The 57,671-nt window shown below is 38.7% G+C and carries 58 protein-coding genes (2 of these 58 running past the window's edge); 35 read left to right on the forward strand and 23 right to left on the reverse strand.

The window, feature by feature from the left end:
* The 3 genes from AC1DG9_RS00540 to porX form a co-directional block, all read right to left on the reverse strand.
* Positions 1-1,104, reverse strand: the 5' portion of a protein-coding gene (locus AC1DG9_RS00540; RefSeq protein ID WP_048908148.1) for an alanine dehydrogenase. The gene continues 123 nt to the left of window position 1, outside the view; the window shows 1,104 of its 1,227 coding nt (coding positions 1-1,104); it begins with the start codon at positions 1,102-1,104; the stop codon falls past the left edge of the window.
* 65 nt (positions 1,105-1,169) lie between these two features.
* Positions 1,170-1,586: a tRNA (adenosine(37)-N6)-threonylcarbamoyltransferase complex ATPase subunit type 1 TsaE gene (tsaE, locus tag AC1DG9_RS00545; protein ID WP_172662330.1), complete on the reverse strand. Its 417-nt coding sequence runs from the start codon at positions 1,584-1,586 to the stop codon at positions 1,170-1,172.
* A gap of 2 nt (positions 1,587-1,588) precedes the next feature.
* Positions 1,589-3,142, reverse strand: a complete 1,554-nt coding sequence (porX, locus tag AC1DG9_RS00550) for a T9SS response regulator signal transducer PorX (protein ID WP_172662329.1) — start codon at positions 3,140-3,142, stop codon at positions 1,589-1,591.
* A gap of 103 nt (positions 3,143-3,245) precedes the next feature.
* On the opposite strand from porX, the gene AC1DG9_RS00555 reads away from it, so the two are divergent.
* From AC1DG9_RS00555 to AC1DG9_RS00585, 7 genes are all read left to right on the forward strand, one after another.
* The gene (locus tag AC1DG9_RS00555; protein ID WP_172662328.1) at positions 3,246-4,469 is read left to right on the forward strand and encodes an HD domain-containing protein; all 1,224 of its coding nucleotides are present in this window, start codon (positions 3,246-3,248) and stop codon (positions 4,467-4,469) included.
* 119 nt (positions 4,470-4,588) lie between these two features.
* Positions 4,589-5,665, forward strand: coding sequence for a UDP-3-O-(3-hydroxymyristoyl)glucosamine N-acyltransferase (lpxD, locus tag AC1DG9_RS00560; RefSeq protein ID WP_048908152.1), 1,077 nt, complete (start codon positions 4,589-4,591; stop codon positions 5,663-5,665).
* Positions 5,665-7,077 carry a bifunctional UDP-3-O-[3-hydroxymyristoyl] N-acetylglucosamine deacetylase/3-hydroxyacyl-ACP dehydratase gene (locus tag AC1DG9_RS00565; RefSeq protein ID WP_172662327.1) on the forward strand — a complete coding sequence of 471 codons (1,413 nt, stop codon included), beginning with the start codon at positions 5,665-5,667 and terminating at the stop codon, positions 7,075-7,077. The genes lpxD and AC1DG9_RS00565 overlap by 1 nt, the downstream gene beginning before the upstream one ends.
* Positions 7,074-7,859: an acyl-ACP--UDP-N-acetylglucosamine O-acyltransferase gene (lpxA, locus tag AC1DG9_RS00570; RefSeq protein WP_048908154.1), complete on the forward strand. Its 786-nt coding sequence runs from the start codon at positions 7,074-7,076 to the stop codon at positions 7,857-7,859. Before AC1DG9_RS00565 ends, lpxA begins: the two co-directional genes overlap by 4 nt.
* A gap of 11 nt (positions 7,860-7,870) precedes the next feature.
* Positions 7,871-8,485, forward strand: a complete 615-nt coding sequence (locus AC1DG9_RS00575; protein ID WP_172662326.1) for an ABC transporter ATP-binding protein — start codon at positions 7,871-7,873, stop codon at positions 8,483-8,485.
* 156 nt (positions 8,486-8,641) lie between these two features.
* Positions 8,642-9,202 carry an elongation factor P gene (efp, locus tag AC1DG9_RS00580; RefSeq protein WP_048908156.1) on the forward strand — a complete coding sequence of 187 codons (561 nt, stop codon included), beginning with the start codon at positions 8,642-8,644 and terminating at the stop codon, positions 9,200-9,202.
* A gap of 84 nt (positions 9,203-9,286) precedes the next feature.
* Entirely contained in the window at positions 9,287-9,865 is a 579-nt protein-coding gene (locus AC1DG9_RS00585; protein WP_288881281.1) for a 5-formyltetrahydrofolate cyclo-ligase, read from the forward strand.
* Here the strand turns inward: AC1DG9_RS00585 and AC1DG9_RS00590 are convergent.
* From AC1DG9_RS00590 to AC1DG9_RS00605, 4 genes are read right to left on the reverse strand one after another with little or no spacing between them, the layout of a single operon-like run.
* Complete coding sequence (locus AC1DG9_RS00590; RefSeq protein ID WP_288881280.1) at positions 9,826-10,794, reverse strand: formimidoylglutamase; 969 nt, start codon at positions 10,792-10,794, stop codon at positions 9,826-9,828. The two genes, AC1DG9_RS00585 and AC1DG9_RS00590, sit on opposite strands and share 40 nt — an antisense overlap.
* Complete coding sequence (hutI, locus tag AC1DG9_RS00595; protein WP_288881278.1) at positions 10,794-12,038, reverse strand: imidazolonepropionase; 1,245 nt, start codon at positions 12,036-12,038, stop codon at positions 10,794-10,796. Before hutI ends, AC1DG9_RS00590 begins: the two co-directional genes overlap by 1 nt.
* A gap of 3 nt (positions 12,039-12,041) precedes the next feature.
* Positions 12,042-12,812 carry an exodeoxyribonuclease III gene (locus tag AC1DG9_RS00600; RefSeq protein ID WP_337717063.1) on the reverse strand — a complete coding sequence of 257 codons (771 nt, stop codon included), beginning with the start codon at positions 12,810-12,812 and terminating at the stop codon, positions 12,042-12,044.
* Positions 12,809-13,495 (reverse strand): peptidylprolyl isomerase, encoded by a 687-nt coding sequence (locus tag AC1DG9_RS00605; protein ID WP_288881274.1) that lies wholly within the window; start codon positions 13,493-13,495, stop codon positions 12,809-12,811. The genes AC1DG9_RS00600 and AC1DG9_RS00605 overlap by 4 nt, the downstream gene beginning before the upstream one ends.
* A 147-nt stretch (positions 13,496-13,642) precedes the next feature.
* Between AC1DG9_RS00605 and AC1DG9_RS00610 the strand changes: the two genes are divergently transcribed.
* Both AC1DG9_RS00610 and ygiD read left to right on the forward strand, forming a co-directional pair.
* Positions 13,643-14,215, forward strand: a complete 573-nt coding sequence (locus tag AC1DG9_RS00610; protein WP_172662320.1) for a YceI family protein — start codon at positions 13,643-13,645, stop codon at positions 14,213-14,215.
* Between the two features lie 52 nt (positions 14,216-14,267).
* Entirely contained in the window at positions 14,268-15,095 is an 828-nt protein-coding gene (ygiD, locus tag AC1DG9_RS00615; RefSeq protein ID WP_288881272.1) for a 4,5-DOPA-extradiol-dioxygenase, read from the forward strand.
* On the opposite strand, the gene AC1DG9_RS00620 is transcribed toward ygiD, so the two are convergent.
* Complete coding sequence (locus AC1DG9_RS00620; RefSeq protein ID WP_337717061.1) at positions 15,096-16,496, reverse strand: aldehyde dehydrogenase family protein; 1,401 nt, start codon at positions 16,494-16,496, stop codon at positions 15,096-15,098.
* 120 nt (positions 16,497-16,616) lie between these two features.
* On the opposite strand from AC1DG9_RS00620, the gene AC1DG9_RS00625 reads away from it, so the two are divergent.
* From AC1DG9_RS00625 to AC1DG9_RS00640, 4 genes are all read left to right on the forward strand, one after another.
* A complete protein-coding gene (locus tag AC1DG9_RS00625; RefSeq protein WP_172662317.1) occupies positions 16,617-17,786 on the forward strand; it encodes a hypothetical protein in 1,170 nt (389 codons plus the stop codon).
* 162 nt (positions 17,787-17,948) lie between these two features.
* A complete protein-coding gene (locus AC1DG9_RS00630; protein ID WP_172662316.1) occupies positions 17,949-18,581 on the forward strand; it encodes a peroxiredoxin in 633 nt (210 codons plus the stop codon).
* A 13-nt stretch (positions 18,582-18,594) separates the two neighbouring features.
* Positions 18,595-18,903, forward strand: coding sequence for a thioredoxin family protein (locus tag AC1DG9_RS00635; protein WP_172662315.1), 309 nt, complete (start codon positions 18,595-18,597; stop codon positions 18,901-18,903).
* Positions 18,903-19,154: a DUF6952 family protein gene (locus AC1DG9_RS00640; RefSeq protein WP_048908165.1), complete on the forward strand. Its 252-nt coding sequence runs from the start codon at positions 18,903-18,905 to the stop codon at positions 19,152-19,154. The genes AC1DG9_RS00635 and AC1DG9_RS00640 overlap by 1 nt, the downstream gene beginning before the upstream one ends.
* Before the next feature lie 128 nt (positions 19,155-19,282).
* Here the strand turns inward: AC1DG9_RS00640 and AC1DG9_RS00645 are convergent, their stop codons facing one another.
* The 6 genes from AC1DG9_RS00645 to AC1DG9_RS00670 form a co-directional block, all read right to left on the reverse strand.
* Entirely contained in the window at positions 19,283-21,871 is a 2,589-nt protein-coding gene (locus tag AC1DG9_RS00645; protein ID WP_172662314.1) for a phosphoenolpyruvate carboxylase, read from the reverse strand.
* Between the two features lie 241 nt (positions 21,872-22,112).
* Positions 22,113-23,660 carry a DHA2 family efflux MFS transporter permease subunit gene (locus AC1DG9_RS00650; protein WP_288881264.1) on the reverse strand — a complete coding sequence of 516 codons (1,548 nt, stop codon included), beginning with the start codon at positions 23,658-23,660 and terminating at the stop codon, positions 22,113-22,115.
* Positions 23,661-23,662: 2 nt separating this feature from the next.
* Positions 23,663-24,706: an HlyD family secretion protein gene (locus tag AC1DG9_RS00655; protein ID WP_288881261.1), complete on the reverse strand. Its 1,044-nt coding sequence runs from the start codon at positions 24,704-24,706 to the stop codon at positions 23,663-23,665.
* Positions 24,707-24,727: 21 nt separating this feature from the next.
* A complete protein-coding gene (locus AC1DG9_RS00660) occupies positions 24,728-26,044 on the reverse strand; it encodes a TolC family protein (protein WP_172662311.1) in 1,317 nt (438 codons plus the stop codon).
* Positions 26,041-26,661: a TetR/AcrR family transcriptional regulator gene (locus AC1DG9_RS00665; RefSeq protein ID WP_172662310.1), complete on the reverse strand. Its 621-nt coding sequence runs from the start codon at positions 26,659-26,661 to the stop codon at positions 26,041-26,043. Before AC1DG9_RS00665 ends, AC1DG9_RS00660 begins: the two co-directional genes overlap by 4 nt.
* 274 nt (positions 26,662-26,935) lie before the next feature.
* Positions 26,936-27,289 (reverse strand): DUF6249 domain-containing protein, encoded by a 354-nt coding sequence (locus AC1DG9_RS00670; protein ID WP_172662309.1) that lies wholly within the window; start codon positions 27,287-27,289, stop codon positions 26,936-26,938.
* Between the two features lie 145 nt (positions 27,290-27,434).
* Here AC1DG9_RS00670 and AC1DG9_RS00675 point away from each other — a divergent pair, with 145 nt between their 5' ends.
* The 4 genes from AC1DG9_RS00675 to AC1DG9_RS00690 all read left to right on the forward strand — a co-directional run bounded on the left by AC1DG9_RS00675 (position 27,435) and on the right by AC1DG9_RS00690 (position 29,488).
* Positions 27,435-28,001 (forward strand): Crp/Fnr family transcriptional regulator, encoded by a 567-nt coding sequence (locus AC1DG9_RS00675; RefSeq protein ID WP_288881255.1) that lies wholly within the window; start codon positions 27,435-27,437, stop codon positions 27,999-28,001.
* A gap of 70 nt (positions 28,002-28,071) precedes the next feature.
* The gene (locus AC1DG9_RS00680; protein ID WP_172662307.1) at positions 28,072-28,395 is read left to right on the forward strand and encodes a DMT family transporter; all 324 of its coding nucleotides are present in this window, start codon (positions 28,072-28,074) and stop codon (positions 28,393-28,395) included.
* Between the two features lie 134 nt (positions 28,396-28,529).
* Complete coding sequence (locus tag AC1DG9_RS00685; RefSeq protein WP_172662306.1) at positions 28,530-29,117, forward strand: RNA polymerase sigma factor; 588 nt, start codon at positions 28,530-28,532, stop codon at positions 29,115-29,117.
* Positions 29,108-29,488, forward strand: coding sequence for a hypothetical protein (locus AC1DG9_RS00690; RefSeq protein ID WP_288881249.1), 381 nt, complete (start codon positions 29,108-29,110; stop codon positions 29,486-29,488). Before AC1DG9_RS00685 ends, AC1DG9_RS00690 begins: the two co-directional genes overlap by 10 nt.
* A gap of 2 nt (positions 29,489-29,490) precedes the next feature.
* On the opposite strand, the gene AC1DG9_RS00695 is transcribed toward AC1DG9_RS00690, so the two are convergent.
* From AC1DG9_RS00695 to AC1DG9_RS00720, 6 genes are all read right to left on the reverse strand, one after another.
* The gene (locus AC1DG9_RS00695; protein ID WP_337717059.1) at positions 29,491-30,045 is read right to left on the reverse strand and encodes a DUF2911 domain-containing protein; all 555 of its coding nucleotides are present in this window, start codon (positions 30,043-30,045) and stop codon (positions 29,491-29,493) included.
* Positions 30,046-30,076: 31 nt separating this feature from the next.
* Entirely contained in the window at positions 30,077-30,439 is a 363-nt protein-coding gene (locus tag AC1DG9_RS00700; protein WP_246269685.1) for a hypothetical protein, read from the reverse strand.
* 422 nt (positions 30,440-30,861) lie between these two features.
* Entirely contained in the window at positions 30,862-32,019 is a 1,158-nt protein-coding gene (locus tag AC1DG9_RS00705) for an ATP-binding protein (RefSeq protein ID WP_477634216.1), read from the reverse strand.
* Between the two features lie 161 nt (positions 32,020-32,180).
* Positions 32,181-32,603, reverse strand: coding sequence for a hotdog fold thioesterase (locus AC1DG9_RS00710; protein WP_172662302.1), 423 nt, complete (start codon positions 32,601-32,603; stop codon positions 32,181-32,183).
* The gene (locus tag AC1DG9_RS00715) at positions 32,600-33,103 is read right to left on the reverse strand and encodes a DinB family protein (RefSeq protein WP_288884272.1); all 504 of its coding nucleotides are present in this window, start codon (positions 33,101-33,103) and stop codon (positions 32,600-32,602) included. Before AC1DG9_RS00715 ends, AC1DG9_RS00710 begins: the two co-directional genes overlap by 4 nt.
* Positions 33,081-34,301 (reverse strand): sensor histidine kinase, encoded by a 1,221-nt coding sequence (locus AC1DG9_RS00720; protein ID WP_172662300.1) that lies wholly within the window; start codon positions 34,299-34,301, stop codon positions 33,081-33,083. Before AC1DG9_RS00720 ends, AC1DG9_RS00715 begins: the two co-directional genes overlap by 23 nt.
* A gap of 48 nt (positions 34,302-34,349) precedes the next feature.
* On the opposite strand from AC1DG9_RS00720, the gene gltX reads away from it, so the two are divergent.
* From gltX to AC1DG9_RS00760, 8 genes are all read left to right on the forward strand, one after another.
* Complete coding sequence (gene gltX / locus AC1DG9_RS00725) at positions 34,350-35,858, forward strand: glutamate--tRNA ligase (RefSeq protein ID WP_337717057.1); 1,509 nt, start codon at positions 34,350-34,352, stop codon at positions 35,856-35,858.
* 65 nt (positions 35,859-35,923) lie between these two features.
* Positions 35,924-36,760, forward strand: a complete 837-nt coding sequence (gene ypfJ / locus AC1DG9_RS00730; RefSeq protein ID WP_288884270.1) for a KPN_02809 family neutral zinc metallopeptidase — start codon at positions 35,924-35,926, stop codon at positions 36,758-36,760.
* Between the two features lie 141 nt (positions 36,761-36,901).
* A complete protein-coding gene (locus AC1DG9_RS00735; RefSeq protein ID WP_048908180.1) occupies positions 36,902-38,026 on the forward strand; it encodes a hybrid sensor histidine kinase/response regulator in 1,125 nt (374 codons plus the stop codon).
* 13 nt (positions 38,027-38,039) lie between these two features.
* Complete coding sequence (locus tag AC1DG9_RS00740) at positions 38,040-41,627, forward strand: response regulator (RefSeq protein WP_477634217.1); 3,588 nt, start codon at positions 38,040-38,042, stop codon at positions 41,625-41,627.
* 4 nt (positions 41,628-41,631) lie between these two features.
* On the forward strand, positions 41,632-41,997 hold the full coding sequence (locus AC1DG9_RS00745) for a response regulator (protein ID WP_172662296.1): 366 nt from the start codon (positions 41,632-41,634) through the stop codon (positions 41,995-41,997).
* The gene (locus tag AC1DG9_RS00750; protein WP_172662295.1) at positions 41,998-42,819 is read left to right on the forward strand and encodes a CheR family methyltransferase; all 822 of its coding nucleotides are present in this window, start codon (positions 41,998-42,000) and stop codon (positions 42,817-42,819) included. It begins immediately after the preceding gene.
* Complete coding sequence (locus AC1DG9_RS00755) at positions 42,816-43,382, forward strand: chemotaxis protein CheB (protein WP_172662294.1); 567 nt, start codon at positions 42,816-42,818, stop codon at positions 43,380-43,382. The genes AC1DG9_RS00750 and AC1DG9_RS00755 overlap by 4 nt, the downstream gene beginning before the upstream one ends.
* Positions 43,383-43,407: 25 nt before the next feature.
* On the forward strand, positions 43,408-43,776 hold the full coding sequence (locus AC1DG9_RS00760; RefSeq protein WP_172662293.1) for a response regulator: 369 nt from the start codon (positions 43,408-43,410) through the stop codon (positions 43,774-43,776).
* Between the two features lie 131 nt (positions 43,777-43,907).
* Here the strand turns inward: AC1DG9_RS00760 and AC1DG9_RS00765 are convergent, their stop codons facing one another.
* On the reverse strand, positions 43,908-45,590 hold the full coding sequence (locus AC1DG9_RS00765) for a dipeptidyl-peptidase 3 family protein (RefSeq protein ID WP_172662292.1): 1,683 nt from the start codon (positions 45,588-45,590) through the stop codon (positions 43,908-43,910).
* Positions 45,591-45,716: 126 nt separating this feature from the next.
* Between AC1DG9_RS00765 and AC1DG9_RS00770 the strand changes: the two genes are divergently transcribed.
* Positions 45,717-46,550, forward strand: coding sequence for an N-acetylmuramoyl-L-alanine amidase (locus tag AC1DG9_RS00770; RefSeq protein WP_337717055.1), 834 nt, complete (start codon positions 45,717-45,719; stop codon positions 46,548-46,550).
* 99 nt (positions 46,551-46,649) lie between these two features.
* Here the strand turns inward: AC1DG9_RS00770 and AC1DG9_RS00775 are convergent, their stop codons facing one another.
* Positions 46,650-48,311 carry a glutamine--tRNA ligase/YqeY domain fusion protein gene (locus AC1DG9_RS00775; protein ID WP_172662290.1) on the reverse strand — a complete coding sequence of 554 codons (1,662 nt, stop codon included), beginning with the start codon at positions 48,309-48,311 and terminating at the stop codon, positions 46,650-46,652.
* 79 nt (positions 48,312-48,390) lie between these two features.
* On the opposite strand from AC1DG9_RS00775, the gene AC1DG9_RS00780 reads away from it, so the two are divergent.
* The 9 genes from AC1DG9_RS00780 to AC1DG9_RS00820 all read left to right on the forward strand — a co-directional run bounded on the left by AC1DG9_RS00780 (position 48,391) and on the right by AC1DG9_RS00820 (position 56,500).
* Entirely contained in the window at positions 48,391-48,810 is a 420-nt protein-coding gene (locus AC1DG9_RS00780) for a cobalamin B12-binding domain-containing protein (protein WP_477634218.1), read from the forward strand.
* 3 nt (positions 48,811-48,813) lie between these two features.
* A complete protein-coding gene (locus tag AC1DG9_RS00785) occupies positions 48,814-49,596 on the forward strand; it encodes an enoyl-CoA hydratase/isomerase family protein (protein ID WP_477634219.1) in 783 nt (260 codons plus the stop codon).
* A gap of 170 nt (positions 49,597-49,766) precedes the next feature.
* Complete coding sequence (locus AC1DG9_RS00790) at positions 49,767-51,167, forward strand: sigma-54-dependent transcriptional regulator (RefSeq protein WP_172662287.1); 1,401 nt, start codon at positions 49,767-49,769, stop codon at positions 51,165-51,167.
* Between the two features lies 1 nt (position 51,168).
* A complete protein-coding gene (locus AC1DG9_RS00795; RefSeq protein ID WP_172662286.1) occupies positions 51,169-52,806 on the forward strand; it encodes a sensor histidine kinase in 1,638 nt (545 codons plus the stop codon).
* A 13-nt stretch (positions 52,807-52,819) separates the two neighbouring features.
* Positions 52,820-54,277: a hybrid sensor histidine kinase/response regulator gene (locus AC1DG9_RS00800; RefSeq protein WP_172662285.1), complete on the forward strand. Its 1,458-nt coding sequence runs from the start codon at positions 52,820-52,822 to the stop codon at positions 54,275-54,277.
* Between the two features lie 11 nt (positions 54,278-54,288).
* Complete coding sequence (locus tag AC1DG9_RS00805; protein ID WP_172662284.1) at positions 54,289-55,341, forward strand: AI-2E family transporter; 1,053 nt, start codon at positions 54,289-54,291, stop codon at positions 55,339-55,341.
* A gap of 52 nt (positions 55,342-55,393) precedes the next feature.
* Positions 55,394-55,660 carry a YtxH domain-containing protein gene (locus tag AC1DG9_RS00810; RefSeq protein WP_048908192.1) on the forward strand — a complete coding sequence of 89 codons (267 nt, stop codon included), beginning with the start codon at positions 55,394-55,396 and terminating at the stop codon, positions 55,658-55,660.
* A gap of 23 nt (positions 55,661-55,683) precedes the next feature.
* Positions 55,684-56,073, forward strand: coding sequence for a phage holin family protein (locus tag AC1DG9_RS00815; protein WP_172662283.1), 390 nt, complete (start codon positions 55,684-55,686; stop codon positions 56,071-56,073).
* Positions 56,051-56,500, forward strand: coding sequence for a hypothetical protein (locus AC1DG9_RS00820; RefSeq protein ID WP_172662282.1), 450 nt, complete (start codon positions 56,051-56,053; stop codon positions 56,498-56,500). The genes AC1DG9_RS00815 and AC1DG9_RS00820 overlap by 23 nt, the downstream gene beginning before the upstream one ends.
* 44 nt (positions 56,501-56,544) lie before the next feature.
* Here AC1DG9_RS00820 and aspS read toward each other — a convergent pair whose 3' ends face one another.
* A protein-coding gene (gene aspS / locus AC1DG9_RS00825; RefSeq protein ID WP_337717052.1) for an aspartate--tRNA ligase crosses the window boundary here: on the reverse strand, positions 56,545-57,671 show its 3' portion. Its footprint extends 619 nt past the window's final position; only the last 1,127 of its 1,746 coding nucleotides appear in the window; its start codon lies off the right edge, out of view; it ends in the stop codon at positions 56,545-56,547.

Below are 57,671 nucleotides of genomic sequence, written 5' to 3' on the forward strand. Positions count from 1 at the left end.
CCAAACCACATTCATTAATCCGCCCATATCACCTATATCTACAAGAATTGGTGTAAATATATTTGTGAGGGCATATGACGCCGTGCGAGGCACCCGAGAAGCGATATTAGGAACGCAATAATGGATTACATCATGTTTCCTAAACACGGGGTCCTTATGATTGGTGACTTCTGAGGTTTCGAAACAACCACCCTGGTCTATGCTTACATCGATTACAACCGAATTGGGTTTCATTCGGGTTACGGTTTCTTCCATTACAATGCAGGGGCTTCTTCCGTGAGTTGCTCTGATGGCGCCAATAACAACATCGCAGGTAGTAATTGCTTTACCAAGGACTATAGGTTGCATTACAGAGGTGAATACCCGGCTTCCCAGGTTATTTTGAAGGCGTCTTAAGCGATAAATAGAACTGTCGAATACTTTTACCTCCGCGCCTAGCGCAAGGGCTGTACGCGCGGCATATTCTCCAACGGTTCCTGCGCCAAGAATTACAATCTCGGTTGGCGGAACGCCTGTAAAGCCCCCAAGCATCAATCCTTTTCCTCCTGTTACATTGCTGAGATATTCTGCAGCGATGAAAATAGAGGTTGCTCCAACAATTTCACTCATTGCACGTACTACGCTTAGAATATTTCCTTCATCTCTAAGGTTTTCAAAGCAAATGGCATTGATTTTCTTATTAAGAAGCGCTTTTAGATAGGTTTCTTTTAGTCCGCCCATTTGAAGCGCCGATATTAAAGTCTGTCCTTTATGCATGAGGGCAACCTCTTCTAAAGTTGGCGGGGCTATTTTAACCAGGATATCAGCATTAAATACATCCTTTTTATTAAAAGAGATAATCGCACCCTGTTCGCTATAGTCGTTATCTGAAAAATTTGAACCAACGCCAGCGCCGGTTTCAATTATAACTTTATGCCCATTGTTAACCAAGAGGGCAACCGATAAAGGAGTCAGTGCAATTCGGTTTTCCTGGAAAGAGATTTCTTTTGGAATGCCAATATACAAACTATTGCTTTTCTGACTGGTTTCTGACATTGTCTCTTTGGGTTGTAAAAGCCCTTTTTGAGCAATGGAGGCCATACCTTCGCGTAATCCTGTAGCCATATTTGTTTATGTGATATTTTAGCTTGAAATTAAGAAAAATAACCTAAAAATCAGGGTTTGCCATTTTATATTTTATTGATGGACAGTACCCTCTCGTTTTCACTTAACATTTTGATCTCAACTTTAATATAGTGCTCCGGTAAAAGCTCTTCAACTTTTTCGGGCCATTCGATAAAGCAGGTATTTCCTGAAAAAAAATACTCTTCGTAGCCAATATCGTATGCCTCCTGGAGGTTTTTAATACGATAGAAATCAAAATGATAAAAGATGTTGCCTTTTCCCTCGTATTCGTTTACAATGGAAAAGGTTGGACTTGAAACCAGTTCTTTTACGCCAAGCGCTTTTGCTATGACTTTAATAAAAGTTGTTTTTCCAGCCCCCATGTCTCCTTCAAAAACAAATATTTTTTCAGTTCCGGCAAAATCTAACAGGGCAATAGCGGCTTGATCTAAATCAGATAAGCTGTTTACATTAATATTCATTATTATCTTGAACTGTATGTGGCAATTGGTATAATCATCTCTTCTAATGAAATACCCCCATGCTGGAAGGTTTCATTGTAGTAATTTACGAATTGGTTATAGTTGTTCTGGTAAACAAAATAACGGTCTTCTTTTGCAAAGATATAATTGGAGCTAATATTAATTTTTGGCAATTGGGCCTCGTGAGGATTTTTAATAAGAAAAACCTCTTTTGCATTAAAATTAAGGTTACGCCCTTGCTTGTAGCGAAGATTTGTATTGGTATTTCTATCGCCAATAACTTTGCTTGGATGTTTTACCCTTATTGTTCCATGGTCTGTCGTGATAATCAGCTTAACATTCTTCTGAGAGATTTTTTTCAAAAGATCCATTAAAGGAGAATGCTCAAACCATGAGAGGGTTAGTGAACGGTAGGCGGCATCGTCGTTGGCCAGCTCACGAATCATTTGCATGTCTGTTCTGGCATGCGATAGCATGTCGACAAAGTTATATACAATAGCATTAAACTCGTTTTGCAGCAAATTGTTCACTTGCTCATTAAGGGCCTTCCCGTCGTCGTAAGTTAATATTTTGTTGTAGCTGAATTTACAATCTTTACGCAGGCTACGCTTAATCTGATCTGCCAAAAAGGCACCTTCGTGCATGTTTTTTCCGCCCTCATCATCATCGTTTTGCCATAATCCAGGAAAGCGTTTTTCCATTTCCAGCGGCATTAACCCAGAGAATATCGAATTACGTGCATATTGGGTTGCAGTAGGTAAGATACTTGAATACGTATCTTCCTCGTCCAAACGGAAATGTTCAGTAATCAGGGGATTAATAATCCGCCATTGATCGTACCTTAAGTTATCAATAAGAATAAAGAAGACAGGAACATTGTTATTAATTAAAGGGAATGCTTTTTTCTTTAATAACTCGTTTGAAAGCAAGGGGGCTTTGCCTTTGCCATTAACCCAGCCTAAGTAATGGTCTTCAATGAATTTTGAGAACTGCATATTTGCTTCTGACTTTTGCATTGTCAGAATCTCGTGCATTTGCGGATCATCAAGTTTCTCTAGCTCAAGTTCCCAGAAGACTAATTTTTTATAAACATCTACCCACTCTTCGTAGCTTAACTTATCGTTTAAAGTCATTCCCAGGCGCCTGAAGTCCTGTTGGTAAGCCATGGAGGTTCTTTCGCTTACAAGACGCTTATTGTCTATAATTTTCTTTATGGTTAATAAAACCTGTTTCGGATTAACGGGCTTAATAAGGTAGTCATCTATTTTAGACCCGATGGCATCTTCCATCAGGTTTTCTTCTTCGCTTTTGGTAATTAGTACAACCGGAACATCATTTCTAATGTTTTTTATTGCGGTAAGGGTTTCGAGACCACTCATACCAGGCATGTTTTCATCAAGAAAAACCAGGTCAAAGTGTTCTTTCCCAAATGCTTCAAGGGCATCGTTACCATTAGTGTAGGTGGTAACATGATATCCTTTTTCGTTTAACAGTAATATATGTGGTTTTAATAAGTTTATCTCATCGTCGGCCCATAGAATCTTGGTTTCCTGCATTATCGTATTTTATAATGTGAATTAATTTGTCAAAAAGAGACTGTGTCTTTCTTACTATGGATAAAAATAGCAATTTTTGTACCGTATAATTTATTTTTAAGGATTGAACAAAAAGAAAATAATAAATGATCCTGTTTATGGTTTCATAAATATTCCTTCAGAAATAGTATTTGATCTCATCTCTCATCCTTATTTTCAAAGGTTGAGGTATATAAAGCAATTGGGGATGACCCATTTGGTGTATCCGGGAGCGTTACATACCCGATTTCACCACGCTTTAGGGGCAATGCATCTGATGGGATTGGCTATTGAAATTTTAAGAAGCAAAGGGCATGAGATTAATAAGGAAGAAGAAGAGGCTGCCACAATTGCAATCTTACTACATGACATCGGACATGGGCCTTTTTCGCATGCGCTTGAGTATTCGTTGGTTAACGGAATAAAGCATGAAGATATTTCCATGCTTATTATGGAAAAGCTTAATGCAGAATTTGGCGGAAGATTAACCCCGGCAATTGATATTTTTAAAGGCAAATACCATAAGAATTTTCTGGCTCAACTTGTTTCTGGTCAGCTGGATCTTGACAGAATGGATTACCTGAACCGGGATAGCTTTTTTACCGGAGTAAGCGAAGGTGTAATCAGTTTTGACCGCATCATTAAGATGTTTAATGTGCTGGACGATAACCTGGTAATTGAAGAAAAGGGAATTTACTCAATAGAGAACTTTTTGATTTCCAGAAGACTGATGTATTGGCAGGTTTATTTGCATAAAACAGTTATTGCAGGAGAAATGGTGCTGGTGAAAATTTTGAAACGCGCAAAGGAACTTGCAGTTAAGGGAGAGGCTCTTTTTGCAACACCTGCGCTTCAGCATTTTTTAATAAATGACGTTACGGAGACAAGTTTCTTTTCTGAAGAGATTCATTTAAATATGTTCGCCCAACTTGATGATCAGGACATTTTTGCCTCCATTAAAGTTTGGCGAGACCATCCGGATAGAATATTGGCCCAATTGTGCAAAATGCTTACTAACAGGAATCTTTATAAAGTTGAAATTACAAATGATGCTCCAGATCAGAACAGAGTAGATGTGCTTAAGGAGAACACCGCGGAATTTTTGAAACTTAATGATGATGAAGTGTCCTATTTTGTTTTTACCGATGTAATAAGAAACAGGGCATATGATGCGGGGAACAGCAATATTAATATCCTATTAAAAAACAATATCATAATTGATATTGCAAAAGCATCAGATTTATCTAACTTAGAATCTTTAGACAAAACAGTGAAAAAGCACATACTTTGCTACCCGAGAATTATTTAGCATAATTTAACAAAATAATTAGTTTTTAATCCCGTTTTTAGTTTCTTAATCTAAGATGGAATTATAATAACCTAAATAGGTTTATTTGTTCATATCAATTTAACATATAACTTTGTAAAATGCAATTTACTGCCAAGCAGATAAGCGAATTTATAAATGGCACCATTGAGGGCGACGAAAATGTAAAAGTCGAAGAGCTTTCTAAAATAGAAGATGGCAAGCCGGGATCTTTATGCTTTTTGTCCAACCCGAAATACGAGAACTATTTATATTCTACCAATGCCTCTGTAGTTATTGTTAGTCAAGATTTTTTGCCTGCACAGGCTGTAAAAAGTACCTTAATTAAGGTTGCAGATCCTTATAGTGCATTTTCTGTGTTGTTAGACAGGTACAATGAAGTGATTAGTCAGGTTAATGACTCATCAGGAATTGAACAGCCATCCTTTGTGCACCCAACTGCAAAATTGGGTAAAAATGTCTTTATAGCAGCCTTTTCTTATATCGCAGAAAACGTAGAAATAGGAGATAACTCGAAAATACTTGCTCAGGTTTACGTGGGCCCTGATACCAAAATTGGAACGGGGTGTACACTTTTTCCGGGGGTAAAGATTTATAACCGGTCAGTTATTGGAGATCGGGTTTTTATACACGCAAACACTGTAGTAGGTAGTGATGGCTTTGGGTTTGCCCCACAAGCTGACGGGACCTATTCAAAAATTGCCCAAATTGGCAATGTGGTTATTGAAGATGATGTTGAGATTGGCGCGAATACTACGATCGATAGGGCAACAATGGGATCCACTTTCATTAGAAAAGGGGTTAAATTGGATAATCTTATTCAAATTGCCCACAATGTTGATGTTGGTGAACACAGTGTTGTTGCCGCGCAAACCGGAATTTCGGGAAGTACCAAACTGGGTGAGAAATCCGTTGTTGGAGGACAGGTTGGTATTGCGGGTCACCTATCATTAGCTAAGGGAACACAAATTGGCGCACAGGCGGGTATTAATTTTAGTACAACAGAAGAAAATAAACAATGGCACGGCAGCCCTGCCCAGCCACTAAGAGATTGGATGCGCGCATCTGTAATATTTAAACAATTACCTGCTGTTGAAAAAAGAATAGCAGCCTTAGAAACAACTATCGCACAATTAAAAGCGTTAATTGAGCAAAACAGTACAATACAAGATAAATAATGAACGTTAAGCAAAAGACCATTAAGAACGAGGTTTCCGTAAAAGGGGTAGGCCTGCATACCGGAGCAAATGTTACATTAACTTTTTGTCCCGCACCTGAAAATCATGGATTTAAATTCCAAAGAGTAGATTTACCAGGAGCGCCAATAGTTGATGCAGATTGTGATAATGTTACTGATACTGCCAGAGGCACAACTATTTCTCAGAATGGCGCAAGTGTAAGTACCGTTGAGCATGTAATGGCCTCGCTTGTAGGTATGGATCTGGATAATGTGCTTATGAAAGTGGATGGTCCGGAAACGCCAATTATGGATGGCAGCGCAATCCTATTCCTAGAAGCACTAGAAGCAGCCGGAATTCAGCAACAAGATATCGATCGCGAGTACTTTCAAATACCACATAATATAACTTATACAGAACCGGATAGAAAAGTTGAGATTGTAGCAATGCCGCTTGACGACTATAGGTTTACCTGTATGATAGATTATAATTCACCTGTTTTAGGCAGTCAGCATGCTGGCATTTCAAGTATTGCTGAATTCAGAAAGGAAATTGCATCGTGCAGAACTTTTTGTTTTTTACACGAACTTGAATATCAATTACAAAATAATCTGATTAAAGGAGGTGATTTAAATAATGCCATAGTTATTGTTGACAAAGAAGTTACCAAAGAGGAACTAGACCATTTAGCCACTATTTTTAATAGAAAGGCGATAGAGGTTGCTCCACAGGGGATCTTAAATAACATGGAATTAAGGTATCAAAATGAACCTGCCAGACATAAATTGTTGGACATGATAGGTGATCTTGCGCTTGTTGGAGTGCATTTAAAGGGCCATATTATGGCTGCCCGCCCAGGTCATGCAGCAAATGTTGCCTTTGCAAAAAAGATTAAAGCAGCAATCAAAAAAGAAAAAAACAAAAAGGTACAGCACGTTTATGACCCATCGGTAAAACCACTTTACGACGTGGTTCAAATCATGGATATTTTACCGCACAGACAACCTTTTCTATTTATTGATAAAATATTGGAACTTTCTAAAACACACGTAGTTGGCGTTAAGAATGTTACCATGAATGAAGAGTTTTTTAAAGGACATTTCCCTGGAGCGCCAGTGTTCCCGGGAGTAATTCAAATTGAGGCAATGGCGCAGACCGGAGGTATTTTGGTTCTGAGCACAGTTCCAGATCCAAGAAATTACCTTACCTTGTTCTTAAAAATAGATAATGTACGCTTTAGGGCTCAAGTATCGCCAGGCGATACTATTGTTTTCAGATGCGATTTGATGGAACCAATCAGAAGGGGAATTGCCCAGATGAAGGGTGTCGGAATGGTTGGAGGCAAGGTAGTTGTGGAAGCAGAGATGATGGCACAAATTGTAAAAGTAAAAGATAGCGAACCAGTAGCATGATACAACCCCTAGCGTATATACACCCTCAGGCAAAAATTGCCGATAATGTGGTAATAGAGCCTTTTGCAGTGATACATAAGGACGTAGAGATTGGTGAGGGAACCTGGATAGGTTCTAACGTAGTCATTATGGATGGAGCGCGTATTGGAAAGAACTGCCGGGTTTTTCCGGGCTCAGTAATTTCTGGTGTGCCTCAGGATTTAAAATTTGCTGGTGAGGTAACCACAGCTGAGATTGGAGACAATACCACTATCCGAGAGTGCGTGACTATAAACAGGGGAACAAAAGACAAGTGGAAGACGGTAATAGGAAGTAATTGCCTTATACAGGCATATTCTCACATCGCTCATGACTGTGAAGTTGGAGATTACTGCATTTTTTCTAATAGCACCACCTTGGCAGGCCATATTACCATTGGTAATTATGTAGTACTGGCAGGACTAGTGGCTATCCATCAATTTGTAAAAGTTGGTGCCCATGCCTTTGTTACCGGAGGTTCCCTGGTAAGGAAAGATGTTCCGCCTTACGTTAAAGCAGCAAGAGAGCCGCTTTCGTATGCAGGAATTAACTCAGTAGGTTTGAGAAGGAGAGGCTTTTCGTCTGAAAAGATTAACGAGATACAGGAGATCTATAGGGTTTTATTTGTGAAACATAATAACGTTACTAAAGCGTTGGATATGATTGAAGCAGAATTTAAACCAACAGAAATTCGTGATGAAATAGTTGATTTTATTAGAAACTCAAACAGAGGTGTAATGAAGGGCTTTGGTTCTGGAAGCTAATTGATCAATCAATGACAATTACTTTAGAGGACATTGGGCGAAGGTTTAACCAGGAATGGATTTTTAAAGGAATAAATTATCAATTTAATTCTGGCGGCAAATACGCAATCTTAGGCCCAAATGGCTCTGGAAAATCGACACTTTTGAGTGTTGTACTGGGAAATTTATCTCCGTCGGAGGGTGCTATAACCTATAATAATCAGAAGAATATACCCGTAGAGCGAATCTATGAATATATCAGTTTTGCGGCACCGTATTTAGATTTGATCGAAGAATTTACGCTGCAGGAAACCATCGATTTCCATTTCAGGTTTAAGACGCTGCAGAAGGGCTTTGATGAAGAGATGGTCTTGGATCTGCTTGGATTAAAGAAATCGCAAGACAAGGCACTAAAACACTTCTCGTCTGGAATGAAACAGCGAACCAAGCTCGTTCTGGCATGTTGTACAGATACACCAATACTTTTATTGGATGAGCCGACCTCAAACTTAGATAAGCAAGGTGTTGTATGGTATCATGAACTGATCGCACGTTTTACGGCTGACCGGCTTGTAATAGTAGGCTCAAATCAGGAAGCTGAGTATTCGTTTTGTAACCATTTCGTTCAAATAACGGATTATAAATAACAAAAATTATATTTGTGATAAGTGCAAAAGCGGTCGATTTGGGCATTAAAGAACGATAAAAAAATATTTTTAAATTACTATTGTAGAATTAATAAATAGTTTATACCTTTGCGGCACGAAAAAGAGCCGGTGGTTTAGGCAAAATTTCAGAATAAAATGGCAAAAGCATCAGAAGTAAAAAATGGTAATATCCTTCGTTTTAACGGAGAATTAGTGCAAGTAGAAGAGTTTCTACACCGTACACCAGGTAATTTACGCGCTTTTTATCAAGCAAGAATGCGGAATGTAAAAACAGGGAAACTTGTAGAATATAGGTTCCGTGTTGATGAAGATGTTGAGATTTGCCGTGTTGAAACCAACGATTACCAATACTTGTATGAAGATGGTGAAGCACTTGTAGTAATGGATAATACTACTTACGAGCAGTTTAACATACCAAAGGTGTTATTTGGTAAAAGCCTTCGCTTTTTGAAAGAAGGAATGAATGTAATTATCGCATTTGAAAGTGACGAGCCTATTATGGCACAAACACCTTCACATGTTGAATTAGAAATAACGTACTCTGAGCCAGCAGTTAAAGGCGATACCTCTACAAACGCACTTAAATATGCAACAGTAGAGACCGGAGTTGAAATAAAAGTGCCAATGTTTATCAATCAAGGCGATAAAGTTAAGATAGATACACGCACTGGCGATTACGTAGAAAGAGTAAAATAAGAATTTTCATAGTTTAGTTTTAGGTTTAGGTTGATTGTGGCTTCGGAGTGGTTCCCGAAGCCATCTTTTTTTATATTTGTTTAAATGAAAAAGGCAGAACTTAGGAAATTAGCATTGAACAAGAGAAAATTACTCTCCCCCTCGGCAATACCTGCACTTAGTAACCAATTATTAGCTCATTTTTCAAGACTTGATTTTTCGGAGGTGAAGACAATCCATGTTTTTTTACCCATAGTTGAGAAAAACGAACCAGATACATTTCTTTTCATCGATTGGCTTAGAAATAACCATCCTGATATAAAAATTATTGTCCCAAAAGCAGATTTTGAAACGGCCTTAATGCACAATTATGTTTATTCAGGGAAGGATGGTTTAGAAAAGAACTTATATGATATTCTAGAGCCTCAAAAAGGAGAACTCCACAGTGGGGATGTGGAAATGGTGATCATTCCATTATTGGCTTTTGATGAAAGAGGCTATAGGGTTGGCTATGGGAAAGGGTTTTATGACAGGTTTCTACAGGGCTTGACCACACTTAAGGTGGGTGTTTCCTTTTTCGAATCAGGAGATGATATAGAGGATGTAAATGAACATGATGTCCAAATGGATTTATGTATTACACCTCATAGGGTGTATGATTTCAGGAAATCAGTGATCAGGTAGGCAATACTTTTGCCAGTAAAGGAACTGGTTCTTCCATCGGCCATTTCGCTTGCGCCTTCACATATGTGCAAATAGGCAAATTGTTTTGATGACCGAAGAATGAGCTTTCTGATGTCATTTAAGCTAAATCCGGAAGGCGTAGCAGCACTTGACAGCATATTCTCTATACTATCAAGATCGATTTCTAGACCAGGATTTTTAAAGGCACTGATGAATGGGGTCCAAAGGGTTACTGTAGCGTCCGACAATAAGATATCATCAAAGAAAACAACCTGTATTTTTTCATTCTCTTCTATTTGTTTTAGAATTGCTTCATTGTTGTAATTATGGTGCAATCCAAAGATCCCGTATTTGGCTAAATAACCCTCTTTTAAGGCATAACTGAAGCTATTGCCACTATGCCTGCCTTTTGGCTCTCTTAAGTCGGCATGAGCGTCTATATTGAGTATATCAACAGCCTTCTTGTGGACTGAGGCCAGCGCTTTAATGATGGGATAGGCATTATTGTGCCCTCCGCCAACAATAATGGGGGTTTTGCCTGCAGCTATAATTTTAAGAACACATTCGTAAACTTGATTATCTATTTCTGATACCTTTTTCTGGAATGCTTCAATCGTATTATTTTGGGGTTCAGTAAACTCAAAATGGCCTAGAACGACTAATTCTGACCCATCTAAAAAGCGGTTACTTTGGGTATTAAGAAGAGCTTTAAGCGCCGGACCCCATGCTGTAGATGTGCCCGACAGACCGTAATTGGCTCTTACCCCGATATCTTCAGGAATTCCCAGTAATACAAAACGGGCCTCGGAAGTATTCAGATCTTCTAAAGTAGCAATGACCTTCACGCGCTCACCTAATTTTGTTTCGCGGCTGCGGATATTGACTAATTTTAGAATATCCTTATTCGAATAAATTCTAAGTCCATCCATTAGTTTACTTCTCCGTTTAAAATGATTTTTTCTATTTGCGACTGCCCAAAACTATAAGGCAGATAAGCTATTGAACTCATGGGGCGGGTAATGAAAAGGTTCGCTTTTTTCCCTATTGCAATGCTTCCTGCAACATCTGATAACTGCATTGCGGCAGCTCCATTTAAAGTAGCGGCATTAATAGCTTCTTCCGGGAGCATCTTTAATTTAATACAGCCTAACGAAACCACAAAATTCATATTTCCTGAAGGCGTAGAGCCGGGGTTAAAATCAGAGGCTAATGCCACGGGAACATTCGCATTAATTAGGCCGCGGGCATTTGCAAAGGGAATACCAAGGTACAAAGAACAAGATGGAAGAAGGGTAGCAATTGTATTGCTTGTGCTTAAACAGTTAATCACATCCTCATCGGTAGCTTCAAGGTGATCCACGGAAATCGCATTATGTTTTACACCAACCTGAACGCCGCCTGATATAGACAATTGGTTTGCATGAATTTTAGGCGGTAATCCATATTTCACACCGGCTTCTAAAAGTTTATCCGTTTCTTCCGCAGAAAAAAAGCCTTTTTCACAAAAAACATCCATATAGTCTGCCAGTCCTTCGTTAGCTATTCCAGGGAGCATTTGCTCTATAATAAGCCTAATGTATCCGTTACGATCTTTTTTATAGTCTTCAGGAAAAGTATGAGCAGCAAGGAACGACGCCTTAACAGGAATTTTAAAAGCGTCTTTAAGCCGCCTGATTACCCTAAGCATTTTTAATTCACTATCAAAAGTTAGTCCGTAGCCGCTCTTAATTTCAACGGCTCCGGTTCCCTGCTTAATCATGTCGTTTAGCCTGATGGAGGCGCTTTCGAATAGGTGATCTTCAGATTCGTGCTGGAGTTTACGGGCCGAGTTCAAAATACCACCCCCTGCAGCCGCTATTTCTTCATAGCCTTTTCCTTTAATCTTCATTACAAATTCCTCTTCTCTGGAAGCAGCAAATACAATGTGTGTATGTGAGTCGCACCAAGAGGGAAAAACATAACCTCCTTTAGCAGAAATGGAGGTTAATGATGTAGGCAGATCAGCAGGTAGGTTGTCCATACTGCCAAAACCAGTTATTAATCCCCCCTCACATAATATCCAGGCGTTGTTTATAACAGGCAAAGTATTCATAGCACCACCTTTTAAAACAGAAATGTTTTTAGGGTGAGTGCCTACAAGCGTGTCAATATCTGTTATTAAGAGGGCAGACATGGTTTAGGGATTTAGCTCTAATAGAACAGGGCAATGATCCGAATGAATTGCGTCGGGAAGTATTGAAACGTGTTTCAGCCTATTTAAAAGAGGTTGGGTTGCTAAATGGTAATCGATGCGCCACCCCAGGTTCTTAGCCCTTGAATTTGCTCTAAAACTCCACCAAGTATAGTGGTGCGGATCTTTATTAAAGTGCCTGAAAGTATCTATGAACCCATTGTTTAAAAACAGCTCCATCCATTCACGTTCTTCAGGTAAGAAACCCGAAGAGTTTGCATTTGATTTTGGGTTGTGAATGTCGATGGCGGTATGGCAAATGTTGTAATCGCCTGAAATAATCAAATTAGGATACTCCTTGCGCAGGTCTCCAATATATGTATCAAAGAAATGCATGAATTCGTACTTCTTGACCTGTCTGTCGTCCCCACTGGATCCAGATGGCATGTAGAGGCTCATTAAAGAGAAACCGTCAAAATCAGCTCTTAAAATACGTCCTTCTTTATCTATCCATTCTTCTCCGCAACCGTACTCCACATGATTTGGTTTTATTCTGGTAAGGATAGCCACTCCGCTATATCCTTTTTTCTCTGCCGGAAACCAGTAGTGATGATACCCTAATTGCTCAATTAAGGCAAGTATCTCCGGAATTTGAGAAGGCAGGGCCTTCACTTCCTGCAAGCAAACCATATCGGCATCGGTTGACTGTAGCCACCCAAAAAAATTTTTTGTTGATGCAGAGCGAATGCCGTTAACATTGTAAGAGATGATCTTCATAAATTATATAATTTTTCTAATTTTTTAGCTGCGCGCCTTTTTAATACAGAAACAGACATCTTCACATCAGCAAAGGGGCGGTCGTTTGAATCCCTGGAAACAGCAGCGATTTTATCAACCATATCTAAGCCCTGAACAACCTCACCAAAAACAGTATAATTTCTGTCCAGATGTGGTGTGCCGCCTAAATTCTTATAGACTTCTCTCTGCCAAACCGGTATTTTGAAATGGAGGCGATTCGTTTCTAATGAATCTAATCCCTGATCTGTAAATTTTTTACCCTGAACAATGTAGAACTGAGATCCGCTTGATGCCTTTTCGGGATTGTCGTCTCTTGCAGCGCCAAGCGCACCTTTTTTATGAAATAAACTGTCTCTAAATTCAGCGGGAATGGTATAGCCTACAGTTCCATTTCCCAGCAATTCCCCTTGTTTTGCAACTTTTGAATCCGGATCGCCCCCCTGAATCATGAAGTTTTTGATAACCCGATGAAATAAAGTGCCCTCAAAAACACCCTTTTTAATGAGGGATACAAAATTATCCCGGTGCTGGGGAGTTTCATTGTAAAGCATGATTATACATTCGCCCATATCCGTTTTAATTTTAACGTATTGGTGTTTTGGCTTTGCAGCGAAAGCAGAGAAAACACCCAGACATAGTAGTAAGGCTAGAATCCTGTTCATTAATATTACTTTGGAGCTAAGGTAAGTTAAAAATGGCTTTATTGAAATGTGGGAAGCTTCAATTTTATTGATTATCTTTCTTACCATACATCAAGGCCGGCTAAAACCCAGAGGTGTACTTTTGTAAAATTAAAACTCAAAAAAATTATGAAAAAGGTATTTTTATTCCTGGTTGCAATTTCAATCAGTGTTGCGTCTTTCGCACAAACAAAGTGGACGGTAGATCCGATGCACTCATTTATAAATTTCTCAGTGAAACACATGGGAATCTCATTTGTAGATGGATCATTTAAAAAGTTTGATGGCGCAGTTACTGCAGCTAAAGAGGATTTAACTGATGCAAAAATCAGCTTTTCAGTTGATGTAAACAGTATTTCTACAAGTGTTGAACCTCGCGATAAGCACTTAAAATCTGATGATTTTTTTAATGCTGAAACTTTTCCATACATGACTTTCGAAAGCACTTCATTTAAAAAATTGAAAGGAAATAACTATGAATTGAGTGGAAAATTGACAATTCGTGATGTAACGAAAGATGTTAAGTTCAATGTAGTATTCGGCGGAACAGCTAAAGATCAGCAAGGAAATACCAAAGCAGGTTTCTCAGCTAACACAACCATTAATCGTTTAGATTATAATATCAAATATGATCCAACAGGAATGGGTGTAGGTAAAGACGTTAAAATAGCCTTAAACCTGGAATTTGTTCAGGCAAAATAATTGATTTTACAGGCCGTCTGGATAAGACGGCCTGTATTAATTTCTACTCATTATGACTAACTTATCTCAATTCAAAACATTCACAAGCGGGTTGCCAATTCAGGAAAACCTTATGCCTGTTCTATTTGTGGGGCACGGATCTCCAATGAATGGGATTGAGGGTAATGAGTTTAGCAACAAATGGGCCTCTATGGCTCAAAATATGCCAGTTCCAACAGCAGTACTGGTGGTTTCTGCACATTGGTTTACCAAAGGCACGCACATTACTGCCATGGATTTCCCTAAAACTATACATGATTTTGGCGGGTTTCCACAGGCACTTTTTGATGTAGTTTATCCCGCACCCGGAAATCCGGAACTTGCTGCTGAAACGGCAGGACTTATACAACATACGCAAGTTGGCCTGGATCATGACTGGGGGCTTGACCATGGTGCATGGACTGTTGTAAGACACATGTACCCAGAGGCAAATATCCCTGTATTGCAATTGAGCATCGACTATACCAAGGATGCGCGCTATCATTATGAGCTGGCCAGGGAATTGCAACTTTTAAGAAAGAAGGGGGTTTTAATTCTTGGGAGCGGAAATATGGTTCACAATCTTAGGATGATGAGCTGGGAAATGATAAATGGCGGAGGCTATGACTGGGCTTTACAAATGAACGATAAGTTTAAAAGCCTGATTCTAAACAATGAGCACAATCCCTTGATGAACTATCAATCGCTTGGTAAAGAGGCTATGCTGGCCATCCCTACTCCGGAGCATTATCTGCCCTTAATGTATACCCTTGGTCTGAAAAATGATAATGAGGAAGTTTCGTTATTTAACGATAAGGCAGTCGGCGGTTCATTAACCATGACTTCTGTTAAGGTAGGCTAATCACATTAGTTTTTTCAGCCACTTTAATACCCAGTCTTTGCCATAATAAGGAGGATAAATCATCCCGGTCATATCTAACTTAGATTGGAAAACAACAGCTCTTTCGTGGCTGAACGACTTGAAGCCGAATTCTCCATGGCAACTTCCCATGCCGCTTCCGTTTACCCCCCCAAAAGGCAATTTCGGGTTTGAGATATGAATTAATACATCATTAACACAGGTGCCACCTGCACTGGTATTTGCTATAATACGGTGGATGTTCTCTTTGCTATCGCTAAATATATATAGGGCCAGCGGTTTGCTTTTTTTGTTGATGCGGTCAATTACTTCATCTAAACTTTTATAAGTAATGATTGGCAATAGAGGGCCAAAAATTTCTTCGTTCATGATATTTGAATCATCGCTGATTCGCGTAAGAACCGTAGGGCTAATGGTGTTATTTCCCTGGTCTGTTTCGCCTCCAAACGCCACATTGGCGCCTTTATTTGTTGCATCAGCAATCAGTCCTGTTAATCTTTTAAAATGCCTGTCGTTTATAATTTTAGCATAAACGGAGTGATCGATGGTATTGTTCCCGTTGCAGAACATTTTGTTTACGGATTCCTTATAATGCCCAATAAATTCAGCTTGTTTTTCTTCCGGAATAAAAACATAATCAGGTGCAATACAAGTTTGTCCGGCATTCATCAATTTCCCCCAGGCAATCTTTTCTGCTGCACTCTTTAAGTTGGCGGTACCATCAATTACAGTAGGAGATTTCCCTCCTAATTCCAATGTTACAGAAGTGAGGTTTTTTGCAGCGGCTTCCATCACCACCTTTCCAATGGCGGTGCTTCCTGTAAAGAAAATATGATCGAATGGCAGTTCAAGCAAAGCTGTTGATACCGAGGCATCGCCCTCAAAGCAGCAGATTTCCTGCTCTTCAAAACATTCGGCAATAATCCGTGCAATAACTGAGCTGGTTGCCGGGCTGAGCTCTGATGGTTTTAATATAGCGCAGTTCCCTGCTGCAATGGCAGAGATTAAGGGGGCCATCAGCAATTGAAAAGGATAGTTCCACGGCGAAATGATCAAACAAACGCCTTTTGGTTCATAATAAAGCCTATTTTTTGCAAAAAGGTTGGTTATTGTTTTGCCAATGTATTTAGGCCTCATCCAATTTTTGACGTTCTTAATCGCAAAATCAATTTCAGCATAAGTAAAAATCAGTTCGGTAACGGCAGCTTCAAACTGGCTTTTGCGAAGATCCTGCTGTAAAGCAACATATACCTCAGCCTCATGCTTTTCTATACCGCGCTTTAATGCCTTTAATTTATTAATTCTTTGTGCGGCATTACTGGTCCTAAGCGTATATTTATGCGCTTGCTGGGCATTAAAAACAGAGTTGATCGTTTGCGTCATGTTAGCTTGCCAAACCGGCCTAAAATTGTTAAAATAGGTTAAATTAATTGTCCTTAATTACTATTGTATTGAAAATAGATTGATTTAAGGGATATTGCACATGTAAAATAAATATACAAAATGAAAAGGGGATTTTTTACTGTACTAGCCACTATATTATTTCTCCAGTTGGGGAATGCCCAGACCGTTAAAACAGGGGTTTTGGTTATTGGTAATGGCAGGGGTGCATTGGCAGCAAGCATTCAATCAAGTGTTTCTGGTGCTAAAACAGTTTTATTATTACCGGGAGAAGATTTTGAAGCCACACTCGCCTCAGGGAATTTATCTTCTGGGATAGAAGCCAGCCTGATTAAGAGGCAAAAGCCCCAAGATAAAGCCGAAATCAACTCCGCGATAAAATCATGGACAGACACACTTAAAAACCTGACAATAATAAAAAATGCGAACTGGATAAAATTAAAAAGATCTGGAAGCGGCTGGAGTGCGCAGCTAAGTGACGGCAGAACAATAAAGGCTATTGCCATGGTTAATGCGGATAAAACAGGAAAGGTTAATGCTGCTATTCCTTTGCAAAATGTAAATAAGTCGTGGCATTCCCTTACTTATAATAACAATCTTTACAGAACAAGTATTGCCTCTGGTGAACATACAGGAAATACGTCCTCAAATCAGCTATTTCTAAGCGATCTGCTTATTCCTGAACAGGATAATCTTGTGCTGCTAAATTCAGGAATTGAAAGCATCGCCGCAGGACAGGCTGCCGGAGCTGTGGCTGCTTATGCTGCTTTTTTCAAAACTAAAACCTCTCAGGCTCCGTTAAAGGAGATTCAGGGCGAGCTAATGAAGTACCAGTTGTCCCTAATGCCATTTTCAGATATTAAACCAACTGATACCAATTGGAAATCTATTCAGTTTCTGGGTCTTTCGGGATTTTTAAAAGCAGATATAGTTAACGGAGTGGCTAATTTTGAACCGGAGCGGACGGTATCAACCGCAGAAATAAAAGAACCTGTTAAGGAGTATTATTATAAGGCACAGATCTGGTTTGATGAACATAAGGAGCCCGAAATGACTATCGGCGCAACACTAAACCTTGTTTGTTATGTGGGAGGGAAATCGCCAAAGAATACCGAAGACGAGATTAAGAAGAACTGGAAAACTGTATATAAGTTTAAAACGGAATACGATCCTGCGCGAAATATTACAAGAAGAGAGTTTGCCGTTCTGGTAAACGAATATCTAAAACCATTTGCTGTTAATACTGATAAAGCAGGAAGAATAATGAGGTAAAACACAAATAGATAAAAACTAATTTGTTTTTCTGTGTTATAGTTTGTGTCTATGTGCCTATCAAGATTAAGTATCTGTTATATCTTGAATATGGTTGTTTTTGAGTACAGATAGGCTTACCTTTGCACCATCAAAAACAACAATAAAACACAAAATATAATTATGGCTATAGTAGGAAAAAAATTCCCAAGTGTTAGTATCGATGCGATGTCAGAAATGGGTGACGATTTAAAGATCAATGTATTTGAAGAAGCAGTAAGCAAAGGGAAAAAAGTTTTATTATTCTGGTATCCAAAGGATTTTACTTTTGTTTGTCCAACAGAATTGCACGCTTTTCAAGCAGCTTTACCTGACTTTGAAAAAAGAAATACAATTGTAATTGGTGCATCATGCGATACAAACGAAGTGCACTTTGCATGGTTAAACACTCCAAAAGATAATGGTGGTATTGAAGGCGTTACTTATCCAATTTTAGCAGATACTCATAGACAATTGTCTAACATTTTAGGTATTGTTGAGCAAGAGGTTGAATATGATGAAGAAGGAAACGAAATCTTCTCTGGATCAAACGTTACATTCAGAGCAACTTACCTAATTGACGAAACCGGCAAAGTTTTCCATGAAAGCGTTAACGATATGCCAGTAGGTAGAAATGTTAAAGAATATTTACGTTTAATTGATGCTTACGCTCACGTTCAGAAACATGGCGAAGTTTGCCCTGCAAACTGGGAAGAAGGAAAAGAAGCAATGAATGCAAACAGAACTGGCGTTGCTGAATATTTAAGCGCTAACTAATCAATTAAAAATTATGTTTTTAGAATTAACAGAAGATAATCTTCAACAATATGTTGCTGAAAACAAGAAAGTAATGGTTCAGTATGCTGCATCGTGGTGCGGGAATTGCCGAATCATGAAGCCTAAGTTTAAGAAACTAGCTGCTGAAAACGAAGATGTTGCTTTCTTAATTGTGGATGCCGAAAAACTTCCGGCTTCACGTAAACTGGCAACGGTTGACAATTTACCAACTTTTGCAGCCTTTGAAGGCGGCGTTTTGGTAGATCAGGTTCAAACGAACAAAGCAGAAGTATTAAGCGAATTATTTAATAAAATAAAATAATGAAAATTCCGGTTATAAGACAGCTATTCCAAAATACTACTCCAGAAAATCTTGAGGCAACTTTATCAGTTTTAGAAGCTTTTTGTGAATTCAGAGGGGTAAGTGAGGAAGAAATTGATGTAGCAGGAGAGATGATCACCAATATCTGCGGAGCGCTTGAAGTTCATGAGAACGTAAAAGCAGGAGCAGTTGAAAAAGATGCATTAAATGCATTTGGTCAAAAAGTAATGGGATCAATTGACAGGCATTAATTTAGCAACATAATAAAAAGGGGGATTTCAGTGTGAGATCCCCCTTTTTATTGCTTAAACTTTTTTAGCACACTCGTCATTCCGCCCGTCATCTCCTTTGGTTAATCAAAGGAGATGACGGGACCATCTTATGCCAGGTTACGTCCGGCATTTACAATGCCATATACCGTTCTGATGGCAAGCTTCTCATATGATTGTTTTTCTTCCTCTGTAATTTCGTTCTGTAGCTGTTCTAAAGCGTAATGCTGGATAAGCACCAAAGGCAGTACGATCTTCTCTCTAACGGCAATAGAGCGCTTTTCTACAGGATAATTCTCCATTAGTGTCTCATGACCCGCCAACTTTAAAAGCATCTCTTTAGAAAGCGTAAATTCATCAAAAAGAATCTTCCAGAAAGCACCGTATTCCTTGTCGTTTATAAAATGAGCCGTAACAGCAAAGTCAGACTTGCTCATAGACATCATACAGTTGTCTATGATGGTTTTAAAGTAGCCGGATTCCTGATAGGTTTTAACAACCTTATCCCAGTTTCCTGCTTTTTCCTGGCTTTTTAATGCCGTACCCATACCATAAAATCCTGGAATATTCTGTTTAAGCTGGCTCCATGCAGTAACAAAGCTTATCGCTCTCAGGTCTTCCAGTTTTAATGCGCCACCAGAATTTCTTTTTACCGGCCTGCTGCTGATGGTAATTTTAGACAACAAAGTAAGTGGCGAGAATTTCTCCAGGTAACTTAAAAACAATGGATGCTTACGCAGGGCTACAAATGATTCATAACTTTCCTGCGCCATTATATCCAAAAGATTTTTATGAACAGGATCTAATAAAATATTATGTCTCTCCTTAATACCCGCAGAAATACCTGCGTTTATTAATTGTTCAATGTTGAATTCGGCACTGTCTATAGACCCATACTGAGAACTGATTGTTTGTCCCTGAATGGTAAGCTGGATGTTTTTATTAGCTATCTCTTTACCCATAGAGGCATAGAAACGGTGCGTTTTACCTCCACCTCTTGAAGGCGGACCACCGCGACCGTCAAAAAATGCAAGTTGAATATTGTGTTTGTTTGCCGTTTCTGTTAAAGCAACCTTGGCGTTAAAAATGGACCAGTTTGCCATTAAATAACCACCATCTTTTGTGCTGTCAGAGAAGCCCAGCATAATGTCTTGTTTATTCCCTCTTTTCTTTAAATGTTTTTTGTAAAACGGATGAGAATACAAGGTTTCCATAATTGTAGCCGCATCAGCAAGGTCATGAACTGTTTCAAATAGCGGAACAAAATCAATAGAAAGATCATCTTCTTCCCATCCATTCCATAAGAAAAGCTCTATGAGTTGCAAAATATCGCTCGCTTGCTGGCAATTACTGATAATGAATCGGTGGCAGGCAAGTTCTCCATTGCTTTGCTGTATTTGTTTCACTTCAGTAATGGTTTGAAGCGTATCCTGAACCAATGAATCGGCCTTATCGCTATGCGATACTCTGGCACTTTTAAAGGAAAGGGTCTTGATTTTTTCTTCTTCCGATAAGCTGTCGTAGTTCTCAGGGAACATAGAATTGATCGGTTTACTTTGTCGGCAATAGGCATGCACGTCTCTTAATACCCTGCTGTCCTGTCTGATATCAAGTGAGGCAAAGTGACTGCCATAAAGCTCAACCTTACGGATCAGGTCAGAAACGATATCGGCAAACAGGCCGTCGTGGCTATCTATCAGTGTGTTTTTAATTTTATTCAGGTGTTCGATCAGAAAGTCTGAAATGTTTTCCATTTCAATATTCGGATCAAATGCATTTTTGTATAATACATCGTGAACTATCGCGATAGGCTCATCCACACCTCTAAAGGTGATGCGTCTCTTTAGGTTTCTAAAATCGCGGTAATAGCATCTGAACAAGATCTGGCGAAGCATTTTTGATACCTGCACGGTAGATTCGGTATGTACATTAGGGTTACCGTCTCTATCGCCACCCGGCCAAAAACCTAATTCTATAATCTTTTTAGAGTCAAGGCTGTAATCGTTCAGGCTTTTGTCTATTTCCGATTGGATATTTGCTGCAGCAAAATAAAACACATTTTCGAGGTACCATGCTAAACTTAGCGCTTCATCAACCGGGGTTGGTGATTTTTTATTGAAAAATGGCGTTTTACCTAATTGCTGAAGCAAAAGGTGGATGCTGGTGATGTCGTTAATTTTAATGGCTGCGGTAAGGTCTGTGATGATAGACAATACGCTTCCGGGATAAAATTGAGTTGGGTGTGCGGTTAAAACAAGTCTTAAAGAGAATTCCTCAATCAGTTTTTCTATTTTCTGATTTAAAGAGCTGTCATCAATTCCTTTTTTTAGATAAGAAAGCAATGCATTATGCTCATCAGAAGCATTAAGTTTGTTAAAAGATGCATCTTCAACAGCATCAAATAACACCACCTGGCGCTCAATATATTGGATAAATCTGAACAGAAGATCAATCACGTCCTTAGCTCCGTTATTTTGCGTATACTTCTTGAAAAAAGCATTAATAATTTCTGCCGGAGTTTCATGGTTATTTACACCATCTTCACAGTATTTTATAAATAATGGCAACAGTGTGCCGGTATCTTTAATCTTGTAAAAAGGAAGGGTAAGGAAAAGGCTGTTATAGAGTTCAAATCTGGATACTACTTCGTTGTTAAATACTGATTCTCTCTGACCTTTTGCGCGTTGTTTCTGCATCATATTTAAAGGGTATTTTTTCGCGCTTAAGCTACCAAAAATGATTCAAAAAAAAGACCCCAAAGTGCTATTAATTTAATTTTGATTTTTTTGCAAAAAAAACTAACTTAGTACCATAGAGGTTAAACAAATCCTTTTAAACTTATGTGCTGATTTGAGGGCGGAAACGCAATAAATGAAGCAATTTAATTGTTAATTTTTTGGGGTAAAACAGCCGTTAAGATTTTCTTAACGGCTGTTTTGTTTAGTGTAAGTCTGCCGGAACTTCAACATTCTTTTTGAACTTTTGAAGATACAGCAGCGGAATTGAACATAAAAGGATCAGTCCCGCCACCCAATATGCATCACTATAAGTGAGCAGTAATGACTGTTTTGTAACCACACCTTCAACGGCCTTTGCGGCCAAAGCTTTTGCGTCTAAATAGTTATATCCCTTGGCCATAAAATTCTTTATAAAGCCATTAAAACGATCGGTAAATGCAGGGTTATATTCATTAATGTTTACGAGTAAATTGCTGCGGTGAAAACCCTGACGAACATGTATCAAAGTAGTTAATGCAGCGATACCAAATGAACCGCCAAGTTGTCTCATCATGTTGTTCAAACCAGAGCCTTGTCCAATCTCGGCACCTTTCAGATCCTGAATGGCCAAAGTGGTTAACGGTACAAACAATAATGCCATACCAACACCCCTTATCATTAAAGGAAGAAAGAAATCATTGGTACCTGATTGCAGGGTAGATTTACTCAGCATAGAACAAAATACGAAGAAGAGGAACATCCCGATGGTTGCCATAAACTGAGCCGGAATGCCTTTTTTAAGGAAAATCCCAATAAATGGCATCATCACGATGGTACATAAACCACCAGGGAACAACAATTCGCCCGTTTGGAGAGGCGAGAAGCCCAGTAAATTCTGGCAAAATACAGGGAACACGAAAACGGACCCATAAAGCCCGAAGCCCAGGATAAACGAGGTAAACATACCCACTGAAAAGCTCCTGTGGCGCATAATCTTAAAGTTCACAATAGGGTGGTCGGTGCTCAGCTCCCTCCAAATGAACAGCAGTAAGCCAAGGACAGATGTAACTGCAAGTGCTGTGATATAAGGGGTGGCAAACCAGTCTTCACTTTCGCCTTTTTCCAATACGGTCTGTAAACTTCCAACTGCAACGGCAAGTAATGCAATACCCCACCAATCTACAGGCATACCCTTTCCATCCTTAGGTGTCTCTCGAACAAACATATAGGTACAATAGGCCGCCAGGATGCCGACGGGAATATTTACATAAAAAATTAACGGCCATGAACTGATCTCTAACAAATAACCACCAATTGTTGGCCCTACAGTAGGCCCTACAACGGCGCCCAATCCAAACAAGGCTGTGGCAATACCAACATCTTCTCGTGGCCAGGTCTCAATTAATATGGCCTGAGCAGTTGAAATTAAGCCTCCTCCGGCTAGCCCCTGTAATATACGGAACAGGATCAGCTCTTCGAGGTTGGTTGCATTTCCGCAAAGAAATGATGCAACGGTAAAAAGTATAATAGAGAACAGGAAATAGTTTTTACGGCCAAAACGACTACCCAGCCATCCCGACATAGGCAATACGATTACGTTAGCTACAGCGTAGCCGGTAGATAGCCAGGCAACATCCTCTAGGGTGGCGCCCAGGTTACCTTGTATTTGGGGTATAGCAACGTTTACAATAGTGGTATCAATCAGCTCCAGTAAGGAAGCTGTGATCACTGTAAAGGTTATTATCCACTTTTTTAAACCTTTCTCGGCCATTTTTAGTCTTTTATAGAAACAGAAACCTTAACACTCATACCAGGGCGTAATTTTGCCATGATCTCTTTAGGTGCTTTAGTGATTTTTATTTTTACGGGCACACGTTGTACTACTTTTACAAAGTTACCTGTAGCATTGTCGGGAGGTAACAAAGAGCCTTTTGCACCGGTAATAGGCGCAAAATTGTAAACCTCTCCCTGTACATCGGCATCCGGATAAGCGTCAACCTCTACCTTAACTTTTAACCCGGGATTGATTTCTTCAAGCTGGGTTTCTTTAAAGTTTGCAGTAACATAAATACTGTTTTCATTTACAACAGAAAACAAAGACTGACCGGCCTGTACCAGCTGCCCTTTTTGAACATTCTTTTTAGAAACAATTCCTGTTGCCGGTGCTTTAATGTCGGTATATGATAGCTGCAATTTAGCAAAATCAACTTCCGACTGATGCTGGCTAACTCCAGTATTGCTTACTGCTAACTGCGACTGAGTAGTACCAACCTGCTTAACTGCGGCAGTATATTGGTCGTTAGCGGCAGTAAATGCAGCTTGGGCCGATTCTTTTTGCGCCTTAGCCTGGTCAAATTGCTGCTGGGTAATAGAGCCATCTTTAATCAGGTTTGCATAACGATCGTAATCCTTTTGGGCTAATGATAATTTAACTCTTGCCTCTTCAATATTAGCCCTTGCAGTACTTGTATTTGCTGCAGTGGCCGCAATTTGTGATTCAGAAACACCCACGCCAGCACTGGCACCTTTTTGTCCGGCCATGGCCTGCTCAAGCTTTACTTTGTAATCGCTATCATCAAGCTTAACCAAGATATCGCCTTCTTTTACAGCGGTGTTTTCTTCAAATTTAATTTCCTTTACATAGCCTCCAACACGTGCAACTACCGGGCTAATGTCTCCATCAATCTGTGCGTCATCCGTATCAACGTGTTTGCTGTAGTAAATATACTCTTTGGTGCCAAATATGGCTCCAATTACAATTAATACCCCTAATATGATTGGTATAACTTTGTTTTTCTTTTTCTTTTCAGTTGTCATTGCTGTAATTTGTTATGGTAGTTATTGGGCGATTTTTCCTGTTGATTTTAATAGCGTATAGTAGGCCAGTCCGGCATCTGCTTTAGCTAATTCTAAATTGATTTTGGCTTGGTAAAGCAACGTTTCTGCATCAATGCGGTCGATGGCTGAGGCAACATTGTTTTTGTATTTCGAAGCCAGTAAGTTGTCGTTTTCAGTAGCCTGTGCAATAGAAGTTTCAAGCACTTTTATTTTATTTAAAGCCAGTTGATAATCCTGATAATTTTTGTTGATCTCCGTTTTCACCTGATCTGATAAAATATCTTTTTGGATACCTACATTTTTCTGTTGAATGCGAGCTTCGGTTACTTTGTTTTTATTGGTCCATAAGCTTCCGATATTCCATGAAATATTGGCTCCAAGCGTCATTGGTACAATGTACTGATTGGTTGGAGGGATAAATTTCCCGCTTGGGTTAATGTAGTACAAGTTTGCGCCAACACCAACTGTAGGTATTGTATTTGCCTGAATGGATTTGATGTTCATATCTGCAACCTTATTCTGCAAATCGGCCTGTTTTAGTTCCTGACGGTTGGATAAGGCCAAATCGATGTATGATGTTAATGGCGAAACCGGTTTTAAAGCATTATCCGGATCAGCAATTTCTATCTCCGTGTTTTCATCCAGCCCTAATAAAATATCCAGGTTGTAGTTAATTACTTTCCTGTTGTTTTCGATCTCCATTTCGGTTAGCGAAACATTGGCTTGTTGTAATTGAAACCTTAAAACATCGTTTTTAGTTACTATTCCCTGCTCAAAAAAGCGCTGCGATTGCTTTAATTGTCCGGCAATAGATTCCAGATTCTGGGCAACTACTTTTTTGCTTTGCAATACTTTAAACAACGAATAGTAAGTGTTTATTACTGCGTAGCTAACTTCTTCTTTGTTTTTATCGGCATCTAAACGGGCAACATCGGTAAGCAATTTTGTTGATGCTTCTGCATACCTTAATTTACCCCCTCCGTATACTAATTGTTCCACCGCGGCAGTTCCTATAAATGCATCTGCTCTGTTGGGTAAATTAATTGGATCTGCGCCACCAATGCTTAATTTATTAGTGGGGATCTCGGCATGGTTGTATAAAAAGGAAGCACTGGCTGTAGGCAGTGCGTTGTCTTTAACTGATGCGAGTTTAGAAACAGCTTCATCAATTTTACTTTGTGATAGTTTTAAATTCTTGCTGTTACTTATGCCTAACTCAATTGCTTCCTGTAGGCTTAGCTTTTTTATGTTTTGGGCATATAGCATTCCAGGGAGCAGAAAAGCCACAAGGCTTAATTTAATTGTGTTGCGTATCATTGTTGGGGTGTTAGATAAATAGTGATGAGATCCTTTAAATGGGTAATTAAACGATCTGTGATGATTTTTCGGTCTTCTTTGTTGTTGATGTCGAGCGTAGTTCCTGATGTTATTTTAGAAGGGGAGATGGCTACATAACTTATGGTTCCCATTACAGTAGCGATAAGCATTTTTACATCCACTTTTTTGAAGCTTCCATCTTCAATTCCATCTTCAATAATGTGCTGGATAACCAACAGATTTTCGGCCATTGCATTTTTGATGGTGATGAACATTTCTGGTCTTTGAGATAAAGACAACTCTCTATGCATCATTTTATGAAAAGTGTGATTGCAAAGTATGCGTGTGGCATAGCCATCAACTACTTTTAACAGTTTTTCCATTCCCGATAGGCGGTCTTTGCTAATGCTATTCAGTTCCTCTTTGAATCCCTGTATCCGGTTATTCATCATTTCAACGAATACGCCTTCTTTTGACCCAAAATAATAGTTAATCATAGCCATATTTGCGCCTGCCTCTTTCGCAATCTGACGGGTTGAGGCACCTTCATATCCTAATTCAGCAAACAGCTTTGAAGCTGCCTCCAGAATACTCGATCTCTTATCTGCTTTTTCCATGTAATCAAATTGTGAGGCAAAATTAATCAATCGATTGATTAATTTATATCTAATTTTATATAGAAAATGTTTGTTGACTTTGGGTTGACAAAAGTCAGCACATGTCGTCGTATCCTCCACTCTTTCCGTCATCTCGAATGCATGTGAGAGATCTCTTGGTTATGCAGGTTGAAGAGATCTCTCACATGCATTCGAGATGACGAATTGTGCGATACAAAATATAAAAGCCTGCTCAAATATGAGCAGGCTCTCTAAAAACATTCTTACCGTAATTTTAGTTGTTGTGCTGATCAAGCCATTTTTTCTCTACAACATAAGATACAATTAGCCCCAGGCCTCCAAAAATGAAGATTGATCCAAAATATACTGCTACAGCCTCTTCATCATCTATACCTGCTTGCAGCACGCAAAATAGTGCAGTTAGTATACCCAATCCTAAACCAACCATCAGTAATCCAAATTTTAAACTCAAAAAAGGAGTAGGGGCGCTTTGCCTTGATCGGGCAATTCCCGGATCTATTCCGCGCTCTATCATTGCCATTTTTTCTTTGTTAGACATGTATCTTATGCCAAAAACCATTGCTGTTGTGCAAACAAAAAGCGATATAAATACTAATTCTGGTCCCATGTTATTCTATTTTATATTTTAAATATTCTGTTGTTTTGAATCTGTGTTCTGTGTGCTATGACTACATCAAAATATTTCAGGTTACACAGATTTTAAAAAAATGTTTGTCGCTGTTATTTTATCTTTATTTAAATTTTGAGATACATTGGATGAGCTTATAAAAAAAATAAACAGCATTTATCCGCTAAAGCCCGATAGTCTTAAGCTTTTGCTTGGTGAAATGCATAAGATAGCGCTGCCAAAAAATAAGGTTTTAGTTGAAGCGGGACATATAGGCCGCTCGGCTTACTTTATCCAGAAAGGCATTGCGCGTGCTTATTGCGAAGGAAGGGATAACCAGATCACCTTTTGGTTTGGCCTTGAAGGCGATTTTGTGTTTTCCTATAACAGCTATATAAATGGACAGCCGGGCTACGAGAGCATAGAATTGTTAGAGAACAGTACTCTTTATGAAATTAAAGATGAAGCCTTACAACGCTTATTTTTGGAAAATATAGACCTTGCAAACTGGGGCAGAAAGCTGGCAGAGCTTGAGCTGATTAAGCTCGAAGAACGCTATATTTCCAGATTATTTAAATCGGCGTCAGAATGTTATGCTGAGTTGCTAAAAAACTCACCTAATTTGATCCAAAGAATCCAACTGGGATATATTGCTTCTTACCTTGGCGTTACCCAGGTTACGCTTAGCCGAATCCGTGCAGAAATAAAATAGCAAACTCATTTTTTAACATTTGTAAAAAAATGGCCTGTTAATTCGGCCTAATTTTGCAGAAAAAAAAATTATGAGCTGGATTATTTTAATAATTGCCGGATTGTTTGAGGTTGGATTTACCACCTGTTTAAAGCTATCCAATAACTTTACCAACTTTAAATGGAGTTTGGCTTTTGCTGTTTGTATTTCGTTAAGTTTTTACTTCCTAAATAAAGCCACCCAAACTTTACCAATGGGAACGGCATACGCAGTGTGGACAGGTATAGGAGCGGTAGGAACTGTAATAGTTGGAATATTGTATTTTCAGGAACCTGCCAATTTCTGGCGCATCTTTTTTATCGCAACGCTAATTGGGTCTATTCTGGGGTTAAAATTCTTTGCTGGAAGCCATTAGGTTTTGGGCTTAAGTGTGGTGCAGCAACCTTCGTCATCTCCTTTGATTAACCAAAGGAGATCACGGCCAATGTAAGCCATTAGTTTTTATCAATTGTTGTAACCTGCAGGCCTACCTCGGCGTCATAGCTGTATATGCAGCAACAGCAAACAGATCAAGACCTAATTGCAGAAGTCCTGATGGGTAATACCTCCGCTTATTCGGAATTGGTAAAACGCCATCAGCGCTTTGTATTTACGCTTGCTATACGTTTTGCTAAAAACAGGGAAGATGCAGAAGAAATTGCTCAGGATTGCTTTGTAAAGGCATACAAAGCCTTAGGTACCTTTAAGCAAACGTCTAAATTTTCTACATGGTTGTATACCATTACTTATACCACGGCTATGTCTTTTTTACGGAAAAAGCGAATTGATACACAATCAATACACGGAAATGAAAATGAACTGGAGCTGGAAGGACATAAATCTGATTTGAGTGATAACCTGGCCGAAAGGAAATCTACAAACAAATATCTTGATGAGGCAATTTCTACGCTTTCTAACGATGATATCGCGATAGTTACGTTGTTTTATAAGGGCGAACAAAGTTTAGAAGAAATTGCGGCGGCACTAAATATGCCGGCAAATACAGTTAAAGTCAGGCTGCACAGAGCAAGGGCGCGACTAAAAGAGCGGTTAGAATTTTTATTAAAAGACGAGGTAAAGGAATTATTATGGAATTAAAAGACGAAGAATTAACCAGGTTACTGAAAGGCATGGAGATGGAAGAGCCATCAATGTCTTTTACTCGTAACGTGATGGAGCAGATAAAGCTTGAAAAGCAACCTGTAGCTCTAAAGACACGGGTAGATAATCGAATTATTTATGGTATAGCTGCTATTTTTGGAGCTTTCATTGCAGGGGTTTTTATATATGCAATAGGCAATAGCACTGTTACATACGAACTGCCTAAAGTTAAAATTGACCTAACCGGGGCGGTTGACAAAACCTTGACTCCCGGTTTTTTAACTGCTTTCCTGTTTATAGATGTAGTTATTGCATTGATCTATTTCGATAGTATCCTGAGAAGAAAAAAAGGCAAGAGCCTTCAATAAAACTACTTTATTTCTATAGGGAGTTCCACAAAGGTCTTATCCCAGGCAATAATTAAATTAGCGCCCTTTTCCTGTGATTTAAAAGTAATACACAGTGACTCAACCGTGCTGGTTAGCGTTTTTACCGGAACATCAACTCTTACCAAATCTTTTTCCTGATTATAAGTAAAAGCGCCCCATTTATCAGTCTGTTTATTGATGATAAGTGTCCAGTTGTCTTTATTTGGGATGGCAAATAAGCTATAAGAACCAGCTTTTATCTTCTTGCCGGCAATAACTACGGTCTTATAGAATTTAATTTCTGTCGATTCATTTGCACCTACACGCCATACTTTGCCAAATTGCTCAAGTACACCAAAAATTTCCCGACCTTTTTTTGAAGGGCGAGAATAGACGACTTTGATTAATGGTTTAGAATCGTCCTTAGCCTTTGCAACACTTAAAGGGAAATAAGCAATATCAGCAGGGCTCGAATCAATAGCCGGGAATTTTACATCCTGCGCCATTGTGTTGCCGGCAAATATTGCAAACAGAGCAAAAAGCATTATTTTCTTCATAGGGAGAAGGTGTAGTAAAGAAAAATGTAGTTTAATATTCGCGGCCTTTAACGATTCCGTTTAAGAAAATGGCACCAAAAATAAAACCGACGATACCGCCAAGAATTGCATACCCAAAACTTCCGGAAATGATAAAGGCTGTTAAAATTCCAAAAAACATACCTAAAATGTAGTAAACCCAGTCAAAACTGTTGTTGTTTTCTTGTTCAGTCATTGTTAAAATACTTAGGCCGCAAAGATATTGATTTATTTTATCTGTGTATAATTTATCTCTAATTGTTGGGCAAAAGGCACCTTTTCTCCTAAGCAGATCCCAATCTGATACGAAGCAGATGTAAATACCCTTTATGTGCGGGAGTTTGTATCGCTTTACAGAAAGGGACTTATTTTTCATGGCTATTTACAGTAATTATTCTGATCAGGAGCTCTCAGGCTTATTGAAGTCTGGAGACCAAGTTGTGTTTACTGCTATTTATAACCGGTATTGGGAAAAAATGCAGGGGTTGCCTGGAGCCATACCAAAGATACAGAGATATAGGAGTAAAAATCTTACGATTCGTTCTGAGCATAAACTTCCGAATACGGAGGTATATTACCGCATTAAATTTCGAATCCAGATTAATTTTATCTCAATAATTGGGATGCGGAGGATAAATATTGCTGTTATAATATAAAGATCTTTCCGTCCTCTTACGGAATGTTAGTTAATAAGTGGACAGGGGTCAGGTTCCCTTGTCTATTCCGTTTTTGATTGAAAATAATTTAGGTAGTATGTTGTAGTTCGCCAGGAAGGGAACATGGCGCTAAAGAATACAACTAAGTATTTCTCCAGCTGATTACATCATATTTAGTACGTTTCTGATCTTCATCACCACCATAAATTAAGTGCTTTTTGATAAATAATCCAGTCGTTAATTCTTCAAAATAATCTAACTCTTTAAATAAAGAGGCAGAAATGGTGTGAGTTGCCTTGATTTCAAAAATGTCAAAGCCATTGTGTGTTTTTATTAATAAATCTACTTCCCTACCATTACTTGCCTGCCAGAAGTTATAATCCTGATGGAGATATTGATGATTGTTTTTCTTCTGATATTCGGCAATGATCATATTTTCGAAAAGGTTGCCCTTGAGTCTGTTTTGTTCAAAATCTTCTGGTGTTCTGATGCCTAGCAGGTAATTAAGTAAACCTGTATCATAAAAATAAAGCTTAGGACTTTTTACCAGACGTTTATTGAAATTTTGATGATAAGGCTGTAGCTGAAATGTAATATAACTGCTTTCGAGAATAGAAAGCCATGCTTTTGCGGTAGGTTGCGAAATGTCACATTCGTTAGCCAGCGCGCTAATATTTAACAGTTGCCCAGCACGAGCCGCGCACAAACCAATAAATGTACGGAAAAGGTTTAAATCGCGGATATTTAACAACTCGGTTACGTCTTTTTCTATATAGGTTTGGATGTAATTGGCGTAAAATACTACAGGATCGATTTMTCGGGTGTAAATAGCGGGATAAAATCCTTTAACCGCTGTTTGAGAATAGGAATTTTTCTGGATACCAGCGTTTTTTAATTCAGAAAAATCGAATGGTAAAAGTTTAAATAGAGCTACCCGTCCGGCTAGCGTTTGTGTGATACTGTTTAACAGGTGGAAATTTTGAGAGCCTGATAGGATAAATTGACCCATTTGTCCACTGTCGTCTACGATACCTTGTATATAAGAAAAAAGTTGGGGTACGCGTTGCACCTCGTCAAAAATAACATGCTGGTTATATAGGTTTAAAAATCCAATAGGATCATCTGTTGCGAAGGCGCGTATATCTGGATTTTCTAATGATATATAGCGATATTCAGGAAATAATTCTTTTAATAATGTAGTTTTCCCTGACTGCCTGGGACCAGTTAAAGCGATGATTGGGAATTTATTTTTTTGCAGATGTATATGTCTGGAAATCTGTCGTGTAATAAATTTTTCCATTATCAAATATACGGTAATTTTGAATTTACATGTATTTTATTTTGAATTTGCATGAGATTTATTTTGAATTTGCATGGCTTCTGTTTTGAGCCTAAATAGATGCTCTATAGAATTATTCACAAGGCAACATATTCTGTTGCCTTTTTTGTAATCAACTTTTATCAAGGCTTATTGATGATTGCCACAGTAAGCCGACTTACACAATTCATTTTGCCTTTGTCGCTATAAATCTTGATTTCCCATACATGGGTTTTTGCACCAATATGCAGGGCCTTGCAAATCCCGGTTACAAGGCCGCTTTTTACCGGGCGCAAATGATTTGCATTGATCTCTAAACCTACAGCCACATACTTTTCCGGATCAATACACATATAGGAAGCAACACTGCCAAGGGTTTCGGCCAGCACGACAGAAGCCCCGCCATGTAAAATTCCGGCAGGCTGGTGTGTGCGCTCATCAACCGGCATGGTTGCTGTTAAAAAATCTTCGCCCACTTCGGTGAACTGTATATCTAAAAAGCCTCCCATGTGATTTTTGGGCTGGTTATTTAGCTTTGCCGGTGAAAATTCTGTAAACCAGATCATAAGTACCTTTCTTTAATAATACCAACATGATGCATAATATGGCCTGCCATTACAAAAAGGATTGCTCTTACCGTGATTTGTCTTTCAGAAGCCGTTCCGCTTCTGTTAAGCTCTTTTTCTGTAAACGACTTAATTAAATAAAGATTCGACTTACGTAAATGCGCAAATTCTTCAGAAAGGCTCAATAGACTTCTATCTGAAAAATGAGCGTTTGCTACATAATCATCTTCTTCAAAGCCGGGAAGTGCATGTTGTTCTCCGCGGGCAAAGCACATTAGCCGGTATACAAATACACGCTCAGTATCAATGATATGGCCGATCAATTCTTTGATGGTCCATTTTCCGGGGGCATAGGCGTAATCTGCCTTTTCTATCAACGAGTTTATAAAATCTGGAAATTCGATGGCTTGTTTTTCCAGTAATTCAATTACATCTTCGCCTACAAGCTTAATGTATGTTTCAGCCCAGGCGGGGTACTCATGTGTTTGAGGTCGGTTCATAAGTTATACTGCTTTTTAAAACGATACGAAATGTTGTGCCTTTACCTAATTCAGATTCTTTAACGAATATTTGTCCGCTATGATAGTTCTCGATAATGCGCTTGGTTAGAGATAGCCCTAAGCCCCATCCCCGTTTTCGGGTTGTATAGCCGGGTTGGAAAACGGCATCAAATTTAGATCTTGCAATTCCTTTTCCGGTATCGGTTACATCAATAAAGACCTCTTCTTTGGTCAGATTTTCTATGATATTTATGGTAATTGTGCCTTCGTTTTCGATGGCGTTGGCTGCATTTTTAAGCAAATTTTCTATTACCCAATCAAATAATGGAACGTTCAATAATGCACGCACCTGCTCATCGCCGTTAATGGTAAAGATGATCTTGTCTGATGTGCGCAATTTAAAGTACTCTACAAAATTATAGATAACGGTGTATACCACGTGGTCTTCTACTATTGGTTTGGAGCCTATTTTTGAAAAACGGTCGGTAATTACTTCAAGGCGTTTAATGTCGTTTTCCATTTCGGCAATGAGCGGATCGTCTTCTGCATCGAATCTCGATTTTATCAGTTCAACCCAGGCCATGAGCGACGATATGGGGGTGCCCAGCTGATGTGCTGTTTCCTTAGCCATACCCACCCATACCTGATCCTGCTCTGCCTTACGAGCAGAACTGAAAGCTACATATGCTGTAAGCAGGAATAGGGCAATTACCCCCAATTGTATATAAGGGAAGTAACGAAGCTGTGTTAGGGTAGGCGAATCTTTATAGAAAATCCACCATCGGGTGCCATCCAACCCTGTAATTGGAGTAGGAGGATGCTGTTTTTTCATGGTTCTTAATTCACGTGCGAAATAGGCAGGATCGTAAGTAACGTTTGTCTTTTTTTCGAGATCGTAGTTTGTTTTAGTCGAATCCAGCCCCTGAAAACTAAGGATTTCCATCTTTGTAGAATCCGTCATGATAACCGGAAGCTTGGTATTGGTTCTGATGAGTTCTATCAAACTGGTATAGCGGTCATCATCGTACATAACCAGCGACTGCTCTGTTACTTTTACATAGAGTTGAAGCTGTAATTGCTCCTCCCGCTCCATTTTTTTAACAAAGAAGTCGCTGTAGAAAACAGATGCTGCTCCAATAATAATGGCAAAGAACAGCAAAAAGAACTTCCATCGTCGTTTTTTCTCGTAAGGATTCATAGAATATGAAAAATGCAAATTACAAAAATATATCTTTGCAGTGTTATTATGGAAAAGAAAGTAAGAGTAAGATTTGCCCCTAGTCCGACAGGAGGGCTGCATTTAGGTGGTGTACGTACCGCTTTGTTTAATTATCTGTTTGCTAAAAAACATAACGGAACGTTTGTTTTGCGTGTTGAAGACACGGATCAGACGCGTTTTGTTGAGGGAGCAGAAGAATACATCGTTTCTTGTTTGGAATGGTGTGGGATGTCGCCAGATGAGAGCCCGCAAAAAGGTGGGGAATTTGGGCCGTATCGTCAAAGTGAACGTAAAGCAACCTACAAACAGTATGCGGATCAGTTAATTGCTGATGGCTATGCTTACTATGCTTTTGATACCCCGGAAGAACTGGACGCAAAACGTAAGGAGATTCCTAATTTTACTTACGGATTAGCAACACGCGAAGGGATGCGCAATTCCCTCACACTTAGCGAAAATGAAGTAGCTGAACTTTTGGCCAATAATACCCCGCACGTTGTGCGTATTAAAATGCCTAAAGATGAACTGGTTTCTTTTACAGATCTGATTAGGGGGCATGTAAGTTTTGATACAAATTTAGTTGACGATAAAGTTTTATTAAAGGCCGATGGGATGCCTACTTATCACTTAGCCGTTGTTGCAGATGATAACGCAATGGAAATCAGTCATATTTTTAGAGGCGAGGAGTGGCTTCCGTCTGCTCCAATACATATCTTGTTGTGGCGTTACCTTGGATGGGAAGATATAATGCCTCAATGGATTCATTTGCCACTGATATTAAAACCAGATGGGAACGGAAAACTAAGTAAGCGTGATGGCGACAGATTAGGCTTCCCGGTTTATGCACAAAACTGGACTGACCCAAAAAGCGGTGATTTAACCAAAGGGTTTAAAGAACTTGGTTTTATGCCTGAAGCGTTTGTGAATTTATTGGCAATGCTTGGCTGGAATGATGGTACAGATCAGGAATTGTTTTCTTTAGCAGAATTAATTGATAAGTTCTCGGTTGAACGTATAAGCAAGGCCGGAGCAAAATTTGATTTCGAAAAAGCCAAGTGGTATAACCATGAATGGATTAAAAATGCTGATGCCCAAAAATTATTACCTACAGTAAAAGCAGCATTTGCGGATCAAGGTGTTACGGTTAAAGATGATGCTTATTTGCTGAAAGTAATTGATTTGGTTAAAGATAGATGTAATTTGTTGAGCGACTTTGTTACTCAGGCCGCTTACTTTTTTGTGGCCCCTGCTGAATATGACCTGGCTGCGGTAAAACCAAAGTGGACAGCCGAGAAGGCTGCATTTTTTGATGCGTATACTTTATTGGTAACCGATCATGCTACTGCTTTAGAGTTAGAAGAGAAATTTAAAGAATTAGCTGGCACACATCAATTTAAACCGGGGGAGCTAATGCTGCCACTTAGAATAATGCTTGTTGGTGGTAAATTCGGTCCCGGCGTATTTGATATTGCCCTTGTTTTAGGGGCAGCTGAAACTGTGCAAAGAATAAAGAATGCATTGACTGCGTTTAACTAATTATTTTGTAATTTGGTATGACAATTGTCTCGGATTCTTGTCTTATCAAATTAAAAAATAATTATATGCAGTGGTTCGGAAAAGGAAGTGGTAATATCGACGATAGAAGGGGTATGAGTGGCGGCACCATTGGTGGTGGCGTTGGTATTATCATTGTAGTTTTAGGTCTTCTCTTCGGAAAAGATTTGACAGGTCTGGTTAGCCAGTTGCCTGTAAATAATGTGACACAATCTGAGGGTAAACAAGGAGACCCGACTGATGCGGAAGGTAAGTTTGTGGATGGCGTTCTTGAGTCTACAAACCAAGTCTGGGAACAGCAATTTCAAAGCCTGGGACAGGAATACGAAAAGCCAAGAATGGTTTTGTTTACCAATATGGTACAGTCGGCCTGTGGAAATGCAAGCTCGGCGGTTGGTCCATTCTATTGTCCGGGAGATCATAAAGTATATATTGACCTGTCCTTTTATCAGGATCTAAAAGACAGATTTGGTGCCGCCGGTGATTTTGCACAAGCTTATGTAATTGCTCATGAGGTAGGCCATCACGTTCAGAATTTGTTGGGTATCTCTGATAAATTGCAAAAGGCCAGAGGGCAGGTAAGTGAGGTTGAGTACAATCGGTTGTCTGTTAAACTGGAATTACAGGCGGATTTTCTTGCGGGCTTATGGGCACATCATGCTCAAAACTTAAAAGACTTTAAATTAGAAGAGGGAGATATTGACGAAGCTTTAAATGCAGCGAATGCAATAGGTGATGATAAATTGCAGAAACAGGCTCAAGGAGAGGTTGTTCCTGATGCATTTACTCATGGTACATCTGCACAAAGAATGTATTGGTTTAAGAAGGGATTTGAGACCGGAGATATTAACCAAGGGGATACATTCAGTTCAAAACAATTATAAATAAGCTCGCAGGTTTGCAATTTTTTTGATATATATATAAGTTTAAACGCTTAATATTATCAAGAGTTGTATAACTTTAGAACAAAACTATTATACAAATTATTTTGCTAATGCTATTTAGAAGCTTATTCCCCTTTAATAATGATATTAATTGTAGATGATACGCCAGAGAACCTTATCTCTTTAAAAAGGGTTCTTGAAAGGCATAATTTTGAAGTTGATACCGCATCCTCAGGTGAAGAAGCTTTAAAAAAAGTTCTTAAGAATGAATATGTCCTGATTATTTTGGATGTGCAAATGCCCGGGATGGATGGCTTTGAAGTAGCGGAAGCTATTTCAGGGTACAGTAAGGCCAAAGAAACGGCTATAATTTTTTTATCTGCCGTAAATAAAGAACTCAAATTTATTACCAGGGGTTATTCTTCTGGCGGGCTCGATTACATTACCAAGCCCGTTGATATGGATATTTTGCTTTTAAAAGTAAAAACGTTTTACCGCATCTATGAGCAGAGCAGGAAGCTGATTGAAATTCAAAAGGCATTACTGGATGAAATAGAATATAGAAAGCAAGCCGAACGTAAAAAAGATGAATTTATCAGTATCGCCAGTCATGAATTAAAAACGCCATTAACAAGTGTTAAGGGGTACATGCAATTGCTGGGAAGAAGCGTAGAAAAGGGAGACATCCCCACAGTCAAAAAACATCTTGAGAAAGCACAAATCCAGTTAGAAAAGCTTCACGAGCTGATTGCCGATTTATTGGATATATCAAAAATCGAAAGCGGGAAACTTAAGTTTAACAAAAAAGACTTTGCAATTGATGATCTGCTGGATAGTGTAATCGACATTATTCGTCAGGCTAATCCTGAGTTTAACATCATTAGGAAAGGGAAAGTAGGCATTGAGGTTTATGCCGATGAAATGAGGATTGAACAGGTAATTATTAATTTTTTAACAAATGCGATTAAATACTCTCCTGGTACAAATGAAATTCATATTCACGTAGACGTGATTGCTGATAAGGTGTACGTGGGGGTAAGGGATTTTGGGATCGGGATTGCCCCGGACCAGCAAAAATCGGTTTTCGATAAATTTTATAGAGTGGAAGAAACCTCAATCCATTTTCAGGGTCTGGGCATTGGACTGTTCATCTCTGCCGAAATCATAAAACGGCATGGCGGGGAAGTTGGGGTTAAAAGTACACTTGGTGAGGGATCTGAGTTTTATTTCATTTTACCTGTAAATTCTGGCACTGAAACGGATTAAAAGACATTAATTTATGAAAGAAAAATCTTTAAGAAATAATCTACGAATTGGTTTAGGGCTATCATTATTGATCCTTTTTATTTCATCACTTGCGTCTTTTATTAGTATAAAGAACCTGATTCAAAATGCAGATCTGGTTTCGCATAGCAATGAAGTTATGACGAACCTTGATGGTGTAATTTCGACATTAAAAGATGCAGAAACAGGACAAAGAGGATACTTGCTGACTGGTGATAAGGTTTTTTTGGAGCCTTATAACGGTGCAAGGCAAACCGCAATTGATCTTTTAAGCAAAGTAAGCTCAGATACAAAGGACAATCCTTTTCAGCAGCAAAATGCGAAGGAGTTACAGGGGATTATTGATGACCGGTTAAGTATTATTGAAAAAACCATAGCGTTAAAAGGTAAAGGCGAAAGTGTTTCTACTGCCCAATTACTTGACGGAAAGGTTTACATGGATAAGTCGAGGACTGTTATTAAAAGAATGCAGGCTGAAGAAAAGAGATTGCTTGATGAACGGACCGCTAATATGAATAAGATGGCGGGCTATACCCCAATTTTAATTCTTATAGCTGCTTTTTTTGCCATTTTGATTACCGTGATTTTCTACAAAAGAGTTTCCTCAGATTTTAATACCAGAAGGCAATTACAAAAAGAGCTGGAGGATAAGAATGAGGAGATAGCCAATAGGATTGAAGTTATTCAAGGCATTGCTRCTCAAATTTCTAATGGCGATTACCAGATCCGGATGAATGCGGAACAAAAAGATGGCCTGGGTAGTTTAGCGGGGTCCTTAAATTCAATGGCCGAATCACTTCAGTATTCTTTTGCCCTTTTGGCCGATAAAGAATGGCTCCAATCGGGCATTGCCACTCTTAATGATAAGATGGTTGGAGAAAAAAGCGTAGAGGAGCTTGCTAATGATATTCTTGAGAACATTATAGTACATACGAATAGTGCTGTTGCAGCTTTTTACCTGGCGGGAGATGATTCGGAATTACATCTTGCAGGAAGCTATTCTCTGATAATAGATAGAGAAAAGTATAGGTTAAATGCCGGAGAAGGTATTGCGGGACAGGTGTTTAAATCGGGGAAACAAATTTTGATCAATGATATTCCCGAGGGCGAAATGACCATTAGCTATGCAACAGGCGCTACCAAACCAAGAAATGTTGTTGCTTTTCCTGTGGTTAGACATAATGAAACTATTGGGGTAATGGAACTTGGTTCATTGAATATTTACACCCCCCTTCAATTGGAGTTCTTTAACAATATTTCGCATAATATCGGAATTGCAGTACATGTTGCACAGAATCGCAAGAAATTACAGGAGCTTTTAGAGGAAACCCAGGCCCAGGCCGAAGAGTTGCAGGCCCAGCATAGTGAACTGGAGGGACTCAATGCCGAATTAGAAGCTCAGACGCAAAAAATACAAACTTCTGAGGAAGAGCTGAGGGTGCAGCAGGAAGAATTATTGCAGAGCAATCAGGAACTTGAGGAAAGAACCAGTTTATTGGAAGAGAAGAATCAACTCATTCAGGAGCGAAATCTGGATATACAACAGAAAGCCGAGCAATTGGAGCAAAGCACCAAGTATAAATCGGAATTCCTTGCAAACATGTCGCACGAATTGCGTACTCCTCTAAACTCAATATTACTCTTGTCTAAATTAATGTCGGAGAATAAGGAGCTTGATAAGGAATATGTGGAGTATGCGGATGTGATTCAAAGCTCAGGACAGGGGTTGTTGGGGCTTATTGACGAAATACTGGATCTCTCTAAAATAGAGGCTGGGAAAATGAAACTTGAGTTTGATGATATTAGTGTTAATKAGGTAATAACTGATATGCGGTCTTTATTTGAGCCATTGGCAAAGAATAAAGGGCTTGAGTTGGTTATTGATGCTGAGGAGACCAAGGGTGTTATTAATACAGATAAAATGCGACTTGAGCAGATTTTAAAGAATCTGCTGTCTAATGCKATCAAATTTACAAATCATGGCAAGGTCTCATTAACGGTTAAAAGAGACGATACGAATAAGTTCATCTTGTTTAAAGTCACAGATACCGGCATAGGTATTCCGGGAGATAAACTTGGGCTTATATTTGAAGCATTTCAACAGGCCGACGGTTCGACCAGAAGGAAGTTTGGCGGTACCGGGCTAGGCCTTTCTATAAGCAGGGAGCTATCGAAACTGTTGGGAGGAGAAATTGAGCTTACCAGTAAAGAAAATGTAGGTAGTGAGTTTACGTTCGCTTTACCCATTGATAGATTGGCTGCAGTTAAAAAACAAGAAGAGCAGGAAACCGATACTTTCGCTCCCCTTGAAAAACAAAGGGAGGTTATTTTAGAAAGATTTACTGTTGACCATATTCCACAAGAGGTTGAGGACGACAGGAACGATATTAAAGAAGACGATAAAGTAATTTTAATAGTAGAAGATGATACTGCGTTTGCGAAAACGCTTTTGAAGTTTACCCGAAAAAGAAATTATAAAGGGATTGTAGCCGTTAGAGGCGATGTTGGGATTGAACTGGCCAATCACTATAACCCTCTTGCTATTTTATTGGACATTCAACTTCCTGTTAAGGATGGATGGCAGGTAATGGAGGAGCTGAAGTCAAATCCTAAAACCAGACATATTCCAGTTCATATTATGTCATCTCTTGAGGTTAAAAAGGAAAGTTTGCTAAAGGGAGCGGTAGATTTTATAAATAAGCCTGTAGCTCTTGAGCATATGGCGCAGATATTCCAAAAGCTTGAACAAGCATTAACTAAAGGACCCAAAAAAGTTCTTATTGTTGAAGAAAACAAGCAGCATGCCCAAGCCTTGAGTTATTTCTTGAGTAACTATAACATCAACACTCAGGTTGCTAATAATGTTAAAGAAGGGATTGGTGCGTTACAGGAAAAAGAAGTGGATTGTGTGATTCTGGATATGGGTATACCAGATAAAAATGCATATGAAACGCTTGAAACGATTAAGAAAAGTGAAGGATTGGAAAATTTACCTATCATCATCTTTACCGGGAAAAACTTATCGAAGGGCGAGGAGAGTAGGATTAAACAATATGCCGATTCAATTGTAGTAAAAACAGCCCATTCTTATCAAAGAATACTAGATGAAGCCGGACTGTTCTTGCATCTAATAGAGGAGAAGGAATTGGATGGTAAGCATAAAAAACAGGCAACTGAAAAACTTGGAGGCCTTTATGAGGTGCTGAATAACAAAACAGTTCTGATTGCTGATGATGATGTGAGAAATATATTCTCATTAACAAAAGCATTGGAACAACATAAAATGAAAGTTTTAGCAGCTACGGATGGAAAGGAAGCGCTACAAATGCTCAAAGAGAACCCATTGATAGATATTGTGCTAATGGATATGATGATGCCSGAKATGGACGGATATGAAAGCACTAAAGAGATCAGGAAAATCCCTGCATATAAACAATTACCGGTTTTGGCTGTTACTGCCAAAGCAATGATGGGCGACAGGGAAAAATGTATTGCCGCAGGGGCGTCTGATTACATCTCTAAGCCTGTTGATATTGATCAGCTAATCTCGTTATTACGTGTTTGGCTTTACAACAAAGTGTAGCTATATGGCGAAAAAGATATTGATAATTGATGACGATAACAGGAACATTTTTGCGTTATCGGCTGTTTTAAAAGCAAAAGGCTACCAATGTTTAACCGCAACCGGAGGGGAAGAAGGAATAGACCTGCTTAAAGAGAATAAAGAGATTGCAGTGGTTTTAATGGACATGATGATGCCGGGAATGGATGGATATGAGGCAATAGCTAAAATAGATGAAAGTCCGGAAATTAAACATATTCCTGTTATAGCTGTTACGGCCCAGGCCATGGTTGGAGATAGAGAACGGTGTATGAATGCGGGGGCTGCCGGCTATGTCTCTAAACCTATTAATGTTGAAGAGTTAACAAGTTTACTCATAAAGTATATATAATTGGAACTCTCTGTAATTAACGACGATCATGTTGAGATCTTACTTTCAGACCTTCTGGAAAAGTATGGGTATGATTTTACCGGGTATTCCAGAGCATCTTTAAAGAGAAGAATTATACGACTGTACAGTTTGGATAGAGCCGTAAGTTTTGCTGAGTTCAGATATAAGATAAATAACGATAATCTATATTTTAAACGGTTTGTAGAACAGATTACAGTTAATGTAACTGAAATGTTTAGAGATCCTGTTTTTTTTAAAACATTAAGAGACGTTGTATTGCCAAAGTTGGGCACATACCCATTTATCAGAATTTGGCTGGCGGGCTGCTCAACAGGAGAAGAGGCATATTCGATCTCAATTATTTTAAAAGAACTTAACCTGCTGCATAAATCTTTAATCTACGCAACAGATTTAAACCCAATTGTGTTGGAAAAGGCCGCACAAGGAATGTTTGGCATGAATAGCATGAAGCAATATTCTGAGAACTATATTTTATCTGGAGGTTTAAAGGATTTTTCAAGTTATTATACAGCGAATTATTCGCTTGCTAAATTTGATGAGGACTTAAAAAGTAAGATCATATTTTCAACACATAATCTGGTTTCTGATTACTCCTTTAATGAGTTTCAGCTCATTTTATGTAGAAATGTATTGATCTATTTTGATAGGGAACTACAGCAGAAGGTGCTAAACCTTTTTGATGAGAGCCTTGAAGAGCTGGGGTATTTAGCACTTGGAACAAAGGAAACAATTAATTTTTCGGGCATTTCGGACAAGTATAAACGATTGGATTCAGAGAAGATCTGGAGGAAAATACAATGATAAAAAAATGTGAAGCATTTATTATCGGAGGCTCTGCAGGGAGTTTGGATGTGCTTTTAAAAGTGCTTCCATTAGTTAATGTTGCAATAAAATTCCCAATAGTCATTGTTATCCATCGTAAACATGGCGCAGATTCTTTATTGCCTGAATTGTTGTCAACCAGAACTAAGCTTAAGGTTAAAGAGGTAGACGAAAAAGAGCCGTTAATTGCTGGCACTATTTATATAGCTCCGTCAGATTATCATTTGCTGATTGAGCAGGATCGTTCATTTTCTTTGGATTATTCCGAAAAAATAAACTATTCCAGACCGGCAATAGACGCAACATTTCAAACCGCAGCAGAGGTTTATAAAGATACCCTAGTGTGTCTTTTGCTATCAGGATCGAACGCTGATGGTGTAAATGGGTTGAAAAGTGTTAAGCTTTGGGGTGGAACAACCTTGATTCAGGATCCAAATAGTGCTCAAGTAGCATATATGCCTGCCCAAGCTCAAGCTAACGTAAAAATAGATCATGTTTTAAGCATAGAAGATATAGCAGAATTCATAAATTTGTTGCCCTAAACGTTGTAGTTAACCATACCCGCAAATGGAGAAGAATAAAAGAGTATTTGTATTTGATGATAATGCAGAAATTTTAGAATTATGTACAATTATTCTGGAAGATGCAGGTTTCGATATTAAGACATCTTCGACCTCTAATAATATTATAGATCAGGTGTTGGCATATATACCGGATATTATTTTTATGGACAATTGGCTGCCGGATGTGGGGGGTATTGACGCAACCAGAGCGCTTAAAGGCCATGAGGCACTGAAAGGTATACCTGTAATTTATTTCTCTGCAAATAACGATGTACAGGCGCTTGCAACAGAAGCTGGGGCAGATGGCTATTTGTCTAAACCTTTTGATATCCAAGAATTGGAGGATATCATTCACAAACACCTTTCCGTTTAAAGGAAGACAGGATCTTAAGACGATAGTGGTAAGAGGATAGCGGGTCATCTCGACGATAGGAGAGATCTCGTTTTTATGCTACTTCAAGAGATCTCTCCTATCGTCGAGATGACGAAAGAATTTCGCTTAGGTTACTTCACACCCAAAACATCAACGCCTTGCTCAAAAATGATATCAACAGGGATTCCCTTTTTGGTTAATTTATCAAGATCGGTTTGAAGTTCAGTTGAAATAACAGCCTTTTCTTTTTGAGCCTTTTCTACAGCCGCTTTATTCCCGTTTCCTTGAAGGGTTATAATTAAGCCGCTTAATTTATTCATAGCCATTTCAAATTTAGCAAAGTCGACCTTGTATGTGCCATTTTCATTTCTGATGAAAGCCCCATTTTCCTTAAAGAAATTGAAGCATTGCATGTTAGCTTTTCCATGTGCGCTTGCAGCTCCAAATCTTACTGAGCGAAGTATGCCCGCCATATATGTGGTGTAAAACTGCTTAATGTCGCCTTTCAGTTCTCCCTTTTTAAGTAATCCGGTTACCATGTAAAGCCCTAAAACATCCGCCTTACCTTCTTCAAGCCATGAATATTGCTCTTGCAAAGCTTCTTTAACAAATCCCTTACCTGTAATTGTTTTTTTGATTCCTAAGCCATGAGCAACCTCGTGAAACATTACGTTGGCAAAGAAAGCATCGAAATTGATGTATTGTTGCTGATCTTTGTCGATAAGTTCTTGGGCTATAGGTATTAGAATTTTGTCGAACTTAGCTTTCATTGCATTTTTTAGCTGTGAACGCCTTGTGCCCTTCTTTTGTTGGATAATTTCATCATTTGGAAGGTTTACTGCAATTGTTTTTGAACCAGCATTACAATCACCCGCATAGTAGATCACATCGTAAGCATTTAGCTCGGAGTCTGTACCTGGCTTTTCTTTCTTGTATTTAGCATCAACAGGCAGGCCTTGCTGTAGCTGAGGGAGCATGCTTACATACTTGGCAAGACGCTTGCTCCATACCTTGTCTTTTATCAATACATAAGCCTCGTAAGAGGCACGAGCATTGAATAATTTGTCTTCATAATTCTCAATAGGACCAATAATGATATCAAGGTTGTTGGTTTTCATGTCTAGCCATGCATAGTCGCTTGCAGTATAGTTGTCTGTTACTAACGCATCGGCACGTAGATTCAGATACTTTTTAAGCCCCGCGTCTTCTGCAAGCAGTGCAGCTTGTTTTAGAAGATTTGAAGCTTTTTGTAATTCTGCAGCAAAAAGAACATGGTAAGGAATTGAATTTAGTTTTCCTGTGCTATCCTTTTTTATAACAGAGTATTGCCCGTATTTATCTTTTGCGTCAGATTTTTTGAGGTCTTCTTTAGTCATTCCCGCAGGATAGAAGCTAGCCGCATCCGGTTTAGGGCCGATGCCCGCAACAAAGGGCTTGTCGCCATTAAGTCTGTCCCATGGCCCATAGTTAATCCAGATGAAAGATTTTGTTTTTTCATCCTTTATGGTGTTTAGTAAACTATCTCTCTGAGGGTATGCCTGTTTCCAGAATAGCTCATCCATTATTTGAGCAGATTGTATTAGCAGAGGAAGTATTTTACGTTCATTAATAGTCAGGTCATTTAAATTGGTAGTGAGTTTTACCTTTTCATAAATATCTAGTCGCTCATTTACATACTTCTGTAAACTGTCGTTTGATGATGTTTTCTTTTCTGTTGTTTTTGTGTTTTTGTCCTGCGGGCTACCGCACGAAGCAATTCCTGCAATGATTGAGCATCCAGCAATAAAAAGGCTTGCTTTGCTAATGTTTTTCATATATGAATATATTAGTACTTTTATGACTATATGACCTGCTTTTAGGCAAGACAGGTTTGATAGTGCAGATTTAATTGCGACTAAAATAGTAAAAAATAGTAATTTCACGCCTTCTATCTTTTCATTATGGTATATCAGATCAAATTAAAAAAAGGCTATCCCTACATTTTAGCAATGCTTATGCTTGCATCATGCTCTGCAGGTAAATACGCAGCTACAAATAAAGTGTATAAGAAAAAGGCAGGAGAGTTTGCTGAAGCAATAAAATCAATGCCACCAGTAGGCCAAGGCGTTGTGCTTTCTGATCCGACGCTTCAATCTTGGGTTGGATCTGTGAATTTCGGTATACGAAGACCAAACTTTGTAGTTCTTCATCATACTGCCCAGAAATCTTCTGATCAGACAATAAAAACTTTTACCATTGCTAAAACAGAGGTGAGCGCTCATTATGTAGTTGGGAGGGACGGAAAGGTTATTCAAATGGTAAATGACTATTTAAGAGCTAATCACGCAGGTGTGGGAAAATGGGGTAACGATACGGATCTAAACTCGTCTTCTATTGGAATAGAGATTGATAATTCGGGAACTGAACCTTATTCTGAAGTGCAGTTACAAAGTCTGATGACTTTGCTGTCGACCTTAAAAAGCAGGTATAAAATTCCAACGGCAAATTTTATAGGCCATTCAGATCTGGCACCAAGGAGAAAGGTTGATCCCACTAATTTCCCCTGGAAGAGGTTTGCCGAAAAAGGGTATGGATTATGGTACGACAGTGTGCTTGTAATGCCACCAGATAATTTCGATGCAACTCTTGCGCTAAAAATAATTGGGTATGATGTGAGCAATTTGCCTGCAGCAATTGTGGCGTTTAAGATCCACTTTGTGCAAACAGATGTAACGCCTGAGTTAACCCCTGCAGTTAAACTAATTCTGTTTAACTTGTACAAGAAGTATATGTAAGATGGAGATCATTATGAATTCGTCATCTCGACGATAGGAGAGATCTCCTGAACTACATGAGCAAGAGATCTCTCCTATCGTCGAGATGACGGGTGTAGCCTATTTGTTAGCCTTTGCCCAGGCATCCTTTAAGGAAACGGTACGATTGAAGATCAAGTTTCCAGGAATAGAATCTTTATCTAGGCAGTAGTACCCTTTTCTGATAAACTGGTAACGCGCATCCTTATCTGCATTTGCAAGATAAGGTTCAATATATGCTTGTTTTATAACCTCAATGCTGTTCGGATTAAGATAGTCTTTGAAATCACCCTCTTCGGAATCCGGAGATTCAGAGGTAAACAGACGATCGTACATTCTGATCTCAGCGCTTTTTGCATGTTTACTGCTCACCCAGTGAATGGTACCTTTAACATTTATGCCACTGGTATCTTCGCCGCTTTTAGATTCCGGGATATAAGTGCAATATATTTCAGTCACATTCCCATTCGCATCTTTCTTGAAGTCTTCACATTTTACAATATAAGCATGTTTAAGCCTTACGGTTGCTCCTGGCGCAAGTCTGAACCATTTTTTGGCGGGCTCTTCCATAAAGTCTTCTCGCTCAATCCACAATTCATTGCTGAAGGGGATTTCTCTTGTTCCGCCTTTATCTTCTGCTTCAGGGTTGTTTTCTCCTATTAGTATTTCATTCTGTCCTTCAGGATAGTTGGTAATGATCAGCTTAATCGGGTCAAGCACCGCCATAACTCTGTTCGCTGTTTTATTTAAATGCTCACGCACACAGAATTCTAAAAGACTTAACTCTATAAGGTTTTCTCTTTTGGCAATTCCAATTCTGTCACAAAACTCTCTGATACTTTCCGGGGTGTATCCGCGTCTTCTTAATCCGCTTATTGTTGGCATGCGGGGGTCATCCCATCCACTTACTACACCCTCATTTACCAATTGAAGCAGCTTGCGCTTACTCATAACAGTATATGAAAGGTTTAAACGCGCAAATTCGTATTGTTTTGATGGAAATATTTCAAGTTTCTCGATTAGCCAATCGTACAATTCGCGATGTGCCACATACTCAAGCGTACAAATAGAATGCGTAATGGTTTCGATGCTGTCACTTTGTCCATGTGCAAAATCGTACATTGGGTAGATACACCACTTATTTCCTGTTCTGTGGTGTTCAGCATGTTTAATCCTATAGATCACCGGATCCCTCATAATCATGTTGGGGCTGGCCATGTCTATTTTAGCACGGAGTGTACAGGTGCCGTCTGGAAACTCACCACCCTTCATTCGGGTAAAGAGATCAAGATTCTCTTCAATGCTGCGGTTTCTGTATGGACTGTCTTTACCAGCTTCAGTTGGTGTTCCTTTTAATTCAGCAATTTCTTCCGCGGTACTGTCATCCACGTAGGCCAAACCTTTTTTGATAAGGGTTACGGCAAATTCATAAAGTGAATCGAAATAATCAGAAGTATATAATTCGTTTTTCCATTCAAAGCCCAGCCATTTAATATCTGCCTGTTGACTGTCTACATATTCGGTTTTTTCTGTAACCGGATTGGTATCATCAAACCTTAAGTTTGTGTAGCCACCATATTTTTTTGTTAGCCCAAAGTTTAAGCATATAGCTTTTGCGTGGCCTATATGCAAATATCCATTCGGTTCTGGTGGAAAACGTGTGATTAGTGTTTCGTATTTTCCGCTATTTAAATCGTTCTCAATGATTTCTTCAATAAAGTTCAATGATCTTTCTTCACTCATAAAAACTGTAAATTTAGCGCCAAAGTTAACATAAAAGCGCTAATTTACTTACATTTACCACCTACTATTAGTATAAATTATGAGCAAAACGTTAAACAGGCCAATACGTGTTTTAGTCGCGAAGGTTGGGCTCGACGGGCATGACAGAGGGGMAAAAGTTATTGCAACGTCTCTCAGAGATGCCGGTATGGAAGTGATTTATACCGGATTGCGCCAAACGCCGGAAATGGTTGTAAATACCGCCTTGCAGGAAGATGTAGACGCAATTGGTATTTCCATTCTATCAGGAGCTCATATGACTGTTTTTCCGAAAATTGTAGAGATCATGAAGCAAAAACAATTAACAGATGTTTTGCTGACAGGCGGAGGTATTATTCCTGAAAATGACATAAAAAAGCTTAAGGAGATGGGTGTAGGAGAGTTGTTTGCCCCCGGAACTACAATGGTTACTATAGTAGACTATATTAAAAATTGGGTTGTTGAAAACAGAAATTTTTAGATTATGACTTATCAGAACATTTTACTGGAAATAACAGATGAGATTCTTTATATTACTATAAACCGCGAGCATAAATTAAATGCCTTAAATAAAGCTACATTGGCTGAATTAGCTGAAGCAATTTCAATTGCCGCAGACAACAATGAGGTAAGAGGAGTCTTAATTACCGGTGCCGGAGAGAGGGCTTTTGTTGCAGGGGCAGATATTTCAGAATTTTCCAACTACAATATTGCCGAAGGAGAGGAGCTTGCACGAGTAGGACAAAATAGCGTGTTTGATGCTATCGAGAATTGTCCTAAGCCGGTAATTGCAGCAATTAATGGATTTGCTTTAGGAGGAGGATTAGAATTGGCTATGGCTTGTCACCTACKTATTGCTTCTGAGAATGCAAAGCTTGGCTTACCGGAAGTTAGTCTTGGTTTAATTCCCGGATATGGGGGCACACAAAGGTTAACTCAGTTGGTAGGTAAAGGAAAAGCAATTGAGATCATTACAACAGCAGAGATGATCACTGCTTCAGAGGCAGAAAAAATAGGGTTGGTGAATTATGTAGTTCCTCAGAGCGAGCTTATTGCTAAGGCCGAAGAGATATTAAATAAAATAAAATTAAGAGCCCCATTAGCAATCGCCAGTGCTATAAAAGCCGTAAATGCATCATTATTACCCGATGTTGATGGGTTTGATACCGAGATAAAGGAATTTGGTAAATGCTTTGGTACTTTGGATTTTAAAGAAGGAACTACCGCATTTCTTGAGAAAAGAAAGCCGGTATTTTTCGGGAAATAAAGTCCTCAATTCGCTGAACCTCATTAAGTCTTTGAGGGATTTATTGGGGTTTTGTCATAAAGTGAGAAAAAAATTGTATACTTTTTTTATAAAACTGTAGAAAATATTTCCCAGATAAAAAAAACTAGTTATATTTATTTCATAAAATGCGCTCTAATTTTTTAGGTAATATGAGAAAAATATTAATTGTTGACGATGAGGTAAACATCGGCGTGCTGTTATCCAAGTTTTTAACCAGAAATTCCTTTAGTGTATCAACGGCTACAAGCGGTGTGACGGCAATGGATTACCTGGCTAAAGAAGCTTATGACCTTGTTTTATGTGATTATAGACTTGAGGATACGGACGGGAGAGAAATGCTGATCAAGATAAAGGAAAGCTATCCTAGCACCGGAGTTATTATTATTACAGGTTATTCGGATATTAAGCTTGCAGTAGAACTGATTAAATTAGGGGCATATGATTATATTACTAAGCCTCTATATCCCGATGAAATTTTAAATACAATTAATAAGGCAATAGAAACTCAGATTGCATTAAACACAAATCAATCTGAAACCTCTTCCGAAACGACTAAACAAAAGGCAGCAAAACAAGCCTACAAGCAGGTGGATAATTTTGTTGCGGGCCAAAGCCCTGCTTCAAAAGAGTTATTGAAGCAGATTCAATTGGTTGCGCCAACTTCCTATAGTGTTATTTTAACAGGCGAAAGCGGTACAGGAAAAGAGTCTGTAGCAAAAGCAATCCACCTAAATAGTCCAAGGAAAGATCGCCCGTTTGTGGCAATGGATTGTGGTTCACTTACTAAAGAATTGGCTGGTAGCGAATTCTTTGGTCATGAAAAGGGGTCATTTACAGGAGCCCTTTATACTAAAATCGGTCATTTTGAAATGGCGAATGGAGGAACGCTTTTTCTGGATGAGGTAGGGAACCTTTCTTATGATATCCAGGCTGCTTTATTGCGAACTGTACAGGAGAGAAAAATTAAAAGAATAGGTAGCACCAAAGAGATTGATTTGGATGTAAGGATTATTGTTGCAACAAATGAAAATCTTTCCAATGCTATTCAGAAAGGGAAATTCAGAGAGGACCTTTATCATAGGTTCAATGAATTTTCTATCGGTTTGCCTCCGTTAAGTCAGAGAGGTGACGATATTATGGTTTTTGCATATACGTTTTTGGATGTGGCAAATCAGGAATTGTCGAGGAACGTACAGGGGTTTTCTGAAGAGGTTGTAGATTGTTTCCTTACCTACAATTGGCCAGGTAATGTAAGAGAGCTTAAAAATGTGGTTAGAAGGGCGACCTTGCTTACTGAGAACCAGGAAATACAATTAAAGGCACTTCCTCTTGAAATCTCAACCTATGCCAAAGCATCAGCTATTGAAAGTTCAATTTCTCGTATCGAAAAACCGAGGGATTTGAAAAATGCAGCTCTTGAAGCTGAGTACGATGCTATTTTAAAAGTTTTAAGAGAAGTAAATTTTAATAAAACAAAGGCAGCAAAAATTCTAAATATCGACCGAAAAACGTTGTACAACAAAATGAGAGCGATTAATTTGGATACATAAAGTGTTACTGGTAGTTATTGTCATCTTTATCGGGCTATTGATCCTGGGATATCTCCTTTTTAGGAGTATGTTGGTAGTGGGTGGGCTAAGAGATGAAGTCGCAGCGCTACAAAAGCAGAATAAGTATCTTTTAGAAAGAGTTGAAGTTCTTAATCTTGCCGAGCGAATTACCCACCTTGGAAGCTGGGAGATTTTTGTAGTAAGCGGGCAAGTTAAATGGTCAGAAGAGCTTTATAAAGTGTACGGATTTAAAAATGATGATTTTTTACCTGATATACACATTAATGAACAGGTTATAGCACCTGAATATAGAGAAAAGGTATCTAAAGAATTAAAATCTGCGATTGATAATAAAACATCTTTTGCTGTTGAATACCAGATCATACAACCTTCAGGTAAAAGAAAATACGTGCTGGGTCAGGGGTTTTATATCGAGGGTGAAGACAAACTTGTTGGTACCATCCAGGACATTACTGAGTTAAAAGAAGCTGTTTTAAAGCTCAAGATAAACGAATCGTTATTAAGAGAAGCAGAAATGGTTTCGCATAGCGGAAGTTGGGAATGGATGGATGGTAAGGAGTTTATTCTTTGGTCTGATGAGATGTATAACATACATGGTTTTCTTCCTCATTCAGTATTCGTCAATTTTGCATTTTATAAAAGGCTTGTTCACGAGGATGATCTCCAGCTTTTTATGGATAACTTTTATAAGGCCAAAAAGGATAAAATCTCTTTTAAAATAAACTATAGAATTGTGTTGCCTTCAGGAGAGATCCGGCATGTGCTTACTACAGCAGAGCATAAACGAATAGGTTTAAATGATAACTATGCCTATATTGGAAACACACAGGACGTAACGCAATTAAGAGAAGCTCAGGTACAGCTTGAAGAAAAAGTAGTTGAACTGAATCGCTCTAATCAGGATTTAGAACAATTTGCTTATGTTGCATCACACGATTTACAGGAGCCTTTAAGAAAGATACAAGCTTTTGGAGACCGGCTGAAAGATAAGTATGGTGAGCAGATGAATGCAGAGGCTCAGGATTACATCGGTAGAATGAGGGGAGCCTCTGAGCGAATGCGTGCGTTAATTGATGACCTTCTGGCATTTTCCAAGCTAACAAGGGGTAGTAAAAGTTATTCTAAACTTAAACTTGGCGATGTTGTAAGAAAGACATTAAGCGATCTTGATTTTACAATAGAGCTTAAGAAAGCCATAGTTGACATTGATTTTGAAGAGGACGAAATTGAAGGTGTTGAAAGCCAGCTAGTACAACTTTTTCAAAATTTGATAGGAAATTCTTTAAAGTTCACAAGTCAAAATGAGGTTCCCAACATTTCAATATTTGGAACCACCAAGTATGGGCATGAATTGAATATAGCTGAGATTAACAAAAACCAGTTATATTGTGTTGTTAAAGTAAAAGATAATGGAATTGGTTTTGAAACCGAAGATGCTTTGAAAATATTTGACATTTTTCATCGCTTACATTCAAGAGTTGACTACGAAGGGACAGGTATTGGGTTGGCTATATGTAAGAGGATAGCGGATAATCATTCTGGTTTTATTTTTGCAGAAAGCAAACCTGGTGAAGGGACTGCTTTTGTGGTGATTCTTCCGAAGAAACAAAATAAATGAAAATAATCTGAGAATGAGGCAGGTAAGAGTTTTATTAATAGATGATGATGAAGATGATTACATCCTTACAAAGGAGGTTTTTGATCAGACTTCGGCGTCATATGAGCTGTCGTGGGTCAACAGTTATGAGAAGGGGATTTATGCCATTTTAAAGAAGCAATTTGATGTTTACCTGGTTGATTACCGATTGGGAAAGGGGACAGGAATAGATTTGCTAAATGAAGCAATTAACTCTGGATGTGAAGAACCAATAATTATACTTACAGGTAAGGGCGACTTGGTTATCGACGAACAAGCTATGAATATTGGTGCTGCTGATTACTTGGTGAAAGATGAGATAGACTCCTCCTCATTGGATAGAAGTATTCGATATTCAATTAAGGAAGCGAGCGCAACAAAGGCGTTGAAGGATAGTGAACGGAAATACAGGGCCATTTTTGAACAGGCAAAAGATCCAATTCTCGTGTCTGACTCCTCAGGAAGAATTTATGATATCAATAGTGCGGGATTAAAGTTTCTTGATTATGAGCGATCAGTAATACTGCAATTAAATACAAGTGCAATTTTTAATAATACAGAAGAAGGAGAAAGATTTAGGGAGCTAATGGAAAGCAATGGCTCTCTAAGTGGTTTTGAGTGCGAATTGATTTCAAGTAAATCAGAGGTGTACTGCTGTAGCTTATCTTCATTTATTCAAACGGATATGGTAAATGTGAAAGAGGTTTATCATACCATTATTCATGATCTGAGCCATAGAAAGAACTTAGAGGAACGATCTGTTAGCCTGGGTAAAATGTCAATTTCAGAACATATTGCAAAAGGACTTGGAGAAGAAATCAGGGATCCTTTAAGCACTATAAACCTTGCATTGGACGAACTGGCGGCTGATCCTGCAATTATTTGTAATGAAACAATTCAATCGTACCTGGAAATTATAAAAAGTAATTGCGACAGAGTGAACCAACTGATGCAAAACTTCATTTCCAGCACTGAAACAAAAACCTTAAATCTTCAGCGGCATAATATATTAACGGTAATAGAGGAAGCTATCTCTGATGTGGAGGATTTAATAGTTGGGCACAATATAAAGTTAACAAGGCAATTTCATCAATCTGAGCAGAAGGTATTACTCGATAAACCTAAAATAAAAAATGCGTTGGTTAGTGTTATTAAAAATGCGGCGGAAGCCATGCAGAGTTACCCCAAAATTATTCACATTACATGCACAGCTGATAAGGGGATGTATGAAATCGCCATAGAGGATAATGGTATGGGGGTAGATCCAAAAAATAAGGARAAGATTTTTGAACCATTTTTCACAACAAAAAAACGTGCCAGCGGATTGGGGCTTACCCATGCCCAACGTGTATTAACTACTCACAATGGTTCCATTAAACTTAAGCAACTTGCACAAGGGAGTTTATTCCTGATTCGCATTCCGATATATCATGAAGGAACGCTCTGGTTTTAACCTAAAGAATTATGTCAATATTTACATATAAGCAGAGGAATAATATCAATCTTGTAATTATAATAGCCCTGGGCTGTTTAATCGCATTTTCTTTACAAGGTATTTTTGGGTCGATATTAAGCACGCTTGTTTTGTATACATTATTGCGGCCCGCCTTTATCTACTTTGTTGACGAGAAGGGGATGAATAGACGTTTTTCGGCCATTTTATTGCTTTTTGTTTCAGTAATTGTTATCATCCTCCCTTTTTATGCATTAAGCAGTATGATGATCAATAAGATTGCGGAACTGCAGAGTGATCCATCATATTTTAAAAATGTTATTTTTAAACTAAAGCACCTGATCCCAATCGATGGGGATCTTCAAAATCTTGTTGAAGAGGGAGTGAAAAAAGCTGGGGTATGGGCCACGGAATTATTCCCTTCACTTATTACCGGAGCGTTTAATATTATTCTGGGCTTACTTTTAATGTATTTTTTACTCTACTTTATGCTGGTAGAGCGAGAAACATTTGAATCTGCTCTGGTAAAATATGCGCCTTTTAGAGAGCAAAACGCACAACGATTTGCCGAAGAAATGCGAAACACAACCTATGCAAATGTTGTAGGTCAGGGGTTTATTGCTTTGGTACAGGGATCTCTTTTGGGGCTTGCCTTTTATGTTTTAGGTTATACTGATCCGGTATTTTGGGGTGTGATAACGGCCTTTATATCGTTTGTTCCAATACTTGGGCCTCCGGTTATTTTTGTGCCGGCTGCGTTGTTGCAAGTTGCAGAAGGCAACAATTTTGCTGGCTGGGCAATGCTGATATTTGGATTTGTGGTGATCATTAACATCGACAATGTAATCCGTTTTATGATTGCAAAGCGGATTGGAAATATTCATCCCATAACCACTGTAATTGGCGTAGTTATTGGTATACCTTTATTTGGGATATTGGGGTTGGTATTTGGCCCATTATTGATATCTTATTTTGTATTATTGATAAAAATATATGAAACAAGCGCTATGGCATCTGAAAGATTGGAGAGAATTAAAACAATTTCAGAGCATGGCGAGTTATAATAATACGGAGAGCGGAAATAGAATATAAATGTTAAACATAAATTAAAATGTCATGAGTGATAATTCAAAAGTATTAATAGGGCTTTTAGCCGGTTTGGCTGCGGGTGCAGCATTGGGATTACTTTTAGCACCTGAAAAAGGAAGTGATACCAGAGATAAATTAAGTCAATCATTAAAAGATCTTGGAGATTCTATCAGAGATAAAGCCGCAGATGAAATAAACCATCTGGCCAGTTTGAAAGATAAGGTTGTAGGGTCTGTTAAAAGCAAGCTTCGTCAATCTGAAGAGGAATTTGTTGACGATGTAGAACACGCTTAATAAACAAGCTTTAAACCAGCAGCATGGAGGAAAATCACGAAAATAAGGAAAAGGGCATTGAGGACTTATATGAAGATGCAAAGAGTTATTTAGATACCAGGGTCGAGTATACTCGCTTATATCTTGTGGAGAAGATTTCGAAGATATTTGCAGATTTGGTAACCAATGCTGTAGTAGCTATATGCTTTATACTTGCTTTCTTGTTTGGTACCTTTACGTTAGCCTTATTCTTGTCAGACCTGCTTGGAAGCTATGCAAGGGGTTTTGGTTGTGTGGCATTAATCTATGTCTTTTTGGCGCTGATTGTTTATTACACGAAAGAAAAATACATCGAGAAGGCAATAATTAACTTTACTATCAGAAATTACTTTAACAAATTGGCGGATAAGGATGAAGAAGATAAGAAGATATAATATTCGGAACCTGGAAGACCTGCACGCAACGGTAGCTAGCCTAAAGGCTGAATATACAATGCAGGAAGAAGTATTGTTTAATGACACCAAAGTGTACTTCAGGCAGTTTACTTTAGGAGGATTAATTAAAAAATATGCAACTCCGTCAGCTTTTCTTAAGATGGATGATAAACTGAATCTGAGCAGTAGCGTGATGTCTTATATCTTGCCTTTTATTATGAATACTACATTATTCAGAGGATCCGGGTTTCTTACTAAAACCCTTGTTGGACTGGCATCGAATAAAGTAGGAAAAACCTTAGATGCAGAACATTTGTCAGCTATTTTTAATTCCGTTAAATCGTGGTTTACTGGTTCTAAGAAAAAGAAAGAGAAAGAAGGCGCGGATGTTGATTATGGTATTCCACCTGACAGTGAAACGTATTAAAAGAGAAAAGGGAGTTGTTTGAACTCCCTTTTCTCTTTTAACAACTAAACCGTTGTCTTTATTTTCAATTCTTTCAATTGCTTTTCATCAATTGTAGAAGGGCTATCAATCATAACATCCCTACCGGAATTGTTTTTAGGGAAAGCAATTACATCACGGATGGTATCAAGACCAGCAAAAATAGAGCATAGTCTATCGAATCCAAATGCAATGCCGCCATGTGGTGGAGCGCCAAACTCAAATGCGTCCATTAAGAATCCAAATTGCTTTTGTGCTTCTTCAGCTGAAAAACCTAAATGCTTAAACATTAATGCCTGTAAAGCCCTGTCATGGATACGAATTGAACCACCGCCAATTTCAGTTCCATTTACCACCATATCATAGGCATTTGCTCTTACTTCTCCTGGTTTAGAGTCTAAAAGATCAATGTCTTCCGGCTTAGGAGAGGTGAATGGATGGTGCATTGCGTGGTATCTCTCGGTCTCTTCATCCCATTCCAATAGAGGGAAGTCGAGTACCCATAAAGCGCTAAATTTATTTTTATCGCGTAAACCCAAACGATTCCCCATCTCTAAACGTAGCTCGCTCAATTGTTTGCGCACTTTGTCTTGAATGCCAGCCATAACTAATACTAAATCACCCGGCTGAGTATTAAACGCTGCTGACCATTTCTTTAGCTCGTCTTCATTGTAAAACTTGTCTACAGATGATTTTAATGAGCCATCTTCATTGTGTCTTAAATAAATGAGCCCTGTCGCACCAATTTGGGGGCGTTTGATGAAGTCTGTAAGCTCATCAACCTGTTTGCGGGTATAGCCGGCACAACCTTTTGCGTTAATACCAACAACCAGTTCTGCATTGTCAAAAACAGGGAAATCTTTGCCTTTAACCAGGTCGGTAATCTCAACGAATTGCATGTCAAAGCGGGTATCGGGCTTATCAGAACCATAAAAACGCATTGCATCTGCATATTGCATTCTTGGTACTTCCGGTAAATCAAAATCTTTAACTTCTTTAAATAAAGTGCGGATCAAACCTTCAAAAGTATTTAGTATATCTTCCTGCTCAATGAATGACATCTCACAGTCTATCTGGGTAAATTCAGGTTGCCTGTCAGCACGTAAATCCTCGTCTCTAAAACACTTCACAATTTGGAAGTATCTATCAAAGC

The sequence above is a fragment of the Pedobacter sp. 05L430 genome (assembly GCF_056397585.1).

Excerpts from the sequence above, each read along its gene's own strand:
- lpxD (WP_048908152.1), top strand. The coding sequence starts at position 4,589 with ATGCAATTTACTGCCAAGCAGATAAGCGAATTTATAAATGGCACCATT.
- AC1DG9_RS00755 (WP_172662294.1), top strand. The coding sequence starts at position 42,816 with ATGATAAAAAAATGTGAAGCATTTATTATCGGAGGCTCTGCAGGGAGT.
- AC1DG9_RS00735 (WP_048908180.1), top strand. The coding sequence starts at position 36,902 with ATGATATTAATTGTAGATGATACGCCAGAGAACCTTATCTCTTTAAAA.
- ypfJ (WP_288884270.1), top strand. The coding sequence starts at position 35,924 with ATGCAGTGGTTCGGAAAAGGAAGTGGTAATATCGACGATAGAAGGGGT.
- AC1DG9_RS00590 (WP_288881280.1), bottom strand. The coding sequence starts at position 10,794 with ATGGATGGACTTAGAATTTATTCGAATAAGGATATTCTAAAATTAGTC.
- AC1DG9_RS00635 (WP_172662315.1), top strand. The coding sequence starts at position 18,595 with ATGTTTTTAGAATTAACAGAAGATAATCTTCAACAATATGTTGCTGAA.
- AC1DG9_RS00700 (WP_246269685.1), bottom strand. The coding sequence starts at position 30,439 with ATGAAAAATAAGTCCCTTTCTGTAAAGCGATACAAACTCCCGCACATA.
- AC1DG9_RS00770 (WP_337717055.1), top strand. The coding sequence starts at position 45,717 with ATGGTATATCAGATCAAATTAAAAAAAGGCTATCCCTACATTTTAGCA.
- ygiD (WP_288881272.1), top strand. The coding sequence starts at position 14,268 with ATGACTAACTTATCTCAATTCAAAACATTCACAAGCGGGTTGCCAATT.
- AC1DG9_RS00680 (WP_172662307.1), top strand. The coding sequence starts at position 28,072 with ATGAGCTGGATTATTTTAATAATTGCCGGATTGTTTGAGGTTGGATTT.
- AC1DG9_RS00600 (WP_337717063.1), bottom strand. The coding sequence starts at position 12,812 with ATGAAGATCATCTCTTACAATGTTAACGGCATTCGCTCTGCATCAACA.
- AC1DG9_RS00820 (WP_172662282.1), top strand. The coding sequence starts at position 56,051 with ATGAAGAAGATAAGAAGATATAATATTCGGAACCTGGAAGACCTGCAC.
- tsaE (WP_172662330.1), bottom strand. The coding sequence starts at position 1,586 with ATGAATATTAATGTAAACAGCTTATCTGATTTAGATCAAGCCGCTATT.
- AC1DG9_RS00760 (WP_172662293.1), top strand. The coding sequence starts at position 43,408 with ATGGAGAAGAATAAAAGAGTATTTGTATTTGATGATAATGCAGAAATT.
- AC1DG9_RS00620 (WP_337717061.1), bottom strand. The coding sequence starts at position 16,496 with ATGACGCAAACGATCAACTCTGTTTTTAATGCCCAGCAAGCGCATAAA.
- AC1DG9_RS00695 (WP_337717059.1), bottom strand. The coding sequence starts at position 30,045 with ATGAAGAAAATAATGCTTTTTGCTCTGTTTGCAATATTTGCCGGCAAC.
- AC1DG9_RS00660 (WP_172662311.1), bottom strand. The coding sequence starts at position 26,044 with ATGATACGCAACACAATTAAATTAAGCCTTGTGGCTTTTCTGCTCCCT.
- AC1DG9_RS00810 (WP_048908192.1), top strand. The coding sequence starts at position 55,394 with ATGAGTGATAATTCAAAAGTATTAATAGGGCTTTTAGCCGGTTTGGCT.
- AC1DG9_RS00605 (WP_288881274.1), bottom strand. The coding sequence starts at position 13,495 with ATGAACAGGATTCTAGCCTTACTACTATGTCTGGGTGTTTTCTCTGCT.
- AC1DG9_RS00650 (WP_288881264.1), bottom strand. The coding sequence starts at position 23,660 with ATGGCCGAGAAAGGTTTAAAAAAGTGGATAATAACCTTTACAGTGATC.
- hutI (WP_288881278.1), bottom strand. The coding sequence starts at position 12,038 with ATGTCTGCCCTCTTAATAACAGATATTGACACGCTTGTAGGCACTCAC.
- AC1DG9_RS00670 (WP_172662309.1), bottom strand. The coding sequence starts at position 27,289 with ATGGGACCAGAATTAGTATTTATATCGCTTTTTGTTTGCACAACAGCA.
- AC1DG9_RS00745 (WP_172662296.1), top strand. The coding sequence starts at position 41,632 with ATGGCGAAAAAGATATTGATAATTGATGACGATAACAGGAACATTTTT.
- AC1DG9_RS00655 (WP_288881261.1), bottom strand. The coding sequence starts at position 24,706 with ATGACAACTGAAAAGAAAAAGAAAAACAAAGTTATACCAATCATATTA.
- AC1DG9_RS00790 (WP_172662287.1), top strand. The coding sequence starts at position 49,767 with ATGAGAAAAATATTAATTGTTGACGATGAGGTAAACATCGGCGTGCTG.
- efp (WP_048908156.1), top strand. The coding sequence starts at position 8,642 with ATGGCAAAAGCATCAGAAGTAAAAAATGGTAATATCCTTCGTTTTAAC.
- AC1DG9_RS00575 (WP_172662326.1), top strand. The coding sequence starts at position 7,871 with ATGACAATTACTTTAGAGGACATTGGGCGAAGGTTTAACCAGGAATGG.
- AC1DG9_RS00685 (WP_172662306.1), top strand. The coding sequence starts at position 28,530 with ATGCAGCAACAGCAAACAGATCAAGACCTAATTGCAGAAGTCCTGATG.
- AC1DG9_RS00630 (WP_172662316.1), top strand. The coding sequence starts at position 17,949 with ATGGCTATAGTAGGAAAAAAATTCCCAAGTGTTAGTATCGATGCGATG.
- AC1DG9_RS00645 (WP_172662314.1), bottom strand. The coding sequence starts at position 21,871 with ATGATGCAGAAACAACGCGCAAAAGGTCAGAGAGAATCAGTATTTAAC.
- AC1DG9_RS00665 (WP_172662310.1), bottom strand. The coding sequence starts at position 26,661 with ATGGAAAAAGCAGATAAGAGATCGAGTATTCTGGAGGCAGCTTCAAAG.
- AC1DG9_RS00715 (WP_288884272.1), bottom strand. The coding sequence starts at position 33,103 with ATGAACCGACCTCAAACACATGAGTACCCCGCCTGGGCTGAAACATAC.
- AC1DG9_RS00710 (WP_172662302.1), bottom strand. The coding sequence starts at position 32,603 with ATGATCTGGTTTACAGAATTTTCACCGGCAAAGCTAAATAACCAGCCC.
- AC1DG9_RS00765 (WP_172662292.1), bottom strand. The coding sequence starts at position 45,590 with ATGAAAAACATTAGCAAAGCAAGCCTTTTTATTGCTGGATGCTCAATC.
- AC1DG9_RS00720 (WP_172662300.1), bottom strand. The coding sequence starts at position 34,301 with ATGAATCCTTACGAGAAAAAACGACGATGGAAGTTCTTTTTGCTGTTC.
- AC1DG9_RS00610 (WP_172662320.1), top strand. The coding sequence starts at position 13,643 with ATGAAAAAGGTATTTTTATTCCTGGTTGCAATTTCAATCAGTGTTGCG.
- gltX (WP_337717057.1), top strand. The coding sequence starts at position 34,350 with ATGGAAAAGAAAGTAAGAGTAAGATTTGCCCCTAGTCCGACAGGAGGG.
- lpxA (WP_048908154.1), top strand. The coding sequence starts at position 7,074 with ATGATACAACCCCTAGCGTATATACACCCTCAGGCAAAAATTGCCGAT.
- AC1DG9_RS00775 (WP_172662290.1), bottom strand. The coding sequence starts at position 48,311 with ATGAGTGAAGAAAGATCATTGAACTTTATTGAAGAAATCATTGAGAAC.
- AC1DG9_RS00585 (WP_288881281.1), top strand. The coding sequence starts at position 9,287 with ATGAAAAAGGCAGAACTTAGGAAATTAGCATTGAACAAGAGAAAATTA.
- AC1DG9_RS00625 (WP_172662317.1), top strand. The coding sequence starts at position 16,617 with ATGAAAAGGGGATTTTTTACTGTACTAGCCACTATATTATTTCTCCAG.
- porX (WP_172662329.1), bottom strand. The coding sequence starts at position 3,142 with ATGCAGGAAACCAAGATTCTATGGGCCGACGATGAGATAAACTTATTA.
- AC1DG9_RS00815 (WP_172662283.1), top strand. The coding sequence starts at position 55,684 with ATGGAGGAAAATCACGAAAATAAGGAAAAGGGCATTGAGGACTTATAT.
- AC1DG9_RS00640 (WP_048908165.1), top strand. The coding sequence starts at position 18,903 with ATGAAAATTCCGGTTATAAGACAGCTATTCCAAAATACTACTCCAGAA.
- AC1DG9_RS00565 (WP_172662327.1), top strand. The coding sequence starts at position 5,665 with ATGAACGTTAAGCAAAAGACCATTAAGAACGAGGTTTCCGTAAAAGGG.
- AC1DG9_RS00690 (WP_288881249.1), top strand. The coding sequence starts at position 29,108 with ATGGAATTAAAAGACGAAGAATTAACCAGGTTACTGAAAGGCATGGAG.
- AC1DG9_RS00805 (WP_172662284.1), top strand. The coding sequence starts at position 54,289 with ATGTCAATATTTACATATAAGCAGAGGAATAATATCAATCTTGTAATT.